The organism is Duganella flavida (genome assembly GCF_009857445.1).
Classification (GTDB): domain Bacteria; phylum Pseudomonadota; class Gammaproteobacteria; order Burkholderiales; family Burkholderiaceae_D; genus Rugamonas; species Rugamonas flavida.
Window position 1 is genome coordinate 1 of sequence record NZ_WWCN01000014.1, and the last position, 57,671, is coordinate 57,671.

53 protein-coding genes (1 of these 53 running past the window's edge) are annotated in these 57,671 nt (G+C 61.6%); 9 read left to right on the plus strand and 44 right to left on the minus strand.

Translation table 11 applies throughout. The features are described from left to right. From GTP46_RS20645 to GTP46_RS20655, 3 genes are all read right to left on the minus strand, one after another. Positions 1-6,431, minus strand: a 6,431-nt coding sequence (locus tag GTP46_RS20645; RefSeq protein WP_161008513.1) for a YDG domain-containing protein, incomplete at its 3' end; no start/stop codon positions are given. Between the two features lie 128 nt (positions 6,432-6,559). Then, positions 6,560-8,839 (minus strand): CHASE2 domain-containing protein, encoded by a 2,280-nt coding sequence (locus GTP46_RS20650; protein ID WP_161008514.1) that lies wholly within the window; start codon positions 8,837-8,839, stop codon positions 6,560-6,562. Between the two features lie 9 nt (positions 8,840-8,848). Next, the gene (locus tag GTP46_RS20655) at positions 8,849-10,465 is read right to left on the minus strand and encodes an HD domain-containing phosphohydrolase (RefSeq protein ID WP_161008515.1); all 1,617 of its coding nucleotides are present in this window, start codon (positions 10,463-10,465) and stop codon (positions 8,849-8,851) included. Positions 10,466-10,671: 206 nt separating this feature from the next. On the opposite strand from GTP46_RS20655, the gene GTP46_RS20660 reads away from it, so the two are divergent. Together GTP46_RS20660 and GTP46_RS20665 are read left to right on the plus strand one after the other, a co-directional pair. Beyond that, positions 10,672-11,568 (plus strand): MBL fold metallo-hydrolase, encoded by an 897-nt coding sequence (locus GTP46_RS20660; protein WP_161008516.1) that lies wholly within the window; start codon positions 10,672-10,674, stop codon positions 11,566-11,568. 20 nt (positions 11,569-11,588) lie between these two features. Continuing rightward, on the plus strand, positions 11,589-13,901 hold the full coding sequence (locus GTP46_RS20665) for a GspE/PulE family protein (protein ID WP_161008517.1): 2,313 nt from the start codon (positions 11,589-11,591) through the stop codon (positions 13,899-13,901). Between the two features lie 519 nt (positions 13,902-14,420). Here the strand turns inward: GTP46_RS20665 and GTP46_RS20670 are convergent. From GTP46_RS20670 to rpsF, 11 genes are all read right to left on the minus strand, one after another. After that, positions 14,421-14,903, minus strand: a complete 483-nt coding sequence (locus tag GTP46_RS20670) for a GNAT family N-acetyltransferase (protein ID WP_161008518.1) — start codon at positions 14,901-14,903, stop codon at positions 14,421-14,423. 186 nt (positions 14,904-15,089) lie between these two features. Next, positions 15,090-15,941: a metallophosphoesterase gene (locus GTP46_RS20675; RefSeq protein WP_161008519.1), complete on the minus strand. Its 852-nt coding sequence runs from the start codon at positions 15,939-15,941 to the stop codon at positions 15,090-15,092. Between the two features lie 74 nt (positions 15,942-16,015). Then, entirely contained in the window at positions 16,016-16,405 is a 390-nt protein-coding gene (locus GTP46_RS20680; RefSeq protein ID WP_161008520.1) for a hypothetical protein, read from the minus strand. An 85-nt stretch (positions 16,406-16,490) separates the two neighbouring features. Next, positions 16,491-16,658 carry a hypothetical protein gene (locus GTP46_RS29915; protein ID WP_229259041.1) on the minus strand — a complete coding sequence of 56 codons (168 nt, stop codon included), beginning with the start codon at positions 16,656-16,658 and terminating at the stop codon, positions 16,491-16,493. A 233-nt stretch (positions 16,659-16,891) separates the two neighbouring features. Beyond that, positions 16,892-17,905 carry an inorganic phosphate transporter gene (locus tag GTP46_RS20690; protein WP_161008521.1) on the minus strand — a complete coding sequence of 338 codons (1,014 nt, stop codon included), beginning with the start codon at positions 17,903-17,905 and terminating at the stop codon, positions 16,892-16,894. Between the two features lie 18 nt (positions 17,906-17,923). After that, entirely contained in the window at positions 17,924-18,550 is a 627-nt protein-coding gene (locus GTP46_RS20695) for a DUF47 domain-containing protein (protein WP_161008522.1), read from the minus strand. 56 nt (positions 18,551-18,606) lie between these two features. Further along, complete coding sequence (locus tag GTP46_RS20700; RefSeq protein ID WP_161008523.1) at positions 18,607-19,992, minus strand: replicative DNA helicase; 1,386 nt, start codon at positions 19,990-19,992, stop codon at positions 18,607-18,609. 122 nt (positions 19,993-20,114) lie between these two features. Then, positions 20,115-20,567, minus strand: a complete 453-nt coding sequence (gene rplI / locus GTP46_RS20705; protein WP_161008524.1) for a 50S ribosomal protein L9 — start codon at positions 20,565-20,567, stop codon at positions 20,115-20,117. A gap of 27 nt (positions 20,568-20,594) precedes the next feature. Then, entirely contained in the window at positions 20,595-20,885 is a 291-nt protein-coding gene (gene rpsR / locus GTP46_RS20710) for a 30S ribosomal protein S18 (protein WP_154373712.1), read from the minus strand. 15 nt (positions 20,886-20,900) lie between these two features. Continuing rightward, positions 20,901-21,206 (minus strand): primosomal replication protein N, encoded by a 306-nt coding sequence (gene priB, locus GTP46_RS20715; RefSeq protein WP_161008698.1) that lies wholly within the window; start codon positions 21,204-21,206, stop codon positions 20,901-20,903. Positions 21,207-21,227: 21 nt separating this feature from the next. Beyond that, positions 21,228-21,608 (minus strand): 30S ribosomal protein S6, encoded by a 381-nt coding sequence (rpsF, locus tag GTP46_RS20720; protein ID WP_161008525.1) that lies wholly within the window; start codon positions 21,606-21,608, stop codon positions 21,228-21,230. 259 nt (positions 21,609-21,867) lie between these two features. Between rpsF and lexA the strand changes: the two genes are divergently transcribed. After that, positions 21,868-22,506 (plus strand): transcriptional repressor LexA, encoded by a 639-nt coding sequence (gene lexA, locus GTP46_RS20725; protein WP_161008526.1) that lies wholly within the window; start codon positions 21,868-21,870, stop codon positions 22,504-22,506. On the opposite strand, the gene GTP46_RS20730 is transcribed toward lexA, so the two are convergent. From GTP46_RS20730 to GTP46_RS20830, 21 genes are all read right to left on the minus strand, one after another. Continuing rightward, positions 22,433-22,885: a hypothetical protein gene (locus GTP46_RS20730; RefSeq protein WP_161008527.1), complete on the minus strand. Its 453-nt coding sequence runs from the start codon at positions 22,883-22,885 to the stop codon at positions 22,433-22,435. The two genes, lexA and GTP46_RS20730, sit on opposite strands and share 74 nt — an antisense overlap. A gap of 2 nt (positions 22,886-22,887) precedes the next feature. Then, complete coding sequence (locus GTP46_RS20735) at positions 22,888-24,132, minus strand: cystathionine gamma-synthase family protein (protein WP_161008699.1); 1,245 nt, start codon at positions 24,130-24,132, stop codon at positions 22,888-22,890. Between the two features lie 99 nt (positions 24,133-24,231). Then, complete coding sequence (gene purF / locus GTP46_RS20740; protein ID WP_161008528.1) at positions 24,232-25,758, minus strand: amidophosphoribosyltransferase; 1,527 nt, start codon at positions 25,756-25,758, stop codon at positions 24,232-24,234. 38 nt (positions 25,759-25,796) lie between these two features. Next, entirely contained in the window at positions 25,797-26,285 is a 489-nt protein-coding gene (locus tag GTP46_RS20745; protein ID WP_161008529.1) for a CvpA family protein, read from the minus strand. 13 nt (positions 26,286-26,298) lie between these two features. Beyond that, entirely contained in the window at positions 26,299-27,267 is a 969-nt protein-coding gene (locus GTP46_RS20750) for an SPOR domain-containing protein (RefSeq protein ID WP_161008530.1), read from the minus strand. 22 nt (positions 27,268-27,289) lie between these two features. Next, positions 27,290-28,579, minus strand: coding sequence for a bifunctional tetrahydrofolate synthase/dihydrofolate synthase (gene folC, locus GTP46_RS20755; RefSeq protein WP_161008531.1), 1,290 nt, complete (start codon positions 28,577-28,579; stop codon positions 27,290-27,292). 81 nt (positions 28,580-28,660) lie between these two features. After that, positions 28,661-29,533 carry an acetyl-CoA carboxylase, carboxyltransferase subunit beta gene (gene accD, locus GTP46_RS20760; protein ID WP_090176168.1) on the minus strand — a complete coding sequence of 291 codons (873 nt, stop codon included), beginning with the start codon at positions 29,531-29,533 and terminating at the stop codon, positions 28,661-28,663. A gap of 77 nt (positions 29,534-29,610) precedes the next feature. Beyond that, the gene (locus GTP46_RS20765) at positions 29,611-29,874 is read right to left on the minus strand and encodes a hypothetical protein (RefSeq protein ID WP_161008532.1); all 264 of its coding nucleotides are present in this window, start codon (positions 29,872-29,874) and stop codon (positions 29,611-29,613) included. Positions 29,875-29,876: 2 nt separating this feature from the next. Further along, positions 29,877-30,152: a BrnT family toxin gene (locus GTP46_RS20770; RefSeq protein ID WP_371869714.1), complete on the minus strand. Its 276-nt coding sequence runs from the start codon at positions 30,150-30,152 to the stop codon at positions 29,877-29,879. A 69-nt stretch (positions 30,153-30,221) separates the two neighbouring features. Beyond that, entirely contained in the window at positions 30,222-31,019 is a 798-nt protein-coding gene (gene trpA, locus GTP46_RS20775; RefSeq protein ID WP_161008533.1) for a tryptophan synthase subunit alpha, read from the minus strand. Between the two features lie 10 nt (positions 31,020-31,029). Beyond that, positions 31,030-32,250 carry a tryptophan synthase subunit beta gene (trpB, locus tag GTP46_RS20780; protein WP_161008534.1) on the minus strand — a complete coding sequence of 407 codons (1,221 nt, stop codon included), beginning with the start codon at positions 32,248-32,250 and terminating at the stop codon, positions 31,030-31,032. Beyond that, positions 32,228-32,929, minus strand: coding sequence for a phosphoribosylanthranilate isomerase (locus tag GTP46_RS20785; RefSeq protein ID WP_161008535.1), 702 nt, complete (start codon positions 32,927-32,929; stop codon positions 32,228-32,230). Before GTP46_RS20785 ends, trpB begins: the two co-directional genes overlap by 23 nt. 3 nt (positions 32,930-32,932) lie before the next feature. Continuing rightward, positions 32,933-33,736, minus strand: coding sequence for a tRNA pseudouridine(38-40) synthase TruA (gene truA, locus GTP46_RS20790; RefSeq protein WP_161008536.1), 804 nt, complete (start codon positions 33,734-33,736; stop codon positions 32,933-32,935). 52 nt (positions 33,737-33,788) lie between these two features. Continuing rightward, positions 33,789-36,512, minus strand: coding sequence for a motility hub landmark protein FimV (locus GTP46_RS20795; RefSeq protein WP_308495440.1), 2,724 nt, complete (start codon positions 36,510-36,512; stop codon positions 33,789-33,791). A 292-nt stretch (positions 36,513-36,804) separates the two neighbouring features. Continuing rightward, positions 36,805-37,932, minus strand: coding sequence for an aspartate-semialdehyde dehydrogenase (gene asd / locus GTP46_RS20800; protein ID WP_154364865.1), 1,128 nt, complete (start codon positions 37,930-37,932; stop codon positions 36,805-36,807). Positions 37,933-37,958: 26 nt separating this feature from the next. Beyond that, positions 37,959-39,029, minus strand: coding sequence for a 3-isopropylmalate dehydrogenase (gene leuB, locus GTP46_RS20805; protein ID WP_161008538.1), 1,071 nt, complete (start codon positions 39,027-39,029; stop codon positions 37,959-37,961). Positions 39,030-39,040: 11 nt separating this feature from the next. Continuing rightward, complete coding sequence (gene leuD / locus GTP46_RS20810; protein WP_161008539.1) at positions 39,041-39,688, minus strand: 3-isopropylmalate dehydratase small subunit; 648 nt, start codon at positions 39,686-39,688, stop codon at positions 39,041-39,043. 50 nt (positions 39,689-39,738) lie between these two features. Further along, positions 39,739-39,861, minus strand: a complete 123-nt coding sequence (locus GTP46_RS20815; RefSeq protein ID WP_161008540.1) for an entericidin A/B family lipoprotein — start codon at positions 39,859-39,861, stop codon at positions 39,739-39,741. A 30-nt stretch (positions 39,862-39,891) separates the two neighbouring features. After that, complete coding sequence (gene leuC, locus GTP46_RS20820; RefSeq protein ID WP_161008701.1) at positions 39,892-41,295, minus strand: 3-isopropylmalate dehydratase large subunit; 1,404 nt, start codon at positions 41,293-41,295, stop codon at positions 39,892-39,894. A gap of 184 nt (positions 41,296-41,479) precedes the next feature. After that, positions 41,480-43,366: a chemotaxis protein CheA gene (locus GTP46_RS20825; RefSeq protein ID WP_161008541.1), complete on the minus strand. Its 1,887-nt coding sequence runs from the start codon at positions 43,364-43,366 to the stop codon at positions 41,480-41,482. Continuing rightward, positions 43,366-44,193, minus strand: coding sequence for a protein phosphatase CheZ (locus GTP46_RS20830; RefSeq protein WP_161008542.1), 828 nt, complete (start codon positions 44,191-44,193; stop codon positions 43,366-43,368). Before GTP46_RS20830 ends, GTP46_RS20825 begins: the two co-directional genes overlap by 1 nt. Positions 44,194-44,472: 279 nt before the next feature. Here GTP46_RS20830 and GTP46_RS20835 point away from each other — a divergent pair, with 279 nt between their 5' ends. From GTP46_RS20835 to GTP46_RS20860, 6 genes are all read left to right on the plus strand, one after another. Beyond that, positions 44,473-44,940: a universal stress protein gene (locus GTP46_RS20835; RefSeq protein ID WP_161008543.1), complete on the plus strand. Its 468-nt coding sequence runs from the start codon at positions 44,473-44,475 to the stop codon at positions 44,938-44,940. An 88-nt stretch (positions 44,941-45,028) separates the two neighbouring features. Beyond that, entirely contained in the window at positions 45,029-45,673 is a 645-nt protein-coding gene (locus GTP46_RS20840) for a response regulator (RefSeq protein WP_161008544.1), read from the plus strand. Positions 45,674-45,878: 205 nt separating this feature from the next. Continuing rightward, on the plus strand, positions 45,879-46,670 hold the full coding sequence (locus GTP46_RS20845; RefSeq protein ID WP_161008702.1) for a Crp/Fnr family transcriptional regulator: 792 nt from the start codon (positions 45,879-45,881) through the stop codon (positions 46,668-46,670). Positions 46,671-46,839: 169 nt separating this feature from the next. Further along, complete coding sequence (hemP, locus tag GTP46_RS20850; protein WP_202414381.1) at positions 46,840-47,040, plus strand: hemin uptake protein HemP; 201 nt, start codon at positions 46,840-46,842, stop codon at positions 47,038-47,040. Positions 47,041-47,157: 117 nt separating this feature from the next. Then, complete coding sequence (locus tag GTP46_RS20855; RefSeq protein WP_161008545.1) at positions 47,158-47,490, plus strand: hypothetical protein; 333 nt, start codon at positions 47,158-47,160, stop codon at positions 47,488-47,490. A gap of 17 nt (positions 47,491-47,507) precedes the next feature. Next, positions 47,508-48,800 carry a DUF2325 domain-containing protein gene (locus GTP46_RS20860; RefSeq protein WP_161008546.1) on the plus strand — a complete coding sequence of 431 codons (1,293 nt, stop codon included), beginning with the start codon at positions 47,508-47,510 and terminating at the stop codon, positions 48,798-48,800. A 65-nt stretch (positions 48,801-48,865) separates the two neighbouring features. On the opposite strand, the gene GTP46_RS20865 is transcribed toward GTP46_RS20860, so the two are convergent. The 9 genes from GTP46_RS20865 to GTP46_RS20905 all read right to left on the minus strand — a co-directional run. Then, a complete protein-coding gene (locus tag GTP46_RS20865; protein WP_161008547.1) occupies positions 48,866-50,233 on the minus strand; it encodes a sulfite reductase subunit alpha in 1,368 nt (455 codons plus the stop codon). Beyond that, the gene (locus tag GTP46_RS20870; RefSeq protein WP_161008548.1) at positions 50,230-51,240 is read right to left on the minus strand and encodes an FAD:protein FMN transferase; all 1,011 of its coding nucleotides are present in this window, start codon (positions 51,238-51,240) and stop codon (positions 50,230-50,232) included. Before GTP46_RS20870 ends, GTP46_RS20865 begins: the two co-directional genes overlap by 4 nt. 7 nt (positions 51,241-51,247) lie before the next feature. Beyond that, complete coding sequence (locus GTP46_RS20875; RefSeq protein ID WP_161008549.1) at positions 51,248-52,087, minus strand: DUF4198 domain-containing protein; 840 nt, start codon at positions 52,085-52,087, stop codon at positions 51,248-51,250. Between the two features lie 16 nt (positions 52,088-52,103). Next, a complete protein-coding gene (locus tag GTP46_RS20880) occupies positions 52,104-52,613 on the minus strand; it encodes a DUF2271 domain-containing protein (protein ID WP_161008550.1) in 510 nt (169 codons plus the stop codon). 18 nt (positions 52,614-52,631) lie between these two features. Next, positions 52,632-53,279 (minus strand): PepSY-associated TM helix domain-containing protein, encoded by a 648-nt coding sequence (locus tag GTP46_RS20885; protein WP_161008551.1) that lies wholly within the window; start codon positions 53,277-53,279, stop codon positions 52,632-52,634. Between the two features lie 140 nt (positions 53,280-53,419). Then, entirely contained in the window at positions 53,420-53,806 is a 387-nt protein-coding gene (locus tag GTP46_RS20890; RefSeq protein WP_161008552.1) for a KGG domain-containing protein, read from the minus strand. Between the two features lie 113 nt (positions 53,807-53,919). After that, on the minus strand, positions 53,920-54,567 hold the full coding sequence (pdeM, locus tag GTP46_RS20895) for a ligase-associated DNA damage response endonuclease PdeM (RefSeq protein WP_161008553.1): 648 nt from the start codon (positions 54,565-54,567) through the stop codon (positions 53,920-53,922). After that, the gene (locus GTP46_RS20900) at positions 54,564-56,996 is read right to left on the minus strand and encodes a ligase-associated DNA damage response DEXH box helicase (protein WP_161008554.1); all 2,433 of its coding nucleotides are present in this window, start codon (positions 56,994-56,996) and stop codon (positions 54,564-54,566) included. The genes pdeM and GTP46_RS20900 overlap by 4 nt, the downstream gene beginning before the upstream one ends. Beyond that, a protein-coding gene (locus GTP46_RS20905) for an ATP-dependent DNA ligase (RefSeq protein WP_161008555.1) crosses the window boundary here: on the minus strand, positions 56,993-57,671 show its final stretch. It continues 941 nt past the right edge of the window; the window shows 679 of its 1,620 coding nt (coding positions 942-1,620); the start codon falls outside the window, past its right edge; the stop codon is at positions 56,993-56,995. Before GTP46_RS20905 ends, GTP46_RS20900 begins: the two co-directional genes overlap by 4 nt.

Below are 57,671 nucleotides of genomic sequence, written 5' to 3' on the forward strand. Positions count from 1 at the left end.
GCGGCATCGGCAGCGGCCTTGGCCGCTGCATCGGCGGCGGCCGCAGCAGCCGCTGCAGCGGCGGCCGAGCCGTCGCTGATGGTCGGCACGGTGCCAGTACCGAACGAGGCGCCGCTGGTGCTGACTGAACCCAGCGGCGCCGACAAGGTGACCGGCGAACCGCTGCTACTGATGTGGGTGCCGGCGCTGGAGGTGATGCTGCCAGTGGCGGCCACCGCCGAAATGCTGCCACCCGCATCCACCGACAGCGAGCCGCCCAACGTGATGTTGGTGCCGGCCGTCATGCCGATGCTGTGGGTGGAGCTGATGGTGGAGCTGCTGCCCAGCACGATGTCGGTGCTGGCTGACAGGCCGATGTCAGTGCCGGTCAGGGTGCTGTCGATGGTGACCGGGCTATGCGCCGTAATCGAAATCGCGCCAGTGCCGGCGCCGCTGCTGTGGGCGGTGATGGTGCCCACCGTGTGGATGCCGCCGTGGTTGTCGATAATGATGTTGCCGGTGGTGGTCAGCGGCCCCAGCAGCAACTCGCCACTGCTGACGATATTGGTCAGCGCGATATTGCCACTGCTGTATATCGTGCCAGAGAAGGCGCCCACGTGGTTGTTGGCGTTGGTCAGGGTGATATTGCCCGAGGCCGACACATCCAGCGTATCGGCCTGCAGCTGGGTGCCGGCGGTCTGCGTCACTACCCCGCCCTCGCTGGCGTTCAGGGTCAGGGCATGCGCAAGGATATTGCCCACTTCGACACTACCGCCGCTGCCGACGCTGACGTCGCCGGCGCTGTCGATCACGCCACCGGTCTGGCTCAGGCTATTCACAGACAGCGAACTGCCGCTGCCGACGCCGCTCACCGTGCCGCTAGTCAAGGCCAGGCTGCTGGCCGACAACCGGCCCAGCACTTCCAGCGTGCCGCCGTTGAGCGTCACCGTGCCGCTGGTGAAGGACGCGTCCGAACTGCTGCCGGTCAGGGTCAGCTTGCCGCCGGTCAGGGTCAGCGGCGTGCCGCCCGAGGTCAGCGTGACCAGCGTGGTGTTGCCGGCCGAGCTGTCGTAGGTGACCAGGCCGGTGCTGCTGCCGAGATCAGCCTTGAGCACATTGGCGCCGTCCGGCGCTACACCGTCGGCCCAGTTGCCGGCGGCGCTCCACAAGCCGGACCCAGTCGCGGTCCAGGTGGCCAGTGCGCGCGCCGTGATGTCGCCGGTCACGGTGGGGGCCAGCACGTAATTGCCGGCGTCGTAACCGGACAGGCTGAGTGCGCTGCCGCCCACCGTCACCAGCTTGCCGACGCCGACGTTTTTGTCGGCATAGGTGGCGCTCGATCCGCTCGACACCAGCGACACATCGTCCAAGCCATCGAAGCCCAGCACGCCGTTCAACGCCGCACCGGAGAAGGTGCCCGTGCTGCTGTTGTTGTACGGTCGGCTGGCCAGCGTCACCGTCAGCGTGGCCGGCGTGATGCTGGCTGCAAGCTCGGACGGCACGCTGCCGATGCTGTAGTTGCTCGCGTCGCTGCCGCCCAGCGTCACCAGACCGACAGTCACCGGCTTGGCCGTGCCGACGTTTTTGTCGCCGAAGGTGGCACTGGCGCTGACGATGTAGACATTGTCGCTGCCGAACACCCCGCTCAGCGTGCCGCCGCTGACGTCGGCCTTGCGGCCGTAGGTGCCGGAGGCCGGATCATAGCTGGTGTTATAGACGCGGTCGCTGGCGCTCATGCCGGTAATGCCGAGTAGCGCCGGCGTGATCTCGCCGGTCAGGCCGGTGGGCGCCAGCGCCACGTAATTGCCGCCGTCCGTGCCGCCAAAGCTGAAGCTGGAGGCATAGACCGTCACCGCTTTGCCACTGCCGACATTCTTGTCGACGAAGCTGCCGGAGCCGCTGCCCACCAGGCTAACCGTGACCACATCGCTGCCCAGCGCGGTCACGCCAGGCGTGCCGGTCAGCGTGGCGTCCACCCCGCCGTTGTAGCTACGGCTGTTGACGGTCACGCCGCTCACCAGCAGCGGCGCTGGATTGATGGTACCAAGGCCGGTGACACTGCCCGCGCCGGCCAGCGTGTAGTTGCCATAAGGGTTGTCGGTCAGCGTGAGGTCGCCCAGCGAGAGCGACTTGCCACTGCCGGCGTTCTTGTCGCTGAAGTGGATGGTGGTCGACAAGCCTAGCGTGTCGGAGCCGACCAGGTTGGTGAACGCGATGTCGGGAGTGCCGCTGAAGCTGTTGTTGCCATCGTAGGTCTTGGTGGCGCTGATGGTGGCCGTGACCGGGCGCGGATCGATGGTCAGCGTGGCGCTGGCGCCGGAGTAGCTGATGTCGTACTTGGTCGACCACAAGCCGCCCAGGTTGTAAGTACCGGCATTGACCGCATCGCTAAAGCCCACCGTGCCGTGGATCTCGCCCGGCAGCGTGCCAGTGCTGCCGGTGAAGCTGCCCGGTTCGCCGTCGTACACCTTGGTGCCGCTGCTGGCGTCGGTGACCGAGACGTTGTATGGCGTCAGGAAAGCTTTCAGCATCGGCATGGTGTGACCGTCGTAGATGCGCCATGGTGGCGCTTCGGTAAAGTCGAAGCCCACAAAGCTGCTTTGCTGAAGCATTTGCGTCGCCGTCAAGGCCACGCCGCCAGCGCCGTCGCTGCTGGTGCCGGCCGTGTCGAGATTGAAGTAGCCATTGGTGAGCGTGCCGCCATCCGTGGCGCCGATCAAGCCGTTGTAGCCGCTGAAGCTGCCCGGCGTAACGGTACCGGTGCTGTACACATTGCTGATGCTGCCACCGGACAGTTGGCCAACCAGCCCGCCGATATTGGCGTGGGATGCAGCCCCGCTCTCGGTATTGCCGGTCACATTGCCGGCGGCGTAGGCATTGCTGATGGTGCCGCCGAGATTACGCCCGACCAGCCCGCCAACATTGCCGCCGCCATTGACCGAGCCTGCCGCATACGACAGCGTCAGCGTACCGCCATTGTTATCGCCGACCAGACCGCCGGCGATGTCGCCCGAGGCGTGCACCGAACCTAACGCGTAGGAACGGGTGATGGTGCCAGTCGCGGAATCGCCTACCGCATTGGTGCCGACCAGGCCGCCGGTGGACGAGGTTACGGTACTGTTGACGCTGGCGTCCGACCATGCATCGCTGATCTGCCCACCTTTATTCAGTCCAACCAGCCCGCCGATGTGGGCGGAGCCGCTACCGCTCACCGTGCCGCTGCTGTGCGAGTTGCTCACCAGCCCGCCGTTACGGCCGATCAGTCCGCCAGTCTGGCTAACGCCGCTCACCGTGCCGCTGACGCTGATGCCACTGATATAGCCTATGCCTTCGGACACCATGCCGGCCAGCGCGCCGACGTTATAGTTACCCTGAACGTTGACGTCGCTCAGCGTCAGGTTGGTAATGGTGCCGGTATCGACTGTACCGAACAGGCCGACATTGATGGTGCCAGGACGAATGATGCTGAGACCGGAAATGGTGTGGTTGGCGCCATCAAACACGCCGGTGAACACGCCGCTGCTGGCGATCGGCTTGAAGCTGTTGCTCCAACTGGCCGTGGCGCTGGCGTTGATATTATTGTTCAGCACATAGGCATTGTAATTGGCCAGCGTAGCCGCGCCCTGCAGGCCATATACGTCGGCCAGCTGGAACGGCGTTGCGAGGTCGCCAGTGCCGCCTTGTACGCGCAGGAAGGAGCCGCCGGTCAGCTTGAAGTCGCCCACACTGAAGGAAGGCAGCGAACTGGCGTTCTGCACCCAATTGCCGTTGAGCAGTTCAAACGCACTTGCCGAGACCGCAGCGCCGGCGGCAATGGTGCCCGGTGTGCCCAGGGTCAGCTTGCCGGTGGTGGTCAGCGCCGACGATAGTGTGATGTTGTTCTGCGCCGTCAGCGTCAAGGCCGATGAGATCGACATCGGCGCGCTGATCACGATGTCGCCAGTGCCGGTGTGAGTGCTGTTGATGGAGATCGACAGGTTGCTGGTATGTGCGCTATTGAGATCGGCGTTGGTCAGCGCCAGCGTGCCGGACGGCGAGCCGGTCGCGCCGAGATCGACCGGGTTGCCGGTCTCCAGCCCCACCGAGCTGGCGGTCAGCGAGCCGCCGTCCAGCGTCATGCGGCCGGCGAAGATGTTGATGCCCGAGCTGGAGGTTACCGTGCCGGCATTGGTCATGCGGGCATCTCCTCTTGGCAACGTCTGCAGGCTGATCACGCCCGGCGCCGACAGCGTCGCGCCGCTGTTGATGCCGAGGTTGCCCGCCTGCGTTTGCAGCAGCAAGCCGCCGCCCAGCGTCGAGCTCAGGTTGAGCGCGCCGTTGACCGTCAGCGTACCGGTCGCGGCGGGATTGCTGAACGAGGCGCCGATCTGCAGCAAACCGGTGCTCGGCAGCGAGATGCGCTGCAATTCGGCCTGGCTCAGGCCCAGCGTGCCGGTGGCGTCTGCCGCGCTGCCACCGATCAGCACGGCGATCGAGTCCTGGTAAGGCGTCAGCTGTACCGCATGGCTGGCGGAGCCGCTGATGCTGCCGTCCAGGCTCATCTTATCGGCGGTCAGGATCACGTCGCCGGCTGCGGCGCTGACGCTGTGACCGCTGGCGATGCTGAGCGTGCCGTTGGCTTTGCTCGACGCCAGCATCATGCTGGTGCCGGCCGCGACATCGCCGCTGATGGCGAGATCGCCGTTGTAAGCATTGATGGCCACCGAGCCACCGGCTGTGGCGTTGTTCAGGTTAATGTTAACGGCAGTCAGCTTGGCGTTGCCGCTGGCCGCGTTCAGGCTGGCGCTGCCGCCGATGGTGTTGGCGTTGTTATCGAGCGTGATGCTGCCGGCAGCGATGGCGTTGAGGTTGGACACGGCCAGCGCATCGATCGGACTGGTGGTCTGGACGATGCTGCCGCCCGCGTTCAGGTTGAGCGCACCGTTGATGCCAGTGATCGACGATTTGAGCTGGATATCGCTGTCCGCATGCAAGGTCAGGTTGCGCGAGGTGGTCCATAGCAGGGGACTGAGCACGCTGATCACGCCGGTGCCGCTGCCGCTGGCGTTGGCGGTGCTGATGGTGACATCGGTGGTCAGCAGCGTGGTTTGCAGTATGCCGCTCAGCAGCAGCGAATCCTTCACCGATGCCGTTTCCAGGAAGACGCCGCCGCTCACCGGCAAGGTACTGCCGATTTCCATACCGGCCGCGCGCGCCGTGCTGGCGTCCAGCGCGATGTAGACGTCGCTCGGGTCCAGCAGCAGCGAACCGTTAGCGCCGTGCGGCGCGCGCGTATCGACCTGGCCCTGCATGTCGAGATAATGGCCGGAGGTTTCGACCATGCCGCCGTTACCACCGGCCGCACCGCCGCGCGCCGAGATGGCGCCGAACACCTGCGTGGCCGCATCGCTCCACACCACCACTTTGCCGCCGTTGCCGCTATCGAGCGCATCGGCACGGATCACCACCTCCTTGCCGACGTAGGCTTGCTGCGCATTCATCACGGTTGCGTTCTTGCCTTGATAATCGCCACCGACCAGCACCGTGCCGCCGCCAGCTGCACCGCTGGCGTCCACCACGGCATTACCGGTCAGGCCGACCTGCGCGCCCAGTAGCACGATATCGCCGCCAGTATTGAGGTTGCTGCCGGTGGCCGTGGTCTGGCTGCCCGCTTCCACCAGCTCAGTGCCGCTGGCCTTGAGCACGATCTTGCCGTGCTCGCCGCGCACCGCGCTGTTGGCATTAATCACGCCACGCTGGTTGACCAGCGCACCATACACGCCAACGCGCCCGCCCTGCGCCACGATTTGGCCGAGATTGATGGCCTGCGCCGACGGCGCCGACACCACCACCTGCACATTCGGATCGGCCGAATCGAACAGCTGAACGCTGTGGCCTGCCGCCAGCACCACGTCGCCGTTGGGGGAAGAGATGATGCCGCTGTTTTCCACCGCTGGCGCCAGCAGGAAAATCTGCCCGCCTGACGGCGTGGTGATTGTGCCTTGGTTGCTGACCTTGCCCGCACTGGCGGCGCCGTTGAAGTTGTTTTTCCCAGCCAGGAAATCGGCGTTGGAAATATTCAGGCTAGAGGCCACCACGCCGTTGACGTCCACGCGCGAACCGGCGCCGAAGATTACGCCGTTCGGGTTAATCAGGAACACCTTGCCGTTCGATTGCAGCGAGCCGAGGATCAGGCTCGGGTCCTGCCCGGTGATGCGGTTCAGCACCTTGCTGTCGGCGCTCTGCTGGACAAAGCGCGTCAGCTCGTCAGCCCCGATCGAAAAGCCCTGCCAGTTGATGATGGCGTTCGGCGTGTTGGTGATGGTGTAGGTCTTGCCCTGCTGACTGAACGTGGCTTGCCCCGCCACCACCGTAGGATTAATCGGCGCCGCATACACGCTGCTGTAGCAGGCAGCAACCAACACGGCAAGCGCTTTACGGCGCAACTTGAGGGAGCGGGTAGTAGCGTTCATGGCGACATCCAGAAAGATAGCCAATGGGAAACTTACATTCTAAAAGTTTAATCCCGTTTGACCAGCTCGCTACCATTTTTTTGGAAAACTGTGGCTGCCTTATTCCCAGATCATGATTGCCAAAACCGCTACTTGGTTTCGAAGGTAGTGACGCCATCCCAGCCCTCGCCCGGCGGATGCTCGCGATAATAAGCGATACGCTCGACGTACAGGTGGTACAGGCCGCGTTGCGGCGACAGCGCTTGCAGCTCGGCGAGGATGGCCGAGGCGTCATCCCAGCGTTGGGCGCGCACGGCGGCCAGTGTCTCATGCCAGCGCTGCACTTCGTGCCTGGCGTCGTCGCCGGTGTCCTGCACCAGCGCGAGCGGCTCGAAGATCGCCACCGGTTCGTTCTTGCCCTTCACGCGTACCAGGTCGAGTTCGCGGTAGGTGAATTCCGGCGCAGCGGCGCGCGTGCTCTCGCCCACCGCGATGCCGACGCCATAGACTTTGGTGATGCCTTCCAGCCGCGAGCCAAGGTTCACCGCATCGCCCATCACCGTGTAGGCGCGACGGATGTTGGAGCCCATGTCGCCCACGTGCATCATGCCGGTGTTGAGGCCGATGCCAATTTTCAGTTCCGGCCAGCCGCGCGCGATGAAGTCCTGATTCAAGCGCTTGGCTGAAGCCTGCATCAGCAGCGAGGTGGCGACGCCGCGGCTGGCGTGGTCGTCAAAGGCCACCGGCGCGCCCCAGAACGCCATCACAGCGTCGCCGATGTACTTGTCCAGCGTGCCCTGGTGGGCGCTGCGTATGTCTTCCGACATGGCCGTCAGGTAGAGGTTGATGTACTCGCGCAGCGCTTTCGGCGTCAGCCCTTCCGAGATGGTGGTGAAGCCGCGCACGTCCACGAACATGACGGTCAAGTCGCGGCTTTCGCCTTCCATGTTGTACTTGTCGGGATCGTCGACCATCTCGGCCACCAATTCCGGCGCGACGTATTCACCGAACAGCGATGCGACGGCTTTACTCCGGCGTACCTCGAAGAAGTAGCCCCACACCATGTTGAGCCCGAACACCAGAATAATGACGATATTGATCATCGCCAGATTGAGGATCAGGTCTTGCTCGCTGTACATGTAGTAATTAAAGCCCACCGCCGCCGCCAGCGCCGCAGCGCCCAGCAGGCTCGCGCGCAACGGCGACAGCGCGGCCAGCGCAAAGCTCAGCGCAAAGCCGGCCAGCAGGATTTCGCCAGCCTCGGCCACGAAAGCCCAGTACGGCCGCGACTTGAAGCGGTTGTCGAGGATGGACTTGATCAGGTTGGCGTGGATCTCTACTCCCGGATACTCGGGATTGACCGGCGTGGCCCGCAAGTCGACCAGGCCCGGCGCCGTGGTACCGATCAGCACCACCGTGCCATTCAGCAGTTCAGCCGATGCGCGGCCGGTCATCACATCGGCCGCCGACACGTAGCGGAAGGTGCCGCCGTGCGGACCGCCGCGGCCACGGTATTGCACCACCGTGCTCATCGCCTCGCCGACCGGGATCACGCGCTGCTTGCGGCCTGGCAGCAAGATGGTCAGGGCGTCGAAGCCGCCGCTGTCGAGCTGGCTTTGCGAGAGGTCATCGGTGGTTTCCGTCATCAGCGGCTTGACCGCCAGCGCCTTCAGGTACAGCGAGGCGGTGGCCAGCGACAGTGATGGGTAGTAGTCGTCGCCCACTTGCTGGATCAGGTAGGCGCTGCGCACAATGCCGTCCGGGTCGGTCACCACCGAGAAGCTGCCGGCGCCGGCGGCGGCCTTGGTCAGCACCGGCACGTTGGCTTCGTAGCCGGGCGCATTGTAGGCCACCAGCTCGCGGCCGTTGAGGTCGGACTCCGAGAACAGCGGCTTGGGCAGCGCGCCCTTGATCTGGTCCGGCGATAAATTGAAACCGAGGATGGCCGGCTTGCCGGACAGCGCACTGGCAAACACGCCGTCATAGTCCAGCATCGGCTTCAGGTCTTGCAGCCGCTGGCGCAGCACCGGCACGTCTTTCAGCTCGGTGTTGGAGAGTTTTTCCAGCACGTTGTAGCCGGACGAAGTGTCCGGCTCGGGAAACGAAATATCGTAGCCGACCGCCGCCACCTTGTAGTGATCGACCAGCTGCGAAATCAGGGTGGCGTGGACATTGCGGCTCCACGGGAAGCGGCCGAACTCGGTCAGCGATTTGCCGTCGATGTCAACGATAACAATGCGCTTGTCGAGCGCGGCTGGTTCCAGCTTCATGCGCTCGCCGGCCCACAGATTGTCCAGCCGCGCTACCGTGTCATTGCTGAACAGCGCCAGCGAGTAAGCCACGCCGACCGCTGTGATGAGGATGCCCAGCAGCCAGCGCCAGCCGTACTTGGAAAGGATCTTGGTGAGTTTGGCTGGCAGCAGGCGCACGCGCTGTCCTTACGGCGTATAGCCAGGAATCTTGGCTTCGTCGATGGCGTCGATCTGTTTTTCGTCCATGTTTTTATGGGCGAATTCCATGTAGATTTTTTTGCGGATGAAGATGTCGAACAAGTCCGGATCGATGTGACCGTTGAGCGCGAAGTTGCCCAGGATGCGCAGCGACTCGGTCAGCATTTTGCCCTTCTTGTAGGGACGGTCCTTGGCGGTCAGCGCTTCGAAGATGTCGGCAATCGCCATCACCCGCGCCTGCACCGACATCTGGTCCTTGGTCAGGCCGCGCGGATAGCCTTTGCCATCCATGCGCTCGTGGTGGCCGCCGGCGTATTCCGGCACATTCTTCAGGTGCTTCGGCCACGGCAGAGCTTCCAGCATCTTGATGGTCATCACGATGTGATTGTTGATTTCCTTGCGCTCGGCGTCGGTCAGGGTGCCGAACTTGATGGTCAGGTTCATCAACTCGTTGTCGTCGAAGAAGGCACGCTCGGCGCCGTCCGGACCGGTCCAGCGATGCTGGGCGATGGCGCGCACGCGGTCCTGGTCTTCCGGCTTCATGCCCTCGCCGCCGATGTTGGCGACACGGATGAAATCGCGCTCGGCACGCAGCGCGGCCTGCTGCGCCGCCAGTTCTTCATCGATGGCGGCGGCATTGGCGCCCGGCTCGAATTTGCGCTTGAGGGCGGCGATTTCAGCATCGCGCAGCAGCACTTCAAAGCGCGTGTCGATGACGGCGATGCGGTCGAAAATGGTTTCCAGCTTGGTGGCCTTGTCGACCACGTGCACTGGCGTGGTGATTTTGCCGCAGTCGTGCAGCAGGCCAGCCAGCCACAGCTCCTTGCGGTCGGCGTCGGTCATGCGGAAGCTGGCCAGCGGGCCGGTCTCCGTCTCGTGCACGGCCTCCGCCAGCATCATGGTAAGCTCCGGCACGAATTGGCAGTGGCGCCCCGTGTACGGCGATTTCTCGTCGATGCCAATGTTGATCAGGTTGACCAGCGACTCCAGCAGTTCTTCCAGCTGGAAGATCAGGCGCTGGTGGGTCAGTGCTACCGCCGCCTGCGCCGCCAGGGCTTCGATGAAGCGCTGGTCGGTCTGGGTGAAGGCGACGATTTCGCCGCTCTCTGGATCTTTGGCGTTAATCAGCTGCAGCACGCCCACCAGTTCGCCTTCGTGGTCGCTCATCGGCACCGTCAGGAAGGATTGCGAATGGTAGCCGCGCATCTGGTCGAACTTGACCATGCCGGAGAAGTTGAACACGTCAGCCTTGTACACATCCTCGATGTTGACCGACAGGCCGAAGTGGGCGGCATAGGCTGCCACGGCCGACAGGTTTTTCTCGCCCAGCTCGTCGTACAGCGGCACGCCGCCAGCCACCGGCACGCCGCTGGAGCCGCCCTGGTGGATAGCCAGCGTATCGTTGAGCAGGATGTGGAAATTCAGTTGCTGCATATCCTCGCTGGGACGATACAGGGTGCCGCCGTCCGCATTGGTCATGCCTTTGGCGACCATGAGGATACGCTCCAGCAACGAGTCGGTATCGTGATTGCTGCCGAGCTGGACACTGAGTTCAGTCAGCTGATCCAGGCGCGCTGCGATTTGGATTTGATTCAACTCTTGCATGGTTGTTGGTTTTGACAACGTTTTGGACGGGGCGCAACAGTGCGCAATTGGCAAGCGTAGTTTAAGAGTGTAGCCCTAGCGCAAGCTGTTGTACATCAGGAAATGGCTGATGCGACGAATTTGCATCGGCTTTTCCCTGTAAAAGAAAAAAAAAGCTATTATCGAAGGCAACAAACAACAAAAAAGCGATGATCAGGGAATTGCGTATGAAATTCAAATTTTGGGGAGTCCGGGGTTCCATTCCCTCCCCCGGTCCGCGCACGGCGCGCTATGGCGGCAACACCACCTGCATCGAAGTGCGTACCGATAACGACACCCTGATCGTGATCGATGGCGGCACTGGCTTGTTCGCGCTGGCGCAATCGCTGATCCAGAATAAAACCAGGCCAATCCACGCCAACATCTTCATCACCCACAGCCACTGGGATCACATCCACGGCCTGCCCTTCTTCACACCGCTGTTCATCCGCGACAGCCGCGTACGCCTGCATGGCGTGACCGATCCGGTGACCGGCAACGGCATCGAACACGTGATGGGCGTGCAGCTGCAGAACAGCTATTTCCCGGTCAGCGAAACCCAGATGGATGCCACCATCGAATACCAGACGCTGCAAGTGGACCAGCCGATCAGCGTGGGCGACGCCACCGTCAGCAACGTGGTGATGAACCATCCGGTGACCGACCTCGGCTACCGCATCGACTGCAACGGCCGCTCGCTGTTCTTCACCGGCGACCACGAGCCGCACTACAACATTCACCCGGCCGATCATCCCGAGCACGCCGCCTACGCGCAATGGATGGCAGAGCGCAACGCCGCCATCGACGCCGTGGTGCAAGGCGTGGATGCGCTGATCGTCGACTGCTCCTACACCCGCGAAGAGTATCCAGCCAAGCAGGGCTGGGGCCATGGCACCTTCGATTCGGCCTTCGCACTGGCGCTGCGCACCGGCGCCAAAGCGCTATACTGCACCCACCACGAACCGACCCGCAGCGACGACGAACTGGAAGCCGTGTTCGCCGATGTCATGGCGCGCCACGCCCCGCTGCTGGGCGACTTGAAGGTGTTCCTCGCATACGAGGGTATGGAAGTCCAGCTCATGTAGTCTGACTTAGCGGAGTGATCATGAATGACGCCGGCGTACGACCTACTGATGTCGATCTGCGGCTGGCGTTTTTCCAGAAGCTGCAAACCGTCACCACCAAGATCCACGCGACCAGCAACCTCGATGAAATCATGCTCGACCTGGGCATGGAATTCTGCGACCTGTTCAATTGCGACCGCTTCACCTTGTATGCCTTGGATACGCAAAAGGATCACATCGTCTCCAAAGTCAAAACCGGGCTGACCTCATTCCGCGACCTCAAGCTGGCGATCACGCCGGCCAGCATTGCCGGCTACGTGGCGCTGACGCGCAAAACTATCAACCTGGCCGACGTCTACGATCAGAATGAACTGGGCCGCTACTCGCCGGAGCTGCGCTTCCAGCAAGGCGTGGACCAGCGCACCGGTTATCGTACCAAGCAGATGCTGGTGGCGCCGCTGATCTCGGTGCAATCGCGGGAGTTGCTGGGCGTGGTCCAGTTCATCAACAACCGCGACCGCGTGCCCTTCTCGACCATCGCCGAGGACGGCGTGAAGGAATTGTGCGAGACCTTGTCGGTGGCCTTTTCGCAGCGCATGAAACCACCGCAGATGGTACGCACCAAGTATGACGGCCTGGTGACCGAGGCGATGATCTCTGCGCAGGAGCTGGAGGCCGCCACGCGCAGCGCGCGCGCCAAGGAAATCGATATCGAGGATGTGCTGATCGATGAGTACGAGATCAAACCGGCGGCGATTGGGGTGTCGCTGGAAAAGCATTTTGGTGTGCCGTATGAGCACTTCCGTCCGGATCGTTTGAAGCCGGTGGAGCTGTTGAAAAACCTCAAACGCCAGTACGTGGAAGAGTCGGGCTGGATGCCGCTGGAGGACAGCAAAGAAGGCTTGCTGGTGGCGGCGCTGGATCCGGAACGGGTGGCGCACACCCACATCGTCGAGCAGATCTTCCCGCGCGCCAAGCCGGTGTACCGCGTCACCTCGCACCGGGAGTTCCGGCAGATGGTGGAACTGTTCTTTGGTCTCGGCGATAACGGCAGCGTCGGTGACCTGCTGTCCGGCATGGACGACGTCTACGATGAGGATGGCGAGAGTTCGGGTGAGGTGTCGGAGGCGGTGGAGAATGAGCTGGTCAAGCTGCTCAACAAAATCATCATGGATGCTTACCGGCAGGGTGTATCAGACATCCACATCGAACCGCTGCCGGGCAAGGGCAAGACTGGCATCCGCTTCCGCAAAGATGGCTCGCTGGTGCCTTACATCGAGATCCCGGCCAGCTACCGCGCCGCCTTGGTGGCACGGGTGAAGATCATGTGCGACCTCGACATCTCCGAACGCCGCAAGCCGCAGGACGGCAAGATCAAGTTTAAAAAATACGGCCCGCTGGATATTGAACTACGGGTGGCGACCATACCGTCATCCGGCGGCGTGGAAGATATCGTGATGCGGATTCTGGCGGCCGGTGAACCGATCCCGCTGGACAAGCTGGGCGTGTTGCCATTCAATCTGGAACGCTTGCGCGCGACAGTGAGCAAGCCCTACGGCCTGTTCTTCGTCTGCGGCCCGACCGGCTCAGGCAAGACCACCACCCTGCACTCAGTGCTGAATTATTTGAATACGCCAGACACCAAAATCTGGACCGCCGAAGACCCGGTCGAAATTACGCAGAAGGGCTTGCGGCAAGTGCAGGTCAACCGCAAGGCCGGGCTGGATTTTTCGACGGTGATGCGAGCGTTCTTACGCGCTGATCCGGACATCATCATGGTCGGCGAGATGCGTGACAAGGAAACCGTCAGCATGGGCATTGAAGCTTCGCTGACCGGGCACCTGGTGTTCTCGACGCTCCACACCAACAGCGCGCCGGAATCCATCGTGCGGCTGCTGGACATGGGTATGGACCCGTTCAACTTCTCTGATGCGCTGCTGGGCATCTTGGCGCAGCGCCTGGCTAAGCGCCTATGCGGCAAATGCAAGCAAGCCTATGAGCCATCTGAGGCCGAGCTGGACGCACTGCTATCCGAATACTGCGAAGACTTGCTCGACAAGTCGACGATCCTGGCGCGCTGGCGCGAGCAATATACCAAGGACGGCAAGTTCACCGTGTACCGCGCGGTCGGCTGCGACGAGTGCAACAAGGGCTACAAAGGCCGCGTTGGTTTGCACGAGCTAATGCTGGGCACTGACAAGGTCAAGAAACTACTGCAAGAACACGCGCGCGTCGCCCAACTGATCGCCGCTGCCCTGGAAGACGGCATGCTGACCCTTAAAATGGACGGCATTGAAAAAATCCTGCTCGGGATCACCGACATCAAGATGGTGCGGGCAGTTTGTATCAAGTGACCGCGTGGTTTATTTCGACGATCGGCCAGAGCGCGCAAGCGTGCCAGGCCGGCTTTCAGATTATAGGAGCGGCCATCCAGCATCGCACTGACCAGCTGCGTAGCCATCGCCAGCGCAGGCTCAGCGGCAACAGAAGGCAGCACCAGCCGATAACGTCCCTGCATGCCCGGCACGATGCCGACGAAGCCTATCACCACCTCATTCAGCGCCAGGCGGCGTAACTCGATAGCAGTTTGCTGCACCAGCTCCACCACGCGTGGCACAGCGTCAGCACGTTTACCAATGACGCCGCGCAAACGACGCAGTCCGGGCAAGGCGTTATACAGGTGTGCCTGCAGCGTCTCTGTTGCCTCGGGCGTGACGGGGGCGAGTTCCAGGATGCTGAGCAAGCACGGTTCGGAGGAATAGCGGTTGCCGCTTTCCAGATAGCGTTGATCGATAATTTTCATGGACCAGATTGTGCGCTTGTCCGCGTCCGCGCGGAAGCAGCCTCCAGCGCAAGCGCTTGTAAGAACTGGCTTACAACGCCGGCTCCAGCACCAACGGCAATTGCTTCTCGAAGCAGACCGCGAGCGGGTTGCCGATGTACTTGCCGTAGTTGGCAATGCGGCTATAGCCGCGCGCCTCATAGAAGTCGACCGCGCGGCGATTGACCAGGCGCGTCTCCAGCCATAGCGCCTGATAGCCCATCGCCACCGCCTCTTCTTCCAGATAGCGCAGCACCGCGCTGCCAACGCCGCTGGTGCCGTGACGCGCATACATGCGCTTGATCTCGGCCACGCCCGGCTCCAGCGGCCGCAGCGCACCGCAACCTACGGCGATGCCATTGTTATCACGCGCGACCACGAAACACGCCATCGGACCGAACACGTCACCGACGTCGAACGACGACATGCCACCGTCGCCAGTAATCGCCTCCAGCGCCGTCGACAACTCCGCCATCAGCGCCACCGAATCAGCCGCACTGGGATCCTCCGTCGCCACCTGAATCTCATTCGCCATAGCCCCGCCCTCCCGAATAGCAGAGCTTATTGTAGATCAAGCTCTGTACATCCATGGATTTATTGGAGCATGGCGCGCTCGTCAACGCCAACCCGCTGGCACAACGGCGCCACTTGGTCAACATGATTCAGTCCATGCCTGAATAGGCGAACCAGGTGGCGCGAAGCCAGGCTGGCTTGGGGCTGATTACTGCACCGTGCAGATCACCAGTTCGGGGTCGGCGTTAATGCGAACGGGGATGAGGCCGCAGCCTACGCCGCGACTGACGATCAGGTCGCCATTGCGGAGAACCGGGAAGCGGCCGTAGTAGTAAGGGCGGGATAGCGGGCCTTGCGGCATGACGATGGGCGTGCCGTCCGGGAGGGCGATCTGGCCGCCGTGGGTGTGGCCGGCGAAGCCGATGTCGTAGCGCTGGCCGTTCAGCATCAGCAATCCATCCGGGGCGTGCATCAGCAGGATACGCACTTCGCCTGCGCCAGCGAAGGTGGCGGTGGCATCAGGCTCACCGGCCCAGGGATCGTCCATGCCGCAGATCGAGACGTTGTCGAACGGCGCCGCTAAAGCCTCTGCACGATTGACTAGCATGCGCACGCCGGCGGCTTCGAACAGCTGCGCGATCAGGCCATCGTCGGTCGACAAGTCATGGTTGCCGAACACGGCGAATTTTCCTAGCGGCGGCTTGCACTGCGCCAGCCGTGTCGCCAGTACTTCAGCGTGCTTGGCCGGGCCGGTGATGTAGTCGCCGCCCAATAGCAGCACATCGGGCTGTTCAACGGCGAGGTGCGCAAGTAGATCGTCGAAAATGGCGGGATCGGTGGAGACGCCGGCGTGGAAGTCGGAAGCGAAGGCAATCTTCAGCGGTCTGGGCAAGCGCCGTCCTGGCGACAGCGCCAGCGTGTGGTGCGTCACGCCCAGCTTGCCGTGCAGGCCGATGCGGTAGCTGAGCGCTGCCACCCGGCCGCGCAGCAAGGCGGCGCCTACACAAGCCTCGATGAGGTGCTTGCGGCGGGAGTAACGCTTGTTGCGAGGGACGGACATGGGCGGGCGTGGTAGGTGGAGCGGAACCCGGCATGATACCTGAACCGGCTTGCGCCGGATACGTGCTTCAGCGGTTACAGCGGCGCATCGACCAGCAATTGCGGCTGCAAGGCGCGGATGCGGAGTTCGGTGAAATAGCCGCCGCCTTCGGTGTAGCGCAGGTAGTGGCGCTGGCATTTTACGCAGCGCAGCAGGTGGCTAAGGTTGGCCGGATAGTAGCGCGGCGCGATCGGCGCATCGTCGCTGGTGAGACGCGTGCCGGCCGGATGGTATTCGGCAAACATCGGCTCGGCGTATGGATCTTCCACCAGCGAGGCCACTTCCTCGAACTGATCCAATTCCAGCTCCAACGTCAACGGCATCGCCTGCCACGCCAGCATACCGGCTTCATGGCAGCTGCAAGCCAGCTTCACCGCCGCCGACGCCTCCGCCAACCGCTTCAAACCTGCAAAATCAATCGCCATCTTGCTTCCATCATCAAAAGACTTTTGGATTTTACTGCAATCCAAATCAATCTGCCGCCCGGCGAGCCCCCCCGTGCCCAACTGGCTATTTTTCTTTTTGCTCAGGAGTGATAAAGCCTATCGGTCGCTTTGCCGTCGGCGGCTCTACCATCAATTGCCGAATGGCCGCCGTTACTAAAGCAAGCTGCTGCGCCAGAGAGTCGTGTTTTGCAGATAGGTTGACGGTCTTCAGTTCAAGTTCCGTCAACTTCATTGCCAACTCGTGATTGTTAGCCAGGCCATTACGCATTTGGACAAATGCGCGCACCACGTACAATTTCTTCGGACCTGCTCGTTTAGGCGTCGAGTATCAACAGCATAAAAGGGCAGCTAAATCTGCATCTAGCAATACTTTTTGGCCTCGCACCAAAACGATATGCTGCGCAATCGAATCTAATGACATCGCTTCACTTTTCATGAAAAAGGGAGCCGAAGCTCCCTTTTGTTTTACATGATGTGATGCCCTATCCACCAGGCGATCGCGGCGACGAACGCCGAGGCCGGGATGGTGAAGATCCACGCCCACACGATGTTGCCCGCCACGCCCCAACGCACGGCCGACATTTTCTGCGACGAACCCACGCCGACGATGGCGCCGGTGATGGTGTGGGTGGTCGACACCGGCACGCCCAGGGCGGTCGCGGTGAACAGGGTGATGGCGCCACCGGTCTCGGCGCAGAAGCCGCCCACCGGTTTCAGCTTGGTGATCTTCTGGCCCATGGTTTTCACAATGCGCCAGCCACCAAACAGGGTGCCGAACGAGATCGCGGTGTAGCACGAGATGATCACCCACAGCGGCGGCTCTTTGGAAGCGGCGCTCGAGTAGCCGGCAGCGATCAGCAGCATCCAGATGATGCCGATGGTTTTCTGCGCATCGTTACCACCGTGGCCCAGGCTGTACGAAGCGGCCGAGAACAGCTGCAGGCGGCGGAACCAGCGATCCACCCGGCGCGGCGTCGAGCGCACGAAGATCCACGACACCAGCAGCATCATCAGCGAACCGAAGATGAAGCCCAGCAGCGGCGACAGTACGATGAAGACCACCGTCTTGATCAGGCCCGCCGAGATCAGCGCGCCGGTACCGCTCTTGGCCACAGCCGCGCCGACCAGGCCGCCGATCAGGGCGTGCGAGGACGACGATGGAATGCCGTAGTACCAGGTGAAGACATTCCACACGATGGCGCCCACCAGCGCGCCAAAGATGACGTACTGGTCGACCACACCGGGGTCAATGGTGCCCTTGCCCACCGTGGCGGCCACGGTCAGCTGGTGGAACACAAAGATGGCGACAAAGTTGAACATGGCTGCCATCGCAACGGCAGTTTGCGGCTTCAGCACGCCGGTCGAGACCACGGTCGCGATCGCGTTGGCGGCATCGTGGAAGCCGTTCATGAAGTCAAATATCAGCGCCAGGGCAATCAGCATGCCCAGCACGTAGATACTGATTTGTAGGGTTTGCATGGGAACTCGTCTTTGTAATTATGCGTTTTCGACGATGATGCCTTCGATGATGTTGGCCACATCTTCGCAACGGTCGGTTACGGTTTCCAGGATTTCGTAGATGGCCTTCATCTTGATCAGGTTGCGCACGTCCGGTTCATCGCGGAACAGTTTGGACATGGCGGCACGCATCACGTGATCGGCGTCCGATTCCAGGCGGTCGATCTCTTCGCAAATGGCGACGATCTGGCGCGAGTTGTCCATATTGTGCAGCAGGGCCACGGCTTCCTTGACCTTCTCGGCGCAGGCCAGCACCAGTTCAGCCAGGCGCTTGGCTTCCGGCGTGACCGAGTGCAGATCGTACAGCGACACGGTCTGGGCCGCATCTTCCAGCAGGTCGAGGATGTCGTCCTGGCGGGTGATCAGCTTGTGGATGTCGTCGCGGTCGATCGGCGTGATGAAAGTCTTGTGCAGCAGGTCGACCGTCAGGTAAGTGATCTTGTCGGCTTGTTTTTCGATGCTTTCAATCGCGTGCACGCGGTTTTCCAGATCGTCGAAATTGGACATCAGGCCCACCATTTCTTTTGCGCCTTTGACGCACAGTTCGGCGTGCTGATTGAACAGGTCAAAGAATTTGCCCTCGGTGGGCATCAAACGTCCAAACATATTTTTCTCCGTTTATTACTACTGCAGATCGCCGGCATTGTGTGCCAGCGTAAAGATTAGTCGCCCTGGTAAACACCCAAACTACCAGAGTAATTGCCAAACTTGGTGTACTGGCCGATCCAGGTCAGACGTACCGCGCCGATCGGGCCGTTACGCTGCTTACCGATAATGATCTCGGCCGTTCCCTTATCCGGCGAGTCGGCGTTGTAGACCTCGTCGCGATACAGGAAGATGATGACGTCCGCATCCTGCTCGATAGCGCCGGATTCGCGCAAGTCGGACATGACGGGACGTTTATTGGGGCGTTGTTCCAGCGAGCGGTTCAGCTGCGACAGCGCGATCACCGGGCAGCCCAGCTCTTTGGCCAGGCCCTTCAGCGAACGCGAAATCTCGGAAATCTCGGCGGCGCGGTTGTCACCGGCCTTGGAACCCTGCATCAGCTGCAGGTAGTCGACAATGATCAGGCCGAGCTTGCCACACTGGCGCGCCAGGCGGCGTGCGCGGGCGCGCATCTCGATCGGATTCAGTGCCGGGGTTTCATCGATGAAGACTTGGGCGTCGTTCATCTTCTGGATGGCGTGCGTCAGGCGCGGCCAATCCTCGTCGTTCAGGCGGCCGGTCCGCAGGCGGTGCTGGTCGAGCTGGCCGACCGAACCCAGCATACGCATCGCCAGCTGGGCGCCGCCCATCTCCATCGAGAAGATCGCTACCGGCAAGCCGGCTTCAATCGCGACGTTTTCGCCGATGTTGACCGAGAATGCGGTTTTACCCATCGAAGGACGGCCGGCCACAATCACCAGGTCGCCGCCCTGCAGACCTGAGGTCATGCGGTCGAGGTCGATGAAGCCGGTCGGCACACCGGTAATTTCCGATTGGTTTTCGCGCGAGTACAGCTCGTCGATACGTTCCACCACCTGGGTCAGCAGCGGTTGCACCGCCAGCCAGCCAGCGGCGCCACGGGCGCCCTGCTCGGCAATCGCGAAGATGCGCGATTCGGCCTCGTCCAGGATTTCCTTGGTTTCCTTGCCCTGCGGGCTGAAGGCCTGGCCGGAAATATCGTCGGCCACGGTGATCAGCTGGCGCAGCACCGAACGGTCGCGCACGATTTCGGCATAGCGGCGGATATTTGCCGCCGACGGCGTGTTCTGCGCCATCGCGTTCAGGTAGGCCAGGCCACCAACGTCGTCGGCCTTGCCCAGCTGGGTCAGGTTTTCGAACACGGTGATGACGTCAGCCGGCTTGGAGGCGTTAATCATGCGCACGATCTGTTCGAAGATGATGCGGTGATCGTAGCGGTAAAAGTCATCCGGCTGCATCATGTCGGCGATACGGTCGAACGACGCGTTATCGCGCAGCAGGCCGCCGATGACGGACTGTTCTGCCTCGATAGAGTGCGGCGGGACGCGAAGCGAATCGACTTGCGGATCGGAGGGGGCGTTCATGGCGCGAATTATACCTGCTTGCTTGTGCCAGATTACAATTTTATGACGAGAAAAAAGCCGGGCAAGCCCGGCTTTTTTATGGGTGTTGCAAAACCAGACAGGCGTTGCCGCCCGGTCCAGTCTTAGGCAGCTTCGCCTACAACGGCAACGGTTACTTCTGCGATCACGTCGGTGTGCAGAGCAACGCTGACTGGGAACTCGCCAGTGGTCTTCAGAGGACCGGTTGGCAGGCGCACAGCCGCTTTTTCAACAGCGAAACCTGCTTTGGTCAGGGCTTCAGCGATGTCGAAGTTGGTTACCGAGCCGAACAGACGGCCGTCAACGCCAGCTTTTTGCGAAACGGTCACGGTCATGCCGTTCAGTTTTTCGCCTTGGGCTTGCGCGGCAGCCAGTTTAGCGGCAGCAGCTTTTTCCAGTTCAGCGCGCTTGGCTTCGAATTCCGCGATAGCCGATGCGGTAGCGCGACGGGCCATTTTTTGCGGGATCAGGAAGTTACGTGCGTAGCCGTCTTTAACTTTAACGACTTCACCCAGGTTGCCCAGGTTGACAACTTTTTCCAACAGAATGATTTGCATAGTTCTTCTCCAGTTACTCTGCCGCGATTAAGCGTTGTGCAGATCGGTGTACGGCAGCAGGGCCAGGTAACGAGCGCGTTTGATCGCGGTGTCAACTTGACGCTGGTAGTGAGCTTTGGTGCCGGTCAGACGTGCTGGCATGATTTTGCCGTTTTCCTGGACGAAGTCTTTCAGGGTGTCTACGTCTTTGTAGTCCACTTGCTCAACGTTTGCAGCGGTGAAGCGGCAGAACTTCTTACGTTTGAACAGTGGGTTTTGTTGCTTACGCTTTTCTTTCAGCTTGAGCTTGTTTTTGTCGAACTTTTTACCGAATGCCATTTTAGGCTCCTGTATTTAAATTGAGCTGTCTGTGACAGCACGAAAATCAATGATGTGAAACACCAGGCTTTTGCTATTGCGGCTTTTCTTGTTGAGAAAACCGGTGAACTCATATAGCCCCGCCAATGGCGTCGCGTTGAACCGGCCTGAAATTTCGCCCGCAGCGACTGCGGACACTTCAAACTCGGACAACCGGGCGATGCCCGCCTCCATCTGCTGCGACCGGTGCTGGAGTACAGCATTCACGATCGGCATGCCGGCCGGGGTGTAACGAATTGCATCCCGCTCGGCGATGAGGGCGATGAACTGGAGCTGGTTCAGCGCGGTTCCTTCTCAGGACAATTAAGCAGCTGGAGCAGCAGCGGCGGCTTCAGCGCGGTGCGATTTAGCTGCGTCTTCGCGTTGTACCGACTTCATCATAGGCGAAGGAGCGGTTTCCGCTTTCTTCATCTTGACGGTCAGGTGACGCAGGACTGCATCATTGAATTTGAATGCGGTTTCCAGCTCAACCAGGGTCTCGTTGTCTGCTTCGATGTTCAGGCAGATGTAGTGAGCTTTAGCCAGTTTCTGGATCGAGTAAGCCATCTGACGACGACCCCAATCTTCAACACGGTGAACATTGCCGCCGCGCGAGGTTACGGTTGCTTTGTAACGCTCGATCATTGCGGGCACTTGCTCGCTCTGGTCCGGGTGGACGATAAATACGATTTCGTAGTGACGCATGTATAACTCCCTTAAGGACTTGATAATGGCCCACCCTGGCGTCAAGACAGGTGTGGGAAGAGGTAAGCCCGCGACTATAGCAGCTTTTTCCGAAAAACGCCACCCACCCCGGGGTCAGTTCTGCCATTGGTACATGAGTCCGTGTGCGATTGGCAGAACTGACCCCGAATTATTTCGCGCCGGGAAACAAATTTCCTTGCATTTCGGCTCACACTGTACAAAAATACAGACTGTTCATATACACAGGCTCACTGTACTCATGCTCAAGCTCACTGCACGCCAGGAACAAATCCTGAACCTGATCAAGGACGCGATTGAAAACACCGGCTTCCCGCCGACCCGCGCCGAGATCGCCAACGAACTGGGCTTCAAATCCGCCAACGCGGCCGAGGAACATTTGCAAGCCTTGGCGCGCAAGGGCGCGATTGAGATTGCCGCCGGCACCTCGCGCGGCATCCGCCTGCTGGGCGTACACGCCGAACCGGCCACGCCGAAAGTCCCTGCCGCATTGATGATGTCGCTGCCGCTGATCGGCCGCGTCGCCGCCGGCTCGCCTATCCTGGCGCAAGAAAACCTGGAAGCCAGCTACAGCGTCGACCCGGCCATGTTTGCCTCCAAGCCGGACTACCTGCTGAAGGTGCGCGGCGAATCGATGCGCGACGCCGGCATCATGGACGGCGACCTGCTGGCTGTGAAAAAAGTCGATAGCGCCAAGAATGGCCAGATCGTGGTGGCCCGCATCGGCAGTGAAGTGACGGTCAAGCGCTACCGCAAAACCGGCTCGACCATCGAACTATTGCCGGAAAATCCGGACTTTAATGTGATTACGGTTGATCCGGAAGCTGACGAGTTTGCGCTGGAAGGCCTGGCAGTGGGCCTGATGCGGACCTGGCACTAAAGACATCCCCACCCTGCGCCAGCAAGACCAGATCGGCTTGCTGGCGTGCCTCTTGTGCGATCTGCACAAATACCTGGTTCATCAATTGCTGCGCGGCCGCTAGTTCGGCGTCGCTCATGGCGTCCGCTACCTCTGATGGAATGGTGCGCCCTACCGGCAGCGCGGCTTTGTAGTTGACGGCGAAACGGCGGTAGCAGGCCAGCCATGCGCTGCGCTGTTCGCTGTTGCGCATGGCGCCTGCATCGCCGCAGTGGAAACGCGACAGCGCAATGTCGGCGCCGTCGTAGTGATGGGTGTAGTAATCGATGTCGGCGCGGTGATCGCCGCCCTGGGCAGCAGCAGCTGCTGCGAACAGGCCGGTGGCGATCAGCGCGCGCATCGTCAGCAGCCTTCCAGCGCGGTGCAGAAGTCGTCCAGCAGGTCGTCGGTATCTTCGATACCGACCGAGACGCGGATCAGCGATTCAGCAATGCCCATCGACGCGCGGCGCTCGGCACCCATCTCGTAGAAGATGGTGTGCGCGACCGGGATGATCAGCGTGCGGTTGTCGCCGAGGTTGGAGGCCGGAATCGCCAGCTTCAGGCGGTTCAGGAAGTCGAAGCAATCGAGGCCGTCCTTCAGCTCAAAGCTCAACAGCGAGCCGTGGGCGCGGAACAGTTCCGAACTGATGCCGTGCTGCGGGTGCGACTTCAAGCCAGGATAGTAGACCGCTGCTACGCGCTCATCCTTCTCCAGCATTTCAGCCAGCGCCAGCGCATTGGCGGTGGTGCGCTGCATGCGCAGCGCCAGCGTTTCGGCGCCGACGGCGATGTGGTGCGCCGCATCCGGCGCCAGCGAGGAGCCGAAGTCACGCAGCGCCTTGGCGCGGATCTGCGCCAGGCCCCACTGCAGCGGCGCAGCTTTCTTGTAGTTCTCGTAGATATTCGGGAAGCGGGTCCAGTCGTAGGCGCCGGTATCGGTGATGCTGCCGCCCAGCGCGTTGCCATGGCCGCCAATCGACTTGGTCAGCGCGTTGACCACCAGACCTGCGCCCACCGCTTTCGGCTGGAACAGGTACGGCGTGGTCATGGTGTTATCCACCACGTACAGAATGCCAAGTTTCTGGCACAGTTCGCCAATGCGCTTGAGGTCAGCAATCTGCGTGCGCGGATTGGCGATGGTCTCAACGAACACCACTCGCGTGCTGTCGGTAATCGCCGCTTCCACATTGGCCACATCAGTCGCGTCCACGAAGGACACGCCGATGCCCTGGCTGGTAGCAGTCTGCCACAAGCTGTTGGTGTTACCGAACAAGAAGGACGACGACACCACGTGATCGCCAGCGCGCAGCAGCGCCTGCATCACGGCGCCGATGGCGCCCATGCCGGTGGCGAAGCAAATCGTCCCGACGCCCTGCTCCATCTTGTTGACCTTCTCTTCCAGTGCCGAGATGGTCGGGTTACCTTGGCGGCCGTAGCGGAAGCCCGGCTCTTTGCCCTGAAAAACCGAGGCCAGCTGGCGCGCATCAGCATAGCCGAACGCGACCGAGGTGTGGATCGGCTTGTGCAACGAACCGTGCTCGATGCCCTTCTGGCGGTCGCCGTGCAGGATGGTGGTGGTGAATCCGTAGTTCTTCTTGTCGGTCATATGTTTAGTTTCCACTGTCATTCCCGCGCAGGCGGGAATCCATAGAACGCGAGCACGGAGACTCAGCATGGATTCCCGCTTTCGCGGGAATGACGGTAATCACGCTTCGGTGGCTGCGAGGTTCAGGTTCAGCTGCGAACGGCCTGCATCCTCCGGCGCTTGTGCCTTGGTCGGGTGGTGACGCTCGTATTCCAGCTTATCCAGATACTCGCGGGTCACATCACCGGTCACATACACACCGTCAAAGCACGATGCTTCGAAGTTGGTCAGGGCCGGGTTCACATCCGCGATGGCGCGTTTCAGCGCGTCGATATCCTGGTAGACCAGAGCATCGGCAGTGATTTCCTTGCACACTTCTTCCACGGTGCGGCCATGGGCGATCAACTCGTCGCGGGTCGGCATGTCGATCCCGTACACGTTCGGGTAGATCACCGGTGGCGCGGCCGAAGCGAAGATCACCTTGGTGGCACCGGAGTCGCGCGCCATCTGCACGATCTCGCGGCTGGTGGTGCCGCGCACGATGGAGTCATCCACCAGCAGCACAACCTTGCCTTTGAATTCGTCTGGAATCGCGTTCAGCTTCTGGCGCACGGATTTTTTACGCGCAGCCTGACCCGGCATGATGAAAGTACGGCCGATGTAGCGGTTCTTGATGAAGCCTTCGCGGTATTCCACGTTCAGCGCCAGCGCGAGCTGGATCGCCGCAGGACGCGACGAGTCAGGAATCGGCATGACGACGTCGATCTTCATGTCCTTCAGTTCGCGCTTGATTTTCTCGGCCAGGTATTCGCCCATTTTCAGGCGGGTGGCATACACCGAAGCGCCGTCGATCACGGAATCAGGACGCGCCAGGTACACGAACTCGAACACGCATGGGTTCAGCGACGGATTGTCGGCGCACTGGCGCGAATGCAGCTGCTTGTTGTGGTCGATAAACACGGCTTCACCTGGCGCGATGTCGCGTACGAAGCGGAAGCCCATGCCTTCCAGTGCCACCGATTCCGAAGCGATCAGGTATTCCACACCGTCCGGGCTTTCATTGATGCCCAGGCACAGCGGACGAATGCCAAACGGATCACGGAAGGCCAGCAGGCCAACACCGGCGATCTGCGCCACAGCAGCGTAGCCGCCGCGCACACGGCGATGCAGCACGGTCACGGCATTGAAAATGGTCGTGGCGTCGATCGAGATGCCGACGGTGGCTTTTTCGATTTCGTGGGCCAGCACGTTCAACAGCACTTCCGAATCGGAATCGGTGTTGATGTGGCGGCGGTCGTTCTCGAACATCTCTTTTTTGAGCTGCTCCCAGTTGGTCAGGTTGCCGTTGTGGGCCAGCGTGATGCCGAACGGGGCATTGACGTAGAACGGCTGCGCTTCTTCCTCGCTCGACGAGCCGGCAGTCGGATAGCGGCAGTGGCCGATACCGGAGTTGCCTTGCAGCGTACGCATATTACGGGTACGGAACACGTCGCGCACCAGGCCGTTGGCCTTGTGCATGGCGAACATGCTGCTGTGATTGGTCGCGATACCCGCCGCATCCTGACCGCGGTGTTGCAGCAGCAACAAGGCGTCATACAGCATTTGGTTGACAGGTTGATGGGATACGACGCCGACAATGCCACACATGATGGTGCTCCTGGACAGGTACTACAGATTTAAAGAATTCAAAAATTCACATGCTGCGCCATCGCAGCGGGAAGAAACCGCTTGACCATGTGGGCTCCTTGTTCCGCGTAAGAACTCAAGACCGCATGCTTCCAAAAATCCTGCTTAGGCAATGAGGTCATCCCACTCAAGATGACGGCAGCCAAAATAATTACAAGCCCACGCGCCAAACCGAATACCACGCCCAGCGCGCGGTCGATCAGGCTCAGGCCGCCCGCAGTCAGCAAGGCGTCCAGCGCCAGCGACAACAGGCCCATTAAAATCCGCGCACCGATAAACAGTGCGATAAAAGCAACGATCAAGCGCAGCACCTCGCCCGGGATCACCAACGGCAGCATCTGCGCCAGCGCCGCCGCGTAGGCATTGGCGACTACGAAGGCGATCACCCAGCTCAGCAGCGACAGCACTTCCTTCACCAGTCCGCGCACCACGCCGATGACGACCGACGCAGCCAGCACGAAGATCACCAGATAATCGAAAATCGTCACGTCGTTCGGCGTATCAAACGGTTTCGAGGCGGCCGCTCAGGCCCATGCCGGTCAGCTTGGCCTTGACCTTCTCTGCCTCTTCCTTGCTGGTGAACGGCCCGACGCGCACGCGGGTGATGTCGCCCGACGGTGCTTTCTGCGTAAAGGAACTGATCCCGGCATTTTTCAGTTTAGCGCGCAATTCCTCGACTTTCGCCTGATCGCTCAGGGCGGCCACTTGCAGCACGAATTTTTCGCCGCTGGCGGCTGGCTTGCCTTCCAGGATGGCCAGGGCGCGTGCGTCTTCGGACTTGGCTGCTGGCTTGGTCTCGGCCGGTTTGGCCTTGGCTTCCGCCAGCTTGCGCTCGGCGTCCTGCTTGTCGGCTTTGAGTTTGGCGTCGGCCTTGGCTTCCGCTTGCTTGCGTTCCAGTTCGGCTTTGTAGTCGGCTTCCTGGCGCGATTTCAGTTCACGCTCGGCTTGGGCCTTGGCTTGCTGCTCGGCGCGGGCCTCTGCCTTGGCCTTGGCATCGGATTCTTGTTTGGCGGTTTCGACCACCACTGGAGCAACCGGCGCGACCGGTTTGGCGGCCGGCTTCACGTCTTCGACAATTTCTTCCTTGCTGTCGAGCGCAGCGGCGGCAGCCACCGGCACAGGCGCGCGCACGGCGTCAGCCGGCTTGTCCTTGGATGGAATTTTGATATCAATGTCGGAAGACAGCGGCTTAGGCTCGGAATCGAGTACCATCGGCAGGCCCACGGCAACTGCCAATGCCAATGCGATGGCGCCCACCAGACGGCGGCGGGCGCGTTTCTTTTCCGGCAACACCGCATCATCTTCGTCACGATCGCGCGCGCGGCGCTTGGTGGCGCCGCCCTCAGCCGACGAGGCGCGCTTGGAGCGGGCGCGTTCGGTCGCCGCCCGGTCATCTGCGCTGGTGTAAAAACCGCTGTCTTGACCTGCGGTGTCTTGCTTGTTTTTACCGAGTTTCGAGAACAAGCCCATGCGTGATTTCAGTCCTGTGCGTTCAATGGAGTGAGGATTTTCGCGCTGCCATAACACCGGCAACGGTCAGGAAAGATCCAAAGACCACAATTCTATCATCCTCACCGGCCCGGCTGACGGCATTTGCGTACGCAGCACCCGGATCATCGAACACATTGATGGTGCGTTCGTCGCGTTCCGGCTGCACGGTTTGCACCTTGGCCGCCAGTTCCGAGGCGGTTGCCGAGCGCGGCGATGGCAGCGTGGCCAGGCACCAGTGATCGATATGCTCGGACATGGCGGCAATCACGCCGTCGATATCTTTGTCCTGCATGGAGCCGAACACGGCGTAGGTGTAGCGGTGGAAGCCCATATTGCCGAGGTTCTGATTCAGCGCGGCAGCAGCGTGCGGATTGTGCGCCACGTCAAAGATGGTGGTCGGACGGCCCGGCAGCACCTGGAAGCGGCCCGGCAGTTCCACGGTCACCAGGCCGGTGCGCACTTCCTGCGCGCCTACCGGCAGCACCAGCTTGAGCGCTTCCAGCGCGGCCAAAGCGGCGCAGGCATTGAGAATCTGGTTGGCACCGCGCAGGCTTGGGTAAGCCAGCGAGTTGCGGCGCTGATTGCGGCCGCCGTAGCTCCACTGCTGCTTATCGCCGGAATAGTTGAAATCGCGGCCCATCAGCCACAGGTCGGCGCCGATGGCTTCGGCGTGGTCGATCAGCGACTGCGGCGGCACCGGGTCCGAGCAGATCGCGGTTTTACCAGCGCGGAAGATGCCGGCTTTTTCGAAGCCGATCTTCTCGCGGGTGTCGCCCAGGTAGTCGGTGTGGTCGATATCGACGCTGGTGACGATGGAAACGTCGGCATCGATGATGTTGACCGCATCCAGGCGGCCACCGAGGCCGACTTCCAGGATGACCACATCCATGCCCGCCTCCGACAGCAGCTTCATGATGGCCAGCGTGGTGAATTCGAAATACGTCAGCGTGGTATCGCCACGTGCCGCCTCAACCGCATTGAAGGCGGCCACTAGCGTCTCGTCGTTGGCCATGTCACCGTTGATGCGGGCGCGCTCGTTGAAATCGAGGAAGTGCGGCTTGATGTACAGGCCAACCTTGTAACCAGCGCGCATCAGCACCGATTCCAGCATCGAGCAGGTCGAGCCCTTGCCGTTGGTGCCGGCTACCATGATGGTCGGGCAGCTAAAGCTCAGCTGCAGGCGTTCCTTGACGGCGAGAACGCGGTCCAGGCCCATGTTGATGACGGTTTCGGCATGGCGCGATTCAAGCAGCGCAAGCCAGGCAGGCAAAGTAGTTGGGAGGTTCGACATGATGGTGACTCAGAAATGAAAACGGCGCGCAGGCCGGATGATATCCGATTGCGCGCCGCAGCGTGAGAACGTCGCCCGTTTTTAGGCGAGCACTTCCACTGGTTGATTTTGCAGCAAGGCCAGCAGGCGGGCGATTTCCTCGCGCATTTTGCGGCGGTCAACGATCATGTCAACGGCGCCCTTCTGCACCAGGAACTCGGCGCGCTGGAAGCCTTCCGGCAGTTTCTCGCGCACGGTGTTCTCGATCACGCGCGGGCCGGCGAAGCCGATCAACGCTTTGGGTTCTGCGATCACCACGTCGCCCATGAAGGCGAACGAAGCGGACACGCCGCCCATGGTCGGATCGGTCAGCACGCTGATGAAGGGCAGTTTCTTGTCCGACAGCTTGGTCAGCATGGCGGTGGTCTTGGCCATCTGCATCAGCGACAGCAGGCCCTCTTGCATACGGGCGCCGCCGGTAGCGGTGATGCAAATGAATGGCACTTTCTGCTCCAGCGCCACTTGCGCGCCGCGCACGAAGCGCTCGCCGACCACGGAGCCCATCGAGCCGCCCATGAATTCGAACTCGAAGCACGCTACCACGACCGGCAGGCTCATGATGGAGCCGCCCATCACGATCAGCGCATCGGTTTCACCGGTGGCTTCCATCGCTTGCTTCAGGCGGTCTGGGTATTTCTTGCTATCTTTGAACTTCAGCGTATCGACCGGCAGGGTATCCATGCCGATTTCATAACGGCCGCCGGCATCGAACAGGCTGTCGAGGCGCTCACGGGCGCGGATGCGCATGTGGTGGTCGCATTTCGGGCAAACGTGCAGGTTCGACTCCAGGTCGGTGCGGTACAGGACGGCTTCGCACGATGGGCATTTGACCCACAGGCCTTCCGGCATGGTCTTGCGGGCGCCGGCGTCGGAACGCTGGATACGTGGGGGCAGCAGTTTTTCCAACCAACTCATAAATTCTCCTTGCAGCTAATTCTTGGCCCGAAGTGTAGCCGTTTCTGGTCCCTCTGTCGAACTTTAGAGGAAATGCACTACTCCTCCAGAGTGAGCCCGCCCTCCGCCTCCAGTGATTTTTTCAACTCCTCCCGTTCTTTCAGGGTAAGAATACCAAGATTAGCTTTATAGCCAGAACCAGCAATGTGACGCAGGTACATCCCCATCATATCCTGTGCACACAAGCCGTATGGACGCCCCAACTCTGCAAAATATTCGATAGAGCGAAAGTCCAGCCTGAAAGTGATTTCCGCACTCAACTGCTCAAAATATGGATTTGGTTTCCAGTTATGTTTACGCATTTTCAATCACCTTCGAAATAGTCAATCTCGTCGACATTTTGAGCTGGACGTGCAGAAATAATGCGAATCACGCCGCAACGGTAGCAATGGCACACCCAAAGTAAGCGTTCCTTATTACTGCGGCCGAGCTGGATGAACCTATCTTCATCGTCCGAGTGCTCTAAGTCGAATTCCAGCTTTCCGCGCGGATCTGCGAAAACAGTGGAAGCTTCATCAAAGCTTACTCCATGCGTAAGCATGTTAGCTTTTGCTTTACGGGGATCCCAGGTGAAGCGCACGACCGCTCCCTTTCAACATAGCGAGTACTTAACTATGTATCAAGGTGAGCAGTCGGATTTTGAGGAAGGTCAGGCGTCGAGGGCGGTGCGGATGGAGGTGGTGAAGGCTTGCACGGCGGCGACGGCTTTGTCTTTGCCGACGGTTTCGATTTCCTGGATGATGCGGCTGCCGATCACCACAGCATCTGCCACCTCGGCCACGGCGCGCGCAGTGGCGCCGTCACGAATGCCGAAGCCCACGCCCACCGGCAGCTTCACATGTTTGCGGATGGCTTGCAGGCGATTCGCCACATCCGCCACGTCGATATTGCCGGCGCCGGTCACGCCTTTCAGCGAGACGTAGTAGCTGAAGCCGCCACCCACCTTGGCCACTTGCTCGATGCGCTGCTCGGTCGAGGTTGGGGACAGCAGGAAGATCAGGTCCAGCTCGGCCGCGCGCATGGCGGCGGCGAACTCTTCACACTCTTCCGGCGGGTAGTCCACCACGATGGCGCCGTCCGCGCCCACCGCCACCGATTGCTCGATGAAGGCTTTCGGGCCGATGCGCTCGATCGGGTTGGCATAGCCCATCAGCACCACCGGCGTGGTCCGGTTGGTCTTGCGGAATTCCGCCACGTAGCCGAACACGTCTTTGATGCCGACACCATGCGCCAGCGCGCGTTCGCAGGCGCGCTGGATCACCGGGCCTTCGGCCATCGGATCGGAGAACGGCACGCCCAGTTCAATAATGTCAGCGCCGCCTGCCACGAGGGCATGCATCAGCGGCACGGTCAGCTCCGGCGCAGGATCGCCGGCAGTGATGAAAGTAACGAGCGCGGTTTTGTTTTGCGCTTTCAAAGCGCTGAAGGTTGCTGCAATCTTGGACATGTCGGTTTCCTTAGTTGAAGTTCAGACCCATACGCTCTGCGACCGTATGCATGTCCTTGTCACCTCGGCCCGACAGGTTGGCCAGCACAATCTTATCCTTCGGCAGCGTGGCCGCCAGCTTGGCCGCGTAGGCCAGCGCGTGCGACGACTCCAGCGCAGGAATGATGCCTTCGATATGGCAGCAGTCGTGGAAGGCTTGCAGCGCTTCCTCGTCCGTGATCGATTCGTATTGGGCGCGGCCGATATCCTTCAGGTAGGCGTGTTCCGGCCCTACTCCCGGATAGTCGAGGCCAGCCGAAACCGAGTGCGTCTCAATAATCTGGCCATTCTCATCCTGCAGCAAGTAAGTGCGGTTGCCGTGCAGGACGCCCGGGTAGCCCTTGGTCAGCGAGGCTGCGTGCTTGCTGCCGTCCAGGCCCTCGCCCGCCGCTTCCACGCCGATCAGCTTGGTGTTTTTCTCATCGATGTATGGGTAGAAAATACCCATGGCATTGGAACCGCCGCCGATGCAAGCCACCACGTAGTCAGGCTGGCGGCCGGTCATTTCTGGCATCTGCACCAGGCATTCCTCGCCGATCACCGACTGGAAGTCGCGCACCAGCATAGGATACGGGTGCGGGCCGGCCACGGTGCCGATGATGTAGAAGGTGTTTTCAATGTTGGTAACCCAGTCGCGCATCGCTTCATTGAGCGCGTCCTTCAGGGTCTTGGAACCGGACTCCACCGGCACCACGGTCGCACCCAGCAGTTTCATGCGGTAGACGTTTTGCGCCTGGCGCTTGACGTCCTCGCTGCCCATGTAAACCACGCATTCGAGGCCGAAACGGGCGCAAATGGTGGCAGTGGCCACACCGTGCTGCCCAGCGCCGGTTTCGGCGATGATGCGCGGCTTGCCCATGCGCTTGGCCAGCAGAGCCTGGCCGATGACGTTGTTGATCTTGTGTGCACCGGTGTGGTTCAGGTCTTCGCGCTTGAAGTAAATCTGCGCGCCGCCGGCGATTTCGGACCAGCGTTTGGCATGGTAAATCGGCGACGGACGGCCGACGAAGTGCTTGAGCTCGTAGCGGAATTCTTCGAGGAACTCAGGATCTTTGCTGTACTTGGCGTAGGCTTCGTTGAGCTCGGCCAGTGCGTAAGTCAGGGTTTCGGCGACGAAGCTGCCGCCGTAAGGGCCAAAGTGGCCTTTGGCGTCTGGTAATGCGTAGTCTTTAGCGTGGAACAGCGCTTTCATGATGGGTTTCGCTTTCGATAGTGGTATCTCCTGCCCGCACCGCCGTAACAAAATCGGCAATCTTGCGGGCATCTTTGATTCCCTTGGACGCTTCAACACCGGAACTGATGTCAACAGCGTAGGGACGAACACCTACCACCGCGTCAGTCGCGTTGTGTACGCTCAAGCCACCACTTAAAACGACCCGAGGCGCGAGATCTTTTGGAACGAGAGACCAATCAAAACCCTTTCCTGCACCACCGTAAGCATCCACATACGTATCCAGCAACAGGCTGGTGAAGAGTGGACTGGCGGCGCGGTTTGCCTGCTCGTATTCTAGCAGTTCATCCGGGCGCGTGTCAGGTTTGACGCGGAACACCTTCATGTACTGGCGTCCGGCGGCGGCGGCAATCGCCGCGCCCTGCTCCACTGTTTCGTCGCCATGTAATTGTAGCAACGACAGCGGCGCGATCTTCACGGCCGCCGCCACTTCCTCCGGCGAGGCGTTGACGAACAGGCCCACCGTGGCGATAAACGGCGGCACGGCGCGCATCAGTTCAGCGGCGCGCTCGGGCGTGACGTAGCGCGGGCTCTTGGGATAGAACACAAACCCGATCGCATCCGCGCCCGAAGCCACTACGGCTTGCACGTCTTCCTCGCGGGTCAAGCCGCAGATTTTGATACGGGTACGCATGCTCATCCTTTAAAACCACGGCAGCTGGCTGGAAGTCTCCTGCGGCAGCGCCCATTTTTCGTCATAATCGATTTTGGCCAGGTACAGGCCGTCCGGCATGAAGGTCGGCGCGGCGATCTGGCGGTTTTTAGCGGCCAGCAGTTCACCCATCCACGTCACATCCTCGCGGCCCTGGCCGATGTAGACCAGCGATCCCACCAGGTTGCGCACCATGTGATGCAGGAAGGCGCTGGCTTTCAGCGTGAAGATGATCAGGTCGCCCTGGCGGCGGACCCGGATGTCGTGCATCAGCTTGACCGGCGACTTGGCCTGGCAATACGCGGCGCGGAAGGTGGTGAAGTCGTGCGTGCCGATCAGCGCCTTGGCTGCCTCCTGCATGCGCTCCGCATCCAGCGGGTGATGGTAGAAACCGGCACGACCATTCAGCAGCGGCGAACGCACCTGGCTGTTGTACAGCACGTAGTGATAAGTGCGAGCTTGCGCGCTGAAGCGGGCATGGAAGAAGTTGTCGACCGACGGATCGCCGTCCAGTTCCTTGGCCCAGCGCACGCCGATTGACGGCGGCAGGAAAGCGTTCACGCCGCGCACCCACGCGTGCGGCAGGCGATTCAGGTCGGTATCGAAATGGACGATTTGCTCGGAGGCGTGCACGCCGGCGTCGGTGCGGCCAGCACAAGTGGTAGCCAGCGGCACAGTGGCGAACTCCAGCAGCGCCTGCTCCAGCTTGTCCTGCACGGTGAGACCGTGGTCCTGCTTCTGGTAACCGTGCCAGGCCTGGCCATCGTACTGAAGCCCGATTGCTATCCGTTTCAATTGCTGCCCAATGTCTAAGTTTCTGAGTCAGCCATTATATAACGGCAGGCTTTTATCCCAGCTGGGCCTTCATGGCGTTGGCCTTGACCACCTGCTCCGGATTACCACCACGCAGCACTTCATCCAGCAGCTCGCGCGCGCCTTCCTTGTCGCCGATTTCCTGATAGGCGACAGCGAGGTCCAGCTTGGTATCCATTTCCATGTGATGGGCGGACAGCGGCTCGTTGCTGGCCGATGCTTGATCTGCAGGTGCAGGGGCGGCATCGCCACCCAGGCTACCCAGGTCCAGGTCAATGCTCGACAGGTCGAACTCTTGCGCGGCCGGTGGCGGCGCGGCGGTGATGTTTTCCACTTCCGGCGGCAGGTCGAGGCTGGTGTCGAAGTCGAGCGCTGGGGCTTCGGCTTTCGGCGGCTCGGTGAAGGCCGGCACTTCTGGAATATCGAAACCGGCCAGGTCCAGGTCCAGCGGATCGCTGGCGGACGATGGCTTGGCGTCTTCCGCTGGCGCGAAAGCCTCCACTGGCGCGGACGACGGCAGGTCGAGACCAAAGTCCAGGCCCATGTCGTCAATCGGCGCCGGTGCTTCGGCGGCAGGTGCTGGTGGCGGTACTTCAATCACTGGCGTCGGCGCCGAGACTGGTTCGAAGCTCAGGCCGCCCAGGTCGAAGTCCATCAGGTTGTCGGCTTCGGCCGCCACCGAGGCTGGCGAGATGCTGGCATCGGCTGCTTGCGGCAGTGCGGTGTCCAGGTCGGTGCCAAAGTCGAGGTCGTTGAAATCGGCGCCAGCGGTTGGGATGGCTGGTGCTGCTGGTTCGACTGCTGCAGGCGCGGCGTCCTGGCTCAGGTCCAGGTCCAGCGCGGCGGCTTCGGCCGGTGCTGCGGCTGGCGTGTAGGTGGCGCCAAAGTCGTTGCCAAAGTCCGGCTCGGCTGCAGCCACGGCGGCAGCGGCAGCCACTGGTGCGGCGGCGGCCAAGCTGACGTCGCCGCTGTCCTTGCCCATCGTGTACAGCGGATTAGCGGCATCAATGCCCTTGCCCATCTCAGCTGCTTGCTCCCACTCCGGGCCTTGGCCACGGGTCAGTGCGTATAGCTCGGAAGCCTGGGTTTCAAACGAACGCGTGTCCTTGCGGGCGACATAGATTTCCAGCAGCTTCAGGCGCACCGCGTGGCGTTCCGGATGGGTACGCAGGGCTTCTTTCAGGATCTCTTCCGCCTGGGCGTCGCGGCCATAGGCGATGTAGACATCGGCTTCCGCCACCGGATCCACCTCGTTGGTGTCCAGCTGGCTGGCCGACGGCGCGAAGTTCGAGTTGAACACGCTGTTATTGGTGTCGACGCTCTGGCCGCCGGCATCGGCGATCAGTGGCGTTTGCGGCGGGATGGCGGTGTCGCCAAGAATGGACGGCTCGTCCGCCGGCACCACGAATTTTTTGCGGCGGCGCGAAGCCAACAGGCCAACGATCCCCAGCAGCACGGCAGCCGCGGCCGCGCCGACGTAGGTGATGTTGTCCATCAGGATTTCGAAGATGCTCGGCTCGGCCAGTTTTTTCGGCGGAATCACCAGCGTGCGCTTCGGTTTGTGTTCCGCTTCCGGTTGTGGCGTCACGTCCAGCGTGACCACACCGGAGGCGGCGGCCGAAGCCGATGCTGCGGCCGATGGCTTCTTGGCCTCGGCGGCAGCCTTGCTCTTCACGGCCATCAGCTTCTCAAGGTCGTTGACGTTCTTTTCCAGTTCCTTGACGCGGTCAGCCGCTTCGTCGACCTGCTTCTGCTTGGCGACCTTTTCCTCTTCCGCCGCTTGGCCGGTTTTGCCTTGCTGCGGGGCGCTGGCGGTGGCTTTGGACAGGGTCAGCTTGTCCTTGGCGGTGTTGGTGGCGGTCGGCTTCTCTTCCACCTTGGCGGTGATCTTGCCCGACACGTTTTGCGAGGCATCCGGCTCCTTGGCCGGCGCGCTGGCGGCCACCTGCCCTGCCAGCTTGGCGCGGTAGGCCGCGAAGTCCGCCGCATGCGCGACCACCACGCCGCGCGCGTCGCCATCGCTGGCGCTGGCGCGGATCGCGTCCGAATCCGGCACGGCCAGGATCTGGCCCGATTTCAGGCGGTTCATATTGTTGCCGGCGAAGGCTTCCGGATTGGCGCGGTATAGCGCTACCAGCATCATGTCCAGCGAAACGTCGACCGGCTTGACCTGATTGGCGATACGGGTCAGGTTGTCGCCAGCCTTGACGGTGTATTCAGAAGCGGCAGCCTTGGCCGGGGCCGAAGCCGGGTTAGCGGCTGGCGCTGGCGTCGTTGCCGGGCGCGCAGGCTGAGCAGCGGCGGCTGGTGCCGGCGCTGGCGCAGCAGCAGGGGCCGGGGCCGGCGTTGCGGCCGCTACGCGGTTACCCAAGTCAATTGGCGCGGTCACTTGCGGCGCTTGTGTGGCGCGCAGGTCCGGCGGATCCAGCAGGAAGGTGTATTCGCGGACCATGCGGCCGCCGGTCCAGTTCAGCTCCAGCAGCATGTCGACGAACGGTTCGTTGATCGGCTGGCTGGAACTCACTTTGATGACTTGCTTGCCGTTGCGCGGCTCGACCTCAAAGCGCAGCGACATCAGCGCCGGATTGAAATCGATATTAGCGCTGCGGAAGGCGTCGGCCGAGGCCAGCTTGGCGACCAGCGCGCTGGCTTCATCGCCGTTGACGGACGTCAGTTCAATTTCCGCCCGCAGCGGCTGCCCCAGCGACGACAGGACAGTCAGCTTGCCCAGTCCCGCCGCATTTGCAGACGCGGCCAACAAAACAGCGCTGGCAACGGCGCTGGTGAGTGACTTCAACGCGAACGAAACAAAGGGGCGATTGTGTACTGGCATAGTGGGGCGTTTTTGAGTTGTCAGAGGGAAAATGTTACTTTCCCGGATATACCAACATAACATCATGCTTGGGAGCATGCAAGCTTTGCACCACTGTAAACCAACAAAAGGGCTTCCCCCTATGAAAACACATAGGGAAAAGCCCTTCTCTTATAACGATGCTCCCCACAAGCTGCAGCATGGTGCGGCGTGCGCGGCTGTAGGGCCAGTGCGGGTTTTACTGATCCAGCACGATGCGCAGCATGCGGCGCAGCGGTTCGGCCGCGCCCCACAGCAGCTGGTCGCCGACGGTGAAGGCCGACAGGTACTCAGGGCCCATGCTCATCTTGCGCAGGCGGCCGACCGGGATAGTCAGGCTGCCGGTCACGGCAGCTGGCGACAGGTCTTTGACCGACGCTTCGCGGGTGTTAGGCACCACTTTCGCCCACTGATTGGCCGAGGCGATGATGTCGGTGATTTCGTCCAGCGGCACATCCTTGTTCAGCTTGATGGTCAGTGCTTGCGAGTGGCAGCGCATGGCGCCGATACGCACGCACAGGCCGTCCACTGGAATCGCTTTCGAACCGAAGTCCGCGCCCAGGCCCAGGATCTTGTTGGTCTCGGCGCCGGCTTTCCACTCTTCTTTCGACTGGCCGTTGCCCAGGTCCTTGTCGATCCAAGGGATCAGGTTGCCGGCCAGCGGTGCGCCGAACTGCTTGATCTCTTCCGGCGACAGGCCGTGCTGGGTAGCCAGCACTTGACGGTCGATTTCCAGGATGGCCGACGCAGGATCGTCCAGCAGCGGCTTGACGGCGCCGTTGATGGTGCCGAACTGGGTCAGCAGTTCACGCATGTGCTGTGCGCCGCCGCCCGATGCCGCTTGATACGTCATCGAAGTCATCCAGTCGACCAGGCCGTGCTGGAACAAACCGCCCAGACCGATCAGCATGCACGACACGGTGCAGTTACCGCCGATGAAGTTCTTCACGCCCTTGCCCAGCGCGTCTTTAATGACGTGCATGTTCACTGGATCCAGCACGATGACCGCGTCTTTTTCCATGCGCAGGGTCGATGCAGCATCGATCCAGTAGCCGTTCCAGCCGGCGGCGCGCAGTTTCGGGAACACTTCGGTGGTGTAGTCGCCGCCCTGGCACGAGATGATGATCTCGCACTTTTTCAGTTCGTCGATGTCGGTGGCGCTTTTCAGCTTGGTTTCGTTCTTGGCCATTGCCGGGGCGTTACCGCCCGGGTTCGACGTGGTGAAGAACACTGGTTCGATATGAGCGAAATCGCCCTCTTCCTGCATGCGTTGCATCAGGACCGAACCTACCATACCGCGCCAACCTACCAGACCTACGAGTTTCATTTTGCTCTTCCTTGTCTTTAAATTTTTTATGCCAGTGCTTTGACGACTGCGTTGCCCATCTCTTCGGTGCCCACTTTGGTGGTGCCCTCTTCGTAGATGTCGGCAGTACGCAGGCCTTGTGCCAGCACTTTCTTGACGGCGCTCTCGATGCGGTCCGCTTGTTCAACTTTGTTCAGCGAGTAGCGCAGCATCATGGCGGCCGACAAAATCGTCGCTAATGGATTCGCAATGCCTTTGCCGGCGATGTCTGGTGCCGAACCGTGCGATGGCTCGTACAGGCCTTTGTTGTTGGCGTCCAGCGAAGCCGATGGCAGCATGCCGATCGAACCGGTCAGCATGGCGGCGGCGTCGGACAGGATGTCGCCGAACATATTGCCGGTGACGATGACGTCAAACTTCTTCGGCGCGCGTACCAGCTGCATGGCGGCGTTGTCGACGTACATGTGGTCCAGCGCGACGTCCGGATATTCCTTGTGCACGTCGGTGACGATGTCTTTCCAGAACTGGAAGGTTTCCAGCACGTTGGCCTTGTCGACCGAGGTCAGGCGCTTGTCGCGCTTTTGCGCAGCCTGGAACGCCACGTGGGCGATGCGGCGGATTTCGCCTTCCGCATAGCGCATGGTGTCGAAGCCTTCGCGCTGGCCCTTGAACGGGCCGTCCGGGCACTCGCGCACGCCGCGCGGCTGGCCGAAGTAAATGTCGCCGGTCAGTTCGCGCACGATCAGGATATCCAGGCCCGACACCACTTCCGGCTTCAGCGTCGAAGCGCCGGCCAGTTCTGGGTACAGGATGGCCGGACGCAGGTTGCCGAACAGGCCCAGGTTCTTGCGCAGGCCGAGGATCGCTTGCTCAGGACGCAGCGGGCGGTCCAGCGTGTCGTACTTCCAGTCGCCGACGGCGCCGAACAGCACCGCGTCTGCATCCTTGGCCAGCTTCAGCGTGGCTTCCGGCAGCGGGTGGCCGCTGGCTTCGTAGCCGGCGCCGCCAACCGGCGCGGTTTCCATTTCAAATTGTTCGCCCAGCGCGTTCAGTACCTTGACTGCCTGCGTGACGATTTCCGGGCCGATGCCATCGCCCGGGAGGATTGCGATTTTCATGTTTTCGTTCTTTAGATGACGTTAGCCAACCAGGGTTGGTTTGCCAGATGGCGCTCTTCGAATCCACGGATAGTGTCGGCGTGACGCAGGGTCAGACCGATATCGTCGAGCCCGTTCATCAGGCAGTATTTGCGGAAGGCGTCGATCTCGAATGGGTAGGAGATGCTGCCGTTGCTGGTGGAAATGCGCTGCTGCTCAAGATCGACCACCAGTTTGTATCCGGGGAAGGCCTTGACTTCGTTGAACAGATGATCGATCTGCGCTTCAGTTAATACGATCGGCAGCAAGCCGCTCTTGAAACAGTTATTGAAGAAGATGTCGGCAAACGACGGCGCGACGACGGCGCGGAAGCCGTACTGGTCCAGCGCCCACGGCGCGTGCTCGCGCGAGGAACCGCAGCCGAAGTTTTTGCGGGTCAGCAGGATCGAGGCGCCTTGGTAGCGCGCTTCGTTCAGCACGAACTCCGGATTCAGCGGACGCTTGCTATTGTCCATACCCGGTTCGCCGTGGTCGAGATAGCGCCACTCGTCGAACAGGTTAGGACCAAAGCCGGTGCGGTGGATGGACTTCAGGAATTGCTTCGGGATGATAGCGTCGGTGTCGACGTTGGCGCGATCCAGCGGCGCCACCAAACCTTCATAAATCGTAAATTTTTCCATGATGCTTCACAAATGTGCCGCGCGGCGAGGCCGCGCAGCCGGGTCGGGTATCAATGGCCCGCGGCGCCCTGCACCGCCTGGCCGGCTTTCTGTACATCTTTGCCCATGCCGGCAATGGTGTTGCAGCCGGTCAGCGTGATAGCGAAAATAGTCAGAGCGATCAGTTTTTTCATGGTGGTTCTCGATGTGTAGAAGAGTAGAAATCAGTGCAGTGCGCGCACGTCAACGAAATGGCCGGCGATACCGGCTGCCGCTGCCATCGCGGGAGACACCAGATGGGTGCGTCCGCCTTGGCCTTGGCGTCCTTCAAAATTACGGTTGGAAGTCGATGCGCAGCGCTCGCCCGGTTCCAGGCGGTCGGCGTTCATCGCCAGGCACATCGAGCAGCCCGGTTCGCGCCATTCGAAACCGGCGGCCTTGAAGATCTCGTCCAGGCCTTCGCGTTCCGCTTGTTCTTTCACCAGGCCCGAACCCGGCACCACCAGCGCCAGCTTGACGTTGGACGCGCGCTGCTTGCCGCGCACCACCGCTGCCGCCGCGCGCAAGTCTTCAATGCGCGAGTTGGTGCAGGAGCCGATGAACACCTTGTCGATGCGGATATCTTCGATGGCGGTGTTCGGCTTCAGGTCCATATAGACCAGCGCCTTTTCGATCGCGCTGCGCTTGACGCTGTCTTTTTCATGGTCTGGATCGGGCACGCGGCCATCGACCGGCAGCACCATCTCAGGCGACGTACCCCAGGTGACTTGCGGCTTGATTTCAGCGGCGTTCAGGGTCACGACCAGGTCGAACTTGGCGCCCGCATCGGTATGCAGGGTGCGCCAGTAGTTCACGGCCAGATCCCAGTGCGGACCAGCCGGCGAGAACGGCCGGCCTTTGACGTAATTGATGGTGGTGTCGTCAACGCCGATGATGCCGGCGCGCGCGCCCGCCTCAATCGCCATATTACAGACGGTCATGCGGCCTTCCATCGACAGCGCGCGAATGGTGGAACCGCCGAACTCGATACAGTAGCCGTTGCCGCCAGCGGTGCCGATCTTGCCAATAATCGCCAGCACGATGTCCTTGGAGGTGACGCCGGCCGGCAGCGCGCCGTCCACTTGCACCAGCATGGCTTTGGATTTTTTCTGCAGCAGGGTCTGGGTCGCCAGCACGTGCTCTACTTCCGAGGTGCCGATGCCGTGCGCCAGCGCGCCGAACGCGCCGTGGGTGGACGTATGCGAGTCGCCGCAGACTACGGTCATGCCCGGCAGGGTCGCGCCCTGCTCAGGGCCGATCACGTGGACGATCCCCTGGCGCTTGTCGTTCATGTTGAAGTAAGTCAGGCCGTAGGACTTGGCGTTCTTGTCCAGCGTCTCAACCTGCAGGCGCGAAATCGGGTCTGCAATGCCTTCCGCGCGCGAGGTAGTCGGCACATTGTGATCGGCCACAGCCAGGTTGGCCGACAGGCGCCATGGCTGGCGATTGGCGGCGCGCAGGCCGTCGAATGCCTGCGGGCTGGTCACTTCGTGGACGAGGTGGCGGTCGATGTACAGGATGGTGGTGCCGTCGTCTTCCGTGCGGACCACGTGGGATTCCCAGAGTTTGTCGTAAAGCGTCTTCATGATGTCATTTGCATACTGCTACGATTATCCAACTTGATTATGCCATATTGTGCAATGCAATAGCAGCCACCGCGGTCCAGCCTCTTGAGCCCGACGCCTTCTGCATACCGATCGACTTGGTATGACCCCTAAATAAAAAAAGCCTGCGTGTGGACGCAGGCTTTTGGTCTTCTGGCTCAGTCCTTGACTAAGCCGCCATGCGTACACTACCTCGACAACCGTCCATTAGGAACGATAGGCCTACCACTAGTACCAGCTCGCCCTCTGCAGAACGAGCCGTGCCAGTAATGCCCTCGACGGTAATCGCGGTCATCGGTTTAATAACGAGGTCGGCAGTGCCATCCACTGCTTCCACGGCCAGAATGTACGGCTGTGGTGCCGAGACAACAATACCCACCTTCTCGCGGCAGCTCTCGTAGCCGAGCGAATCGGCCAGCGAGCGTACCGGCAGCGGACGGCCCTGGTCCTTGAGGACCGGTGCGCCACCCACTTCCATGAACACTTCCGGCAGCTCGACCACGCGCTGCACTACGGCCATCGGCAGCGCCAGTGCGGCGCCCGAGGTCGAAACCAGCATGGTCGGCACGATCGACAGCTCAATCGGCAGGCGGATGGAGAACTTGGTGCCTTTGCCCAGCTCGGACTCGATCTGGATCGCACCGCGGTTTTTCTCCACGGCGGTCTTCACCACGTCCATGCCGACGCCGCGGCCAGACACGCTCGATGCCACTTCCTTGGTCGAGAAACCCGGTAAGAATACCAGTTGCAGGCAATCGTCGGTGGAAAGCTGTGCGGATTCGGAGATCAGGCCCTTCTGCAGCGCCTTGGCGCGCAGCTTGACCGGATCCATGCCCTTGCCGTCATCTTGCAGCACGATCATGACGCTATTGGCTTCCTGCCATGCCTTGAGTTGAATGAAGGACTTGATCGGCTTACCTGCGATGGCGCGCTCTTCCGGCGTTTCGACGCCGTGGTCCAGCGAGTTACGCAGCATGTGCACCAGCGGATCGTACAGCGAATCCACCACCACGCGGTCGACTTCGGTCTCCGCACCTTCGATGTTCAGATCGACTTCTTTGCCCAGGTCCTTGGCCAGTTCGCGCACCAGTCGTGGGAATTTCTGGAACAGGCGGCCGACTGGCTGCATGCGGGTCGCCAGGGTGGCGCGCTGCAGTTCGGTCGAGTAGCGCGAGGCGCGTTCCAGCGTTTCAGCCAGGGTCGACATCAGCGTCTGCGCCTGGCCTTCGAACTTGAACTGCATCAGGCGTTCCAGCAGCACGGCTGCCTGGTTGGCGGCCTGTACCGATTCGCCGGCCACTTCCAGCAGCGCATCCAGCTTGACGGCGTCGATACGGATCGACTCTTCCTTGGCGGGGGCAGCGTGACGCTCCTCCTTCTTCTCGCCGGCTTCGCGGCGTGGCGCGGCCTTGACTTCGGCGGCCACGGCGGCGATTTCTGCCGAGCTTGGTGCGGTTGGCGCAGGGGCAGCAGCCGCAGCGACTGGCGCAGGTGCTGGCGCGGCGGCCGAGCGGGTATAAGAACCAGCTGGCATGACGGCTTCGTACATGCCTTCCCAGTCCAGGCCATCGGCAGATGGCGCGGCGGCGGGTGCAGCAGCAACCGGGACTGCAACAGGCGCCGGTGCAGGCGCAGCGGCTGCCGCCGCAGGCTTGCCAGCGCCCGAGGAGGACTTGCCGGCAATGGCGTCGTTCAGCAGTGATTCAAGGTCGCTCGGCAGGGCCGGCAGACTGCTCGGCTCGGCACCGTCATTCAGCTCAGCCAACTGGTCGGCCACAAAGCCCGATGCCTGCAGGGCCGCTTCGATCGACAGCGGGGTGACTGGCGCGGCGCCGGTGCGCAGCGCATCAAACAAATTTTCCGTCAGGTGGCACGCCGTCACCATCGCCGGCAGGCCCATAAAACCAGCACCGCCCTTGATGGTATGGAAGGAACGGAACACCGCATTCAGCGTTTCTTTATTCTCCGGGTCACGTTCGAGGCGCAGCAGGTGCTCCTCCACGTTGACCGCCAGATCCATCGCCTCAACGACGAAATCCTTCAGCATATCGTCCATTAGAACCCCAGATCGGCAAGAAGGTCGTCAACATTATCCTGATTCAGGGCCACGGCCGGAGCCGATGGGCCGGACATCAGGGACACTTCTTTCTGTGCGATTTTTTCGCGGACGCCGGCCGGTGCGTTATCTTTCAGCAGCTGGGCCAGTTCCTGTTCCACCGTCTTGGTAATGGTGACCACTTTCTTGATCAGCTGGCCGGTGATGTCCTGGAAGTCCTGGGCCATCATGATGTCCAGCAGACGCGCTTTCTCGGCTTCGGTCGCGGCCGATACCGCAATGGCGAATTTCTGCGAGTCGCCGGCCAGTTGCTTGAACTGTTCCAGACTCAGCTTGCCGGCGAACAGGTCCGCCCAGCGGCCTTCCATGTCTTTCGACTGTTTCGACAGCACGTCCTGCTCCGGCATGCCTTCGTCCAAGGTATTGAGCACCTTGTTGGCAGCTTGTTCGGTCAGGGTAGCAACGTATTCCAGACGGTCCTGGGCATCGTTGATCTGGGTGGCCGCTTCGGTCAGGGCCTTGTCGTAGCCCAGTTCGCGCAGCGAGTCGTGCAGCAGGCGCACGATGCCGCCCAGGCGTTCAAACATCACATTACCGCCCTCGCCGTCGCCTTCGGCGCCTGCGGCCGGCGCGGCAGCAGACGCGGCGGCGGGCTCGGCCGCTGCGACCGCATCGGGCGGTCGGGCGGCGGCAACTTCTTCAAACAGACTTTCCAGATCATCTTCCGCAGCCGGCGCCGGTGCAGGTGCTGGAGCGGGCGCTGCGGATTTGCTCTGAGCAGACACTTCTTCAAATAATGCGTCGAAATCGTCAGCGGCGTTAGTCATAATCCCTGCTTCTCCATATTTGGTAAATTTGCTGCCCTAAACTAGCTGTATTTGGTGATACTAACATTGGATAGAACAACGGAGTATGCCGCGTGACACAAAAGTAGTGCTTTAGTGCAAAAAAAACCTGTAAAAAGCATAAAAGCCCACACCGTGCTGTACTGCATAAAGTGCGATAAAGCGCTTTTCTTTGATAAATATCAAGTCTTTCCATAGTATCAATAATGTAAATCGCGACTACAATGAAGCTGTGAGCTGATTCAGAAAGGGAGGTCCATCATGTACCGCAAAATCCTGATCACCACCGACGGCTCGGCCGTCTCCAGCAAGACCGCCTGCGCCGGCGTGCAGTTCGCCGAGCAACTGGGCGCCGAGGTGTTGGTGCTGTTCGTGGCGCCCGAGTACCAGTATCCGATTTACGTGGAAATCATCCCGCCCAGCTATCCCAGCGAAGACGAATACCGCGCCGCCATGCAGCGCGCCGGCCAGGAGCATACACAGGACGTGGTGGCATCCTGCGCCCGGCGCAACATCCGCTGCGAAGCCATCACCGCGTTCCACGAAAGCGCCGCCCTCAAAATCGTCGAAGTGGCGCAACACAGCGGCTGCGACCTGATTTTCATTGGTTCGCACGGGCGCAGCGGTTGGGGCCAGTTGCTACTGGGCAGTGTAACCAACAAGGTGTTGCATAACTCCAAGATTCCGGTACTGGTACACCGGCTGATCAAGGAGCCCGGTAGCAAATAACAAGCGTGCGGCAGATTTTTATAGTAAGATCACAAGGTTAATTCAAACGCAACACATTTTACTATTAATCACTTTTTTATCTGCCCTCATGATTCGTATTGTCATTGCGGATGACCACACCATCATGCGTGAAGGCCTCAAACGCATACTCGACGGTGCGCCGGACATCGACATCGTAGGCGAAGCCATTGACGGCTTCGAGGTGCTGGGTCACGTGCGCCAGGGCGGCTTCGACCTGCTGCTGCTGGACTTGTCCATGCCCGGCCGCAGCGGGGTCGACCTGATCCGTCAGATCAAGGCCGAAGCGCCCAAGCTGACCATCCTCATCCTCACCATGCACGAGGAGGAACAGTACGCGGTGCGCGCCATCCGCGCCGGCGCCCAGGGCTATCTGACCAAGGAAAGCGCCGGTACCCAGCTGGTAGGGGCGATCCGCAAGGTCGCGTCCGGCCGGCCGTATATTTCCACCGAAGTGGCCGAGCAGCTGGCGCTCAACATCATGATGCCGCACGAATCGCTGCTGCACAAACAGCTGTCGGACCGCGAGTTCGAAGTGTTCTCCTTGTTGGTGGCAGGTCGTTCGATCACCGAAATCGCCAACAGCCTGCACCTGAGCGTGAAAACCGTCAGTACCCACAAGACCCGCATCATGCAAAAGATGGGCATGAGCTCGCTGTCGGAAATGGTCCAGTACGCGGTGGCGCACCGCCTGTTGTCCCCCTTCAAGACCTGACAAGCGAGCTCATTCGTAGGACTAGTCCTACATTCATTGCTGCGACTCCTACGACCACATTCAGCCGTTGCTGATATCTATCGCTCTCCTGTGTTGGCATACTGAAACCATACCGCACAGCACCTAGACCACAGGAGAGACCACCATGCTGTCTACGCAAACGTCTGAAATTCGCCCGGCCACGACGACGCTGCAATCGTCGTCGATGGAAGCCGGCCGCCAGCGTCAGGGGCGGCTCTGGTCGAACCTCAAGGAGGTCTGCGATCTGCTGCATATTCCCGCAGCCAACTCCCTCGCGAACGAAGAATTATTGTTCCAGCACGTGCAATTCAAAACCGGCCAGCGCATCCACACCATCGGCCAGCCGTTCGACACCTTGTACATCGTCAATTCCGGCTTCCTCAAAACCGTGCTCATCGACGAATACGGCAATGAGCAAGTGCTGAGCTTCCCCATGAAGGGCGACATGCTGGGCGTGGACGGCATCCACACCCGCCACTACTCGTCGGAAGCGGTGGCGCTGTCGGACTGCGATCTGATCCTGCTGCCGTTCAAGAAACTGACCATGCTGGGCCGCATCCATCCGGAACTGGAAAACATGATGTACGGCGTGATGAGCCGCGAACTGGTGCGCGAGCAAGCCATGATCGGCATGCTGGGAGCGCTGAGCGCGGAAGCGCGGGTGGCGCGCTTCCTGGTGGCGCTGGCCGAGCGCTTCGCGCAAATGGGGTATTCGAGCAAGCTGTTCAACCTGCGCATGACGCGCCACGAAATCGGCAGCTACCTCGGCCTGACGCTGGAAACCGTCAGCCGCACGCTATCGGCCTTCAACGAAATCGGCATGATCAGCGTCGACCAGCGCACCATCGGCATCAAGGATCCTGAAGCGCTGAAAACTTTGCGCCGCCTTCCTCCCTCACGCACGCGCGGCCGGCCGGCCTCGCGCAGCAAAGGCGGCAGTACCGTAGCGTCCGGCCAGTTGCTGGCGGCGTTGTAGCACCTTGTAGCTTTTCAGTACGACCTCCCGTTTTACCCAGCCTTGGGCCCGGTCTCGCACCGGGCCGTTTTTTTAATGAATTTATAACTGAAAAAGGCTTGCATTCCGTCGGCTCTTCCACAATAATGAATGCAAATACGAATCATTCTTATTTAAGGAGAGCCAGACGATGATTACCACTACCCCTGCCATGCCACCCGCCATCGCTGCCCACCCAGTTGCCACCGCTGCCGTGCAAGCGGTCAAGCCGGTCAAGCGCATCAGCAGCGCCAGCCTGATGGAAGGCGGCCGCGAACTCGAGATCGAACACAGCGGCCGAGTCTACCGCCTGCGCATCACCCAGCTGAACAAATTGATTCTTACTGCTTAATTGTAACGCTCATTTGCAGGATTAACTGTGCGTTAAAGGGCGCCGCTGCGCCCACTCTCCCCTCGAGTAGCCAGCCATACCGCCAGCCACACTCTCTTTCCAAACCAGGAGCGTCTGATGGCCATCGAACATAGCAACCCGATTTTCCTCGCCCCATCGCATGGCGGCCACAATCCCGAACTGATGCTGTCCGCCGTGCTGCATCTGATGTCACACTACACGGCCGGCAGCGAGTCGGCCGGCGGTTGCGTCAAGCTGGCCTCGGTGATCGAGCGCCACCTGAAAGCGCTAGCCGGCCTGCCAGAGCTGTCGCCGGTGCTGAGTGCGACCTGCCAGCAGTTGTCGGAGCAGTGGGCGCACGAAGTCGAGCGCAATATCCACGAACAGGAAAAGACCAACTTCCTCAGCCGCATCATGGCACGCGCGCGCACTGCGCCGTCGGTGGCCTGAACGGGGAGCGTTTCGACATGTGCGAGAAACACGATCCACTGGCGGCCATCATTGCCGCCGCCATGCCGCAAGTGGCCGGTCCGCTGGCCGCGCCGCGTCCGGTTGAACAGACCGCCAAGCAGCAAGTCATCAAGCCCATCATTAACAACGTCATGAACGTACTGGCGAAAGAGCCGGAAGCGCAGGCCTCGCGCCGCCGCCGGCTGTGGGAGCTGGGCCATGCCTGCCACTGCCCGCTGGTGGGCGTTGGCTTTCCGCTCGGCGTGCTGCGCAAGCTGGTTGATAAAGTCACCAATGGCAAAGTCGTCGCTGACGATTATGAAGTGCATGTTGGCGCGGTTACCGAGTGCAGCACGCGCAACCGTCTGTCGGAAGCGCTGCAAAAAGAACTGGAACGCCGCTACGCCGCCGTGCTACTGCGCTTCCGCAACGCCAAGACCACCGCGCAGGTAGCCGAACTGTGGCGCACCGCGGTGGCGAATGGCGACGTGGCCGGTGCATTCTGGGCCGGCCTTACCCATCCGCGCTGCACTTCCGAACTGGAAGAACAGATGTGCCGCGACCTGCACATGGTGCAGCACCAGGCCGGCGCTTGCGTACGTGCCGACATCACCAAGTTCAACGCCACGCTGGACGACAACAAACGTCTGACGCATGACCTGAGCAAAGCGCAGCAACGCGCTACCGCGCTGATGACCGAGAAAAGCACCGACGCCGAAAAACACGCGGCACAGCTGATGCAGCTGCGAGCATTGGTAGTCGGCAAGGACAGCATGATCGACTCGCTGAAGATTGAACTGGAGCAGTTGCGCGAGTCGATCCCGGGCCTGGAGTCGCGCGCCAAGCTGGCCGAGCGCCTGATGCAGATGGAAGAACGCGAACGCACCATGCGCAACCAGATTAACGAGCTGAAGCTGGAACTGGCACGCACGGCCGAAACGCCTGCGCCCGTGCGTGAAGAAGCACGCCAGGTGGTTGAGCATGTGATGAAAATGCCGCTGCGCCTGAACGATCGCGCTGTGCTGTGCGTAGGCGGCCGCAACGGCAACGTCGCCAGCTACCGCGAACTGATCGAGCGCGAAGGCGCACAATTCGCGCACCACGATGGCGGGCTGGAAGACAACGCCAATCGCCTGGAAGCCAGCCTGGCAGCAGCGGATTTAGTAATTTGCCAGACCGGCTGCATCAGCCACAGCGCCTACTGGCGCGTGAAAGACTACTGCAAGCGCACCGGCAAGCGTTGCGTGTTCATCGACAATCCAAGCATCTCCAGCCTCGCCCGAGGCCTGGAACAAGCCGGCGCAGATTAAACCCGGGGTCAGTTCTGCCAATCGGACACGGGCTCATGTACCAATGGCAGAACTGACCCCGGGTTTTAATACACGTCGCGGCGGTAGCGGCCGGTGGCGGCGAGGTCATCAAGGACTTCACGGTCCAAGGCTGCTGCCAGCGCCGTATCCACACCGGCCGCCATTCCGTCCAGACTGCCGCAAATGTAAATGGCTGCGCCTTGCGCTACCCATGCACGCACGGCATCGGCCTGCTCGGCCAAGCGATCCTGCACGTAGCGTCGCTCCGCTTGGTCGCGTGAAAACACCATGTCCAGTTTTTCCAGCATGCCGTCACGCTGCCAGCCATCGAGCTCGGCGCGGTAGTGGTAATCGTAGGCGGCGTTGCGCTCGCCGAACAGCAACCAGTTGCGGCCCTGCCCTGCCAGCGCGCGCGCTTTCAAATGGCCACGCAAGCCGGCGATGCCGCTACCGTTGCCGATCAAGATCAGCGGGCGCTCATCATTGCCATCCAACCGGAAGCGCTTGTGCTGGCGCAGGCGCAGCTGCACGCTGGCACCCAGCGCCGCCTGCTGCGTCAGCCATCCCGACGCCACGCCGTGGCTACCATCGCCATGCGTATGCAAACGCACCAGCAGGTGCACGCGGCCATCGGCCGGAATCGACGCAATCGAGTACTCACGCGCGCGCGACGGATCGGACGGCGCGGCCACCTGCACCAGATCGCCCGACTGCCACGACGGCAGCACGCCGTTCGCCGGCTCCAGTTCGAGGTGATAAATCGGCTCGCCCGCGCTGCCCGCATTCAGCTGCACGCGCTCGCTCAAGCGCCACTCGTCGAATGCAGGCGCGCTCCAGTCCGGCGCATCGCTGGTGCCGGCCAGATGGCTCAGTTGCTGGCGCCATTGCGCTATCGACGCTTCCGAGCTGCGGTTCACTTCCACGCGCGGGAACAAGCTCTGCGCGCCTTGCGCCTGCAGCCACTGGTCGAGCGCACGGCCGAATCCGCAGAACTGCGCGTAAGCACTGTCGCCCAGCGCCAGCACCGCGTAATGCAGTTGCGGCAGCGGCAGCGAGGTGGTCATCAAACGCCCCGCAAAGGCAGCGGCCGCGTCGGGCGCATCACCCTCGCCATAGGTGCTGACCAGGAACAGCACGCGCTCGGCGCGCTGCAAATCTTCCGCAGAAAAATCGGAAAGCTCAGACAACTGCGCCGGAATCCCGGCCAGCTTCAGAGTCGCAGCGGTCTGCTGCGCCAGCTCTTCGGCATTGCCGGTCTGGCTGGCGTAGGCCACGATCCAGCCGGCGTCGGCTGCCGCCGCTTCCGCCTTGGCGCGCGCAGCGGCCAGGCGCTTGCGGCGCGTGCGCAGGTAGGGCGCAAGGCACACCAGCGCGTAAGCCGCGCCCATGCCTGCCACCAGCATCAATCGGGTGGGATCGTTGGTCCAGATCATTCGTCTAGCATGCTGCGTAAATGGGAACTCAGGTGTTCGGTAAAACTGCCGTCCGGCTGGCGCACCACGAAGCGCGCAGCCAGGCCTTGCAGCTCGGCCAGGTGCAAGCCATCGCGGCTGCCCAGCACGGTCAGCGCGGTCGACCACGCATCAGCCGCCATGCACTGCGCGTGCACCACGGTCACGGAGGCAAGGTCGTTCGCAATTGGCATGCCGCTGCGCGGGTCGATGGTGTGCGAATAGCGCTGACCATTCAGTTCGAAATAACGGCGATAGTCGCCCGAGGTGGCGACCGCCAGGCTATGCAACGCCAGCACCAGTTCGTCCATCTCGGCGCCGGTGACCTGTTCCAGCATCACCCACCACGGCTGCCCGTCCGGCTTGACGCCAGCACCGCGCAGCTCACCACCCACCTCGACCAGATGATGCGCAAAGCCCTGCGTTTTCAGATAGTAGGACAACCGGTCCACGCTATAGCCTTTGGCCACGGCGGACAGGTCGAGTTGCACGCCGCCCGGCTGACAAGCGCGGCGACCGTCACGCTGCAATTGCAGCGGCCGCGCCGCCAGCTGCGCGCGGGCGACAGTAATTTCATCTTGCGACGGCGCGACAAAATCAGGCTGGTCGAAACGCCCGTACGGCCCAAAGCCCCAAAGGTTGACCAGCGCACCGGCACAAGGATCGTAAGCGCCACCGGATTGACGCGCCACGCCCACCGCGTACGACAGCACATCGAAGAAGGCCGGCGGCAGCACTTGCCAGCTATCCGCCGGCGCGCGGTTGAAGCGGCCGAGGTCAGACTCGGCTTCCCAGTGGCTCATCTCGGCCACGATGGTATCGAGCTGCAGTTGCAGCCCGTCTTGAAGATGATCGCAAACGGCATCCGCAGCGGCCACCAGCCGCACCGACCAGCTGGTGCCCATGCTGCGGCCAGCGTAGTCGCGGATCACGCCGCCTGCTGGCGCCGGGTCGTCGGAAACAACATGAGGCAGAAGAATCCGGCGCATTGCTACCTTATTCCGGCAGGATTTCGAGCACAGCCGAATAGGTCGCGCGACGCGGCGGCATTTGCGGCGGCTGGCCCTGTACTTGCGGCGCCGCTGCCGGCCAGCTGCTGCTGACCATGTACGCACCCGCTGCTGGTAGCACCAGCGTCAGTTCGCCGTTGGCATCGGTGGTCTTGCGGATTTCACCCAGCGTGCCACGATACTTGACGCCGCCCGGAATCAGGCTCACGCCCTGGTTCGCAGCCGGTTTGCCATCCAACAGGAAACGCCAGGTGGCTTTCTCGCCCGCGCGCAGTTCGGTTGGATGGGTGACAGGCACCAGCTCCAGACCTTTGCCGGTTGGCTTCAGCACGTCAGTGCTGACTTCGCCGGTGCTGACGAAGGTTTCGAGGCGGCTGTCGGTACGCGATAGTTTCACTTCGGTCGCATCCGCCGGTACATCTTTGGCCAGCGATTCCTCGGTGCCGCGGAAGCGCTTCACATTGCCTTCCTTGTCCTTGTAGCTGCCGAACACGCTTTGTGAAACCAGCGAAATTTTATAGGTGCCGGCCTTCGGCAGTTTCAGGTCGAAGGTATTGCGCAGCTTGCCGTTATTGACGTTCTCCGGCGCCACCTTGATGCCGCCCGGGCCAGTGATGTCGATGCCGTCCAGCTTGAGCGGCTGGTGGTCGATATCGAACAAGCCTTCCGAAATAGCCGCGTCCACAGTCACCCATGCGGTGCCGTCACGGCCAACTTCCACTTCGGTCGACGATGGCAGCAGCCACGGCTTGTGCGCTTGCGCGCTCAACGACACCACCGACAAGCCAGCCAGCGCCAGCGCGATCAACGATTTTTGCAATTTCATGTCCCCGCCCTTTGTCTTATGGTTTGACTTGAACAACAACCGCACCCAGTTCTTCCTTGCCCTGGCCGGTCACATTGGCGGCGGTCTTCGGTGGCCACGCCAGCGGCACTTTGACCACTTCACGGCCGCCCGCTTCACGCGCAGCTTCCACCAGCACGGTGTACTGGCCGGCCGGCAGCTTGTCCAGCGAACCTTTCGGAATGTTCAGGGTCAGTTCGCCCGGCGCCTTGGTGGCACCCGATACGCCATCCATCGGCATGGTCAGCTCGCGGCCGGTCTTGCGCCACCATTGACGCATGTCCTTCAGCCACTTGGTGCCGGCGTTGTCCTTCTTCTTGGTGTCGTACAGCACGCCGAGGTTGGCGACCACTTTCTGGTCGGCGTTTTCCAGCCACGCAGCGATGTAAGGACGGTGATATTCAGCCACATTCAATTGCGGCACGTCGAGTTTGAGAGCCAGGTCGGCGGCCATCGCCGAAGCACTGGCAAGCGGCAGACTGAGCGCGATGGAGTAGCGTAATTTCATGGAGGTCCTGTCGTGAGATTAGTGGATAAACAGCAGTGCAATAACTACGGGAATCAGCACACCCAGGCCCACCATCGGCCAGGTGAACGGCCGGTTGGCCGCGTGGAATTTCAAGATCAATAAACCGGTGATGCAGAACACCAGGCAGGTGACGGCAAAGATATCGATGAACCAGTTCCATGCCGGGCCGGTATTGCGGCCCTTGTGGACGTCGTTCAGCCACGAGATCCAGCCACGGTCGGTATTTTCGAATTCGGTAGCACCATCTTCCAGACCGATGCGCACCCAGGCGTCGCCGCCGGCCTTGGGCATGGGCAGGTAGACTTCGTCGACCGACCACTCGGCCGTGCGGCCGCCCGGCTGCACCTGGAAGGTTTGCGCCAGCCATTGCTCGGCCTTGGCCGGCAGCGGCTCCCTGGCGCCGTCATGCTGTTCGGCGTAGGCGCGCAGTTCGGTGGTTAACGCTTCCGGCAGCTTGGCCTGCTGGCGCACGATATGCGGCTTGGCCTCGATCTGCGAAGCGTGGTTCAGCGTGATGCCGGTAATCGCAAACAGGAACATCCCGAGCAGGCACATGGCCGAGCTGATCCAATGCCACTGGTGCAAATGCTTCAGCCAGACGGCGCGGCTGGCATTGCGGGTGGAGTTGGCGCTGGATACGCTCACAGGAATTCCTTCGACGAAAAATACAAATGATAATGATTATCATTTGATGAGTCAATGCACCTTTGTGTTTCTGGTCTGTAAAGTAGGGTCGAAAAAAAACCGCAGGCACAGGCCTGCGGTTGAATAGTAACTAAATCCGGTCAAGGTTTGGAACGATTGCCCGAGCTGCTGCCACGTCCACCACGGCTGTTGTCGCTGTCGTCCTGATCCTGGTCGTCTTTAGCGGTGGAGCCGCCCTTGCTGCCGCCGCTAGTGCCGCTGGTGCCACTCTGCGAGCTGCCGCCGGTGGTCGCGCTCTGGCTGCTGCGCCCCGCATCGTTCTTGTGGCTCATGCTGCCGGCGCGGCGCGCCTCTTCCGAGGTGAATTCGTGGGCCGTGCCTTTTTCATGCGCGGCACGACCGCCTTCCGCAGCGATTTCGCGCTGCTGTTCCGGGTCCATGGAAGCGAAACCGCGTTTGCTGGTATCGCCGCTTTGTTTATTGCCCGCTTTCTCGTCTTGTTTGTTGCCTTTGTCGCTGGTTGCCATGATGATCTCCTTGTAAGAACTGCCCCTGCTTTCGTCACAGGAGCAGTCATCCTAGTTCACCAACTGGGCAACGGCTGTAGGACTTACGCAGCAGGCATTGTAGGAGAACGGCATCACGGAACTTCCAGCACGGCCTCGCCGCTGGTAACAAATACCCGCTCCCCCGGCTGCGGCTGCACCGCATGACCGCCAGTGAAAACGCCAAACGACGGCAGCAGCAGTTGGCCGGGGGACAGCAGGAAGCACGGCAGGCGCAGCGTCTCCCAGCCGGCGCGCAAGTGATACACCGGATGCACATGGCCAGCCAGCACATGGCTGCCGTCCACCAGCTGCGGGTGATGGCAACATGCAAACGGCCCGCGCAGATAAGGTTCGTCCACCACCGTCATGCCGAGTTCCGCTGGCGGATCGCCAGCGTGGGCATCATGATTGCCGCGCACCAAAGTCAGCTGCAATTGCGGCCAGCGCGCACGCCACGCTTGCATCGCCGCCAGCGTGGCCGGCGCGCGCGCCGTGCGCGCGTGCAGAAAGTCGCCGAGGAACAGGATTTCCCGCACCGGATAGCGCGCCAGCAGCCCATCGAGCCCCGCAAGATTCGCTTCGGTAGTGCCGCCTGGAACCGGTACGCCTAGCGCGCGGAAAGCGGCGGCCTTGCCGAAATGGATATCGGCCACTACCAGCAGCTCGCCGCGCGGCCAGTACAGCGCTTTCTGCGGCAACAGCAGCAGCTGTTCGCCGGCCACGGTCTGGGCCAGGCTCATGGCCCGGCCGCCCGTTCCAGCTGGCGCACCATGCGCGCCACCCGGTCCGACAGCTTCTCAGTGCTGAGCTTTTCACGGAAGCGCTCCACCATCAGCGCAAAGCCGAACGGCGTGGCGCGCTTGATGGCGTGGAAGCGCACCAGACGCGCCTGCAACGCCAGCAAGGTGGCGCGCAAACGCCCCAGTTCCAGCTCCTGTTCCAACACCTCGCGCTGCGCCTGCGTCAGCAGCAGATTGCTGGCGTCGTGCTTGCTAAAGACGGAGTAAAACAGCGACGACGAGGCTTGCAACTGGCGCGCACTCTTGCCCTGGCCTGGATAGCCCTGGAACACCAGCCCGGCGACGCGGGCGATTTCGCGAAAGCGGCGCTGCGCCATCTCGCTGGCATTCAGACTGGCCAGCACGTCTTCCAGCAAGTGCTCGATACTGAACAGCCCAACCTCGGCGCCGACGCCGGCATCCAGCAGCGTGGCCCAGTCCACTGCTTGCGCCGACAGCAGCTCCAGTCCGTAATCATTGATCGCCATCGAAAACGTCACTGGCTGCTGGCGGCCGACCCGGTAGGCCAGAAGCGCGGCCAGCCCCAGGTGCACCGAGCGGCCGGCAAACGGAAACATGAACAGATGCCAGCCCTCCCGGCTGTGCATGGTTTCGATCACCGTGTCCTGCGCCGTCGGCAGCGACGACCAGCGCTGCTGGATCTCCAGCAGCGGCTTGAGCGCCTGCATTTCCGGTCCCTCGTAGCGGCCCTCCTGGGCCAGTTCCAGTTGCGCCAGCGCCGCGTGCGCCAGTTCCGACGACATCGGCATGCGCCCGCCCTGCCAGCGCGGCACCGCGCCGCGCGCGCCAGTGGCGCGCCGGACATAGGCGGTCATCTCATGCAGGCGCACAAATTCGAGGATGCGACCGGCAAATAGAAAGTGGTCGCCCTTACGCAGCCGCGCGATAAACGATTCCTCGACGCTGCCGAGCCGCCCGCCGCTGACGTACTTCACCTGCAAGGAGGCGTCGGCCACAATGGTGCCGATGCCCATGCGGTGACGCCGTCCCAGCGCTACATCCGGCACCCGGTACACGCCGTCCTCATCCGGCAGCACGCGGCGGTATTCCGGATACGCCACCAGCGTCTGGCCGCCGCACGCGACGAAATCCAGCGCCCATTGCCATTCTTCATCGCTGAGGTCGCGGTAAGACCAGGCGCTGCGCACTTCCGCCAGCAAGTCCGGCGCGCGAAAGCCGCCGCCCAGCGCGATGGTGACCAGATGCTGCACCAGCACGTCGAGCGGCTTGTGCGGCACCGGCCGCGCCTCGATATCGCGCGCGGCCACGGCGCGAATCGCACCGGCCGCCTCCAGCAGTTCCAGGCTTTGCGTCGGCACCAGCGTCAGGCGCGACACCCGGCCCGGCGCGTGACCGCTGCGTCCGGCCCGCTGCAGCAGCCGCGCGATGCCCTTGGCGCTGCCGATTTGCAGCACCCGTTCGACCGGCAGAAAATCGACTCCGAGGTCCAGGCTGGAGGTACACACCACCGCTTTCAGCTGCCCTTGTTTCAGGCCCAACTCCACCCACTCGCGTACGGCCTTGTCCAGCGAGCCGTGATGCAGCGCAATCAGCCCGGCCCAGTCGGGCCGCGCATCAAGCAAGTGCTGATACCACAGCTCGGCTTGCGAACGGGTATTGGTGAACACCAGCGTGGTCGCGTGACTGGCGATTTCCTCGACCACTGGCGCCAGCATTTGCAAGCCCAGGTGCCCACCCCACGGAAAACGCGACGGCGAGGCCGGGATCAGGGTATCGATGACCATCTGCTTGGCGACCTGGCCTTCAATGATGACGCCATCCGGCATCAACGCCTGGCGTGCGCATTCGAGGTTGCCGAGTGTGGCCGACAGCCCCCACACCAGCAAGCCCGGCTGCCAATGGCGCAAGCGCGCCAGCGCCAGCTGAGTCTGCACACCGCGCTTGTTGCCCATCAGTTCGTGCCATTCATCGACCACCACCATCTGCAGATGGCGGAAGCGCTCGGCTGCGTCCGCTTGACTGAGCAGCAAGGTCAGGCTTTCCGGCGTGGTAATCAGGGCGTCCGGCAGACGCTTGTTCTGGCGCGCGCGCTGGGCAGAGCTGATGTCGCCGCTGCGCACTTCCACCCGCCAGTCCGGGGCGGCTTCCTGTAGCGCGCGCAAGGTGTCAGCGGCCAGTGCACGCATCGGCGTCAGCCACAGGATGCGCACCCCGGCCGGCGTCCGTGCGCCGCTTGCCTGCACAGCGGCGGCGCGCTGCAAGGCCGCAAACCAGACAGCATAAGTCTTGCCGGCGCCGGTACTCGCATGCAGCAAGCCCGAACGGCCGGCCGCCGCCGCCGCCCACACCGCGCGCTGGAATGGGAACACGCGCCAGCCGCGTGCAGCAAACCACTGCTCGGCATTCATGGCGCAGCCAGCAGATTTTTCAACGACGCCAGCGTGTCAGCCTCTTCGATCGACTTGTCTTCACGCCGCCGTAAAATGCGCGGGAAGCGCACCGCTACGCCGGACTTGTGGCGCGGCGAACTGGCAATCCCTTCAAAGCCGATTTCAAACACCATGCTGGGCGTGACGCTGCGCACTGGGCCGAATTTTTCGATGGTGGTTTTGCGGATCGCCTGGTCAACCTGGGTGATCTCGGCATCGGTTAGGCCGGAGTAGGCCTTGGCGAACGGCACCAGCGTGCGCTGCTCATCCCACACGGCGAAAGTGTAGTCGGTGTATAGCGAGGCGCGGCGACCGTGGCCGGCCTGGGCGTAAATCAACACCGCATCAACGCTGTAGGGATCGATCTTCCATTTCCACCAGGTGCCGACGTTTTTGGTGCGGCCGACGCCATAATGGGCGTCGCGCGCTTTCAGCATCATGCCTTCCACCCCGCGCGCGCGCGACTCGGTGCGGATCTGCGCCAGCTGCGCCCAGCTATCGGCCACAATCAGCGGCGACAAGCGCAGTTGCGGCGCGCCCGGCAGGCTGGCAATCAACTGCTCCAGCAGGCGGCGGCGCTCAGCCTGCGGCGTGCTGCGCAGGTCGCGGCCATCAAGCTCCAGTAAATCATAGGCTACCAACACTGCCGGCAGT

Coding starts and splice junctions, on each gene's coding strand:
- GTP46_RS20750 (WP_161008530.1), bottom strand. CDS start 27,267: ATGGGCTTGTTCTCGAAACTCGGTAAAAACAAGCAAGACACCGCAGGT.
- trpB (WP_161008534.1), bottom strand. CDS start 32,250: ATGAAAGCGCTGTTCCACGCTAAAGACTACGCATTACCAGACGCCAAA.
- GTP46_RS20655 (WP_161008515.1), bottom strand. CDS start 10,465: ATGCAAGAGTTGAATCAAATCCAAATCGCAGCGCGCCTGGATCAGCTG.
- GTP46_RS20785 (WP_161008535.1), bottom strand. CDS start 32,929: ATGAGCATGCGTACCCGTATCAAAATCTGCGGCTTGACCCGCGAGGAA.
- GTP46_RS20830 (WP_161008542.1), bottom strand. CDS start 44,193: ATGACTAACGCCGCTGACGATTTCGACGCATTATTTGAAGAAGTGTCT.
- GTP46_RS20735 (WP_161008699.1), bottom strand. CDS start 24,132: ATGACCGACAAGAAGAACTACGGATTCACCACCACCATCCTGCACGGC.
- GTP46_RS20860 (WP_161008546.1), top strand. CDS start 47,508: ATGTGCGAGAAACACGATCCACTGGCGGCCATCATTGCCGCCGCCATG.
- asd (WP_154364865.1), bottom strand. CDS start 37,932: ATGAAACTCGTAGGTCTGGTAGGTTGGCGCGGTATGGTAGGTTCGGTC.
- GTP46_RS20695 (WP_161008522.1), bottom strand. CDS start 18,550: ATGTTTGGACGTTTGATGCCCACCGAGGGCAAATTCTTTGACCTGTTC.
- GTP46_RS20855 (WP_161008545.1), top strand. CDS start 47,158: ATGGCCATCGAACATAGCAACCCGATTTTCCTCGCCCCATCGCATGGC.
- lexA (WP_161008526.1), top strand. CDS start 21,868: ATGCTCAAGCTCACTGCACGCCAGGAACAAATCCTGAACCTGATCAAG.
- GTP46_RS20880 (WP_161008550.1), bottom strand. CDS start 52,613: ATGAAATTACGCTACTCCATCGCGCTCAGTCTGCCGCTTGCCAGTGCT.
- accD (WP_090176168.1), bottom strand. CDS start 29,533: ATGAGTTGGTTGGAAAAACTGCTGCCCCCACGTATCCAGCGTTCCGAC.
- GTP46_RS20825 (WP_161008541.1), bottom strand. CDS start 43,366: ATGGACGATATGCTGAAGGATTTCGTCGTTGAGGCGATGGATCTGGCG.
- GTP46_RS20815 (WP_161008540.1), bottom strand. CDS start 39,861: ATGAAAAAACTGATCGCTCTGACTATTTTCGCTATCACGCTGACCGGC.
- GTP46_RS20670 (WP_161008518.1), bottom strand. CDS start 14,903: ATGGCGAATGAGATTCAGGTGGCGACGGAGGATCCCAGTGCGGCTGAT.
- GTP46_RS20870 (WP_161008548.1), bottom strand. CDS start 51,240: ATGCGCCGGATTCTTCTGCCTCATGTTGTTTCCGACGACCCGGCGCCA.
- leuB (WP_161008538.1), bottom strand. CDS start 39,029: ATGAAAATCGCAATCCTCCCGGGCGATGGCATCGGCCCGGAAATCGTC.
- GTP46_RS20680 (WP_161008520.1), bottom strand. CDS start 16,405: ATGGCGATTGATTTTGCAGGTTTGAAGCGGTTGGCGGAGGCGTCGGCG.
- rpsF (WP_161008525.1), bottom strand. CDS start 21,608: ATGCGTCACTACGAAATCGTATTTATCGTCCACCCGGACCAGAGCGAG.
- GTP46_RS20900 (WP_161008554.1), bottom strand. CDS start 56,996: ATGAATGCCGAGCAGTGGTTTGCTGCACGCGGCTGGCGCGTGTTCCCA.
- trpA (WP_161008533.1), bottom strand. CDS start 31,019: ATGTCCAAGATTGCAGCAACCTTCAGCGCTTTGAAAGCGCAAAACAAA.
- GTP46_RS20765 (WP_161008532.1), bottom strand. CDS start 29,874: ATGCGTAAACATAACTGGAAACCAAATCCATATTTTGAGCAGTTGAGT.
- GTP46_RS20865 (WP_161008547.1), bottom strand. CDS start 50,233: ATGATCTGGACCAACGATCCCACCCGATTGATGCTGGTGGCAGGCATG.
- GTP46_RS20890 (WP_161008552.1), bottom strand. CDS start 53,806: ATGGCAACCAGCGACAAAGGCAACAAACAAGACGAGAAAGCGGGCAAT.
- pdeM (WP_161008553.1), bottom strand. CDS start 54,567: ATGAGCCTGGCCCAGACCGTGGCCGGCGAACAGCTGCTGCTGTTGCCG.
- GTP46_RS20665 (WP_161008517.1), top strand. CDS start 11,589: ATGAATGACGCCGGCGTACGACCTACTGATGTCGATCTGCGGCTGGCG.
- GTP46_RS20840 (WP_161008544.1), top strand. CDS start 45,029: ATGATTCGTATTGTCATTGCGGATGACCACACCATCATGCGTGAAGGC.
- purF (WP_161008528.1), bottom strand. CDS start 25,758: ATGTGTGGCATTGTCGGCGTCGTATCCCATCAACCTGTCAACCAAATG.
- rplI (WP_161008524.1), bottom strand. CDS start 20,567: ATGCAAATCATTCTGTTGGAAAAAGTTGTCAACCTGGGCAACCTGGGT.
- GTP46_RS20675 (WP_161008519.1), bottom strand. CDS start 15,941: ATGTCCGTCCCTCGCAACAAGCGTTACTCCCGCCGCAAGCACCTCATC.
- GTP46_RS20875 (WP_161008549.1), bottom strand. CDS start 52,087: ATGAAATTGCAAAAATCGTTGATCGCGCTGGCGCTGGCTGGCTTGTCG.
- GTP46_RS29915 (WP_229259041.1), bottom strand. CDS start 16,658: ATGAAGTTGACGGAACTTGAACTGAAGACCGTCAACCTATCTGCAAAA.
- GTP46_RS20730 (WP_161008527.1), bottom strand. CDS start 22,885: ATGCGCGCGCTGATCGCCACCGGCCTGTTCGCAGCAGCTGCTGCTGCC.
- rpsR (WP_154373712.1), bottom strand. CDS start 20,885: ATGGCATTCGGTAAAAAGTTCGACAAAAACAAGCTCAAGCTGAAAGAA.
- GTP46_RS20690 (WP_161008521.1), bottom strand. CDS start 17,905: ATGCAAACCCTACAAATCAGTATCTACGTGCTGGGCATGCTGATTGCC.
- hemP (WP_202414381.1), top strand. CDS start 46,840: ATGATTACCACTACCCCTGCCATGCCACCCGCCATCGCTGCCCACCCA.
- GTP46_RS20660 (WP_161008516.1), top strand. CDS start 10,672: ATGAAATTCAAATTTTGGGGAGTCCGGGGTTCCATTCCCTCCCCCGGT.
- leuD (WP_161008539.1), bottom strand. CDS start 39,688: ATGGAAAAATTTACGATTTATGAAGGTTTGGTGGCGCCGCTGGATCGC.
- GTP46_RS20835 (WP_161008543.1), top strand. CDS start 44,473: ATGTACCGCAAAATCCTGATCACCACCGACGGCTCGGCCGTCTCCAGC.
- GTP46_RS20700 (WP_161008523.1), bottom strand. CDS start 19,992: ATGAACGCCCCCTCCGATCCGCAAGTCGATTCGCTTCGCGTCCCGCCG.
- GTP46_RS20845 (WP_161008702.1), top strand. CDS start 45,879: ATGGAAGCCGGCCGCCAGCGTCAGGGGCGGCTCTGGTCGAACCTCAAG.
- folC (WP_161008531.1), bottom strand. CDS start 28,579: ATGTCGAACCTCCCAACTACTTTGCCTGCCTGGCTTGCGCTGCTTGAA.